The organism is Anaeromassilibacillus sp. SJQ-1, assembly GCF_046693725.1.
Classification (GTDB): Bacteria; Bacillota; Clostridia; order Oscillospirales; family Acutalibacteraceae; genus Anaeromassilibacillus.
On sequence record NZ_JBKEIV010000004.1, the window covers coordinates 1 to 57671 of the forward strand.

Here is a 57671-nt window from a genome sequence, read left to right on the forward strand (position 1 = left end):
AAAAACTGCTGATAAAAGTGCGGCGGGGGTAACCACTTTCCGAAAAAAGTAAAGGCCGGGCCGTCCTTTCTTCCTACAGCGCTTTGTGACTGCGCAGTTTTCTTTATTCCAGAATTTCTATACGGCCGTCCGCAACAAAGAGCGCCTGACGGTCGCTTATCACTTTTAAATCCAGAGAGAGGATGCGTAATTTCGCAAAATTTCTTCCACGGCCTCCTGAAACGCGGGATTTCCCGCATGTGGAAGGACGAAAAATCGATCAGATGCAGGCCGGAGTCCTCCTTCAGTTTTGGCGCTTTTTCCCGGTCGTCCATTGCTGCCGAATATCCAATATCCGGTGCGGTCACAATCGCCCCCGCGGATTCTCCAATATAGAGCTTTCCCCGGTTGACCTCCCTCTGCAATCAATCGATCCGCCCGTACGCTTCAATTCCTGCAGGAGAAAGAAGGTATTTCCACCCGCTATATAAATCAGGTCGTTTTTTTGTAGAGTCTGTTGGATTGTCTCATAAGAAGACTTGGAAATATCCAGCTCATCGACGGCCAAGCCCATGCGCTGTAAATGCATTTTTTCAAGCGAGATCCAATCTCCTGTATCCTCCACAAGGCTTGCTGTGGGAATATAGGTGACCGTCTTGTTATGAAATTCGAGTTCTATCTCCTGTAATCGATGAGAAATCTTTTCAAACATCGATACCAGCAACAATCGTTTCATCGTCATTTCCTCAAAAATGCCAGTTCCGCCTACTCTGAAAAAATCAGCCTAGTGCCATCCAGCGGACTTCCCTAATCAAACAACCATTTCTCAGAATATTTCTTAAGTGCGTACGGTTCTGTATCACAAAACGGAACAGATCTTTTGACCGCAGTACCGACGGGAACCCCATCGGTTTCTGCCTTTTCCAGCTATATAAGATTTGACAAACTGTATAAAAATTATAATTTATACAATTTGTTATATCTTTTTTTGCTCCACCAGGAGAGCAGCCTTTAAAACCAACACCTGCGTCTTGGCATCCTTGATGGTATTATCCATTACCAATTCGACCGCCTTCTGCAATGGAATGCGCTCGACCTCCAAAAATTCATCCTCATCCAAGTGGGATTCCCCATACCCTGTGATGCGGCAAGCATAGAGATGTAGGATCTCGTCGCAGTAACCGGGCGTAGGGTAAAGCACTCCCAGGTTTAAATAAGTATCCGCCGTGGTCCCGGTTTCCTCCCGCTGTTCACGCTTGCAAGCTTCAAAGGGGTCTTCGCCGCGCTCCAACTTACCTGCCGGCGCCTCCAAAACGACCTCTCGGTAAGGATAGCGGAATTGCCGGACAAAAAGCATTTCGTCCTGATCGGTCAGCGCCGCAACGCAAACCCCGCCGGGATGCATGACCAATTCCCGTTTAGCCTTTGCGCCATTTTCCAGTTCTACATCGTCCACAGCAACCTCAATGATTCGCCCCTTGTAGATATCGGTACGGCTCAACTGCTTTTCTATCAATTTCATTGCCCGGCCTCCTTATTATCTATACAAATCGTATTATTATTATAATATACGACTTATAGTATTTGATAAAATAATCACATTGTTGAAAACTCGGTTGATAATACTAAAAGTTGATCGATCGAGGTTTCTCATTACACTTTTTCGCCCGAATGGCCCCTTATCGAACCGTTCTTCCTACACAATCGCCTTTTCATTTCGAGGAAATATCCCTAGCGATGCACTATAGAAAGAAAAACTTTTTCGAAATCATCCTAATAGTATAATTATTAAAAAAATTATACTATTAGGATTTTATCGTATTGCCACGAAAATCGACCTTTTCCCTGCGACAGACAGGGGCGCGGACGATACTTGAAATCTGGATACAGACTCGACGATCGATCCGAAATCATTATCCAGCAAAATGATAGGTATAATTCGGATCGAGCGCATATAACTCCTCGTAAAGCGTCGCAGCCCGGCCACGGTAGTAGTCCATCACCCGGCTAGCTTCATCAACCTGAGCCATACTCCCGCCGACTGCCTGTGCATCGTCATGGAATTCCTGCAAAGCTGCCTCTGTGCCGTCGCTCCATGCCTGCTGTTCCTTCTTCAAGGTTTCCTTGCGCTCGTCGGTCACCTTCTCCAAAAGTGCATCGTAGGCGGCAGCGACCTCTTCGCGCCAAATCCCCGCATATTTTTCGGAGACTTCCACCATATCTTTGTTGGAAATCGCTTGATTGTTGTCCTGGATATACGCTTTGTCGATCGGGTTGTCCTGAAATTTCTCATCAAAATTCGGATTTTCCGTCTCCACAGGCAATACCTGTCCCGGGCTGCTCTCCGGTGGCTCCGGAGCAGGCTCCACCGGATTTCCCGGCACAGGCGTGGAAGATTCCCCTCCGGGGACCGGCGTTTCCGGGACGCTTTCCTCCGCGGAAGAACTGGAAGAGGAGACCGGATGATCCGGTTCCTCCTTCTCATTTTCCCCTGTACATCCCACCAGCGCGGTGAACCCTAGGGCCGCCGCCAACAGGAGGGCAATCCATTTATTCTTCATGGTGATTCTCCTGCGCCGAATCCTCCTCGGCCTCTGTCGCATCCATTATTTCATCGTCTCCGCCGTCGCCGTCATCCTCCGGCAATTCATCCTGGTCTTCGTCGTCCTCATGGGCTGTCCGCGCCAAAGTAACCACCTGGCTGCCTTCTGTCAGGCGCATGACGCGCACCCCCTTGCTGGGACGTGCACATTCACGGATGGAGTTTGCGCGAATGCGGATAATGACACCGTCGGATGCAATCAAGATGATGTCGTCCTCCAAATCAACCACTTTGATGGCAGCTACATCGCCGTACTTCTCCACATGGTAGTTGAGCAGGCCTTTTCCTCCGCGGGATTGGACGCGGTAATCGTCAATAGAAGAGAGACGCCCATATCCGGTCTCACTGACCGTCAAAACTAGGCCGCCTTCACGCACAACGCTCATCCCGACCACGCAATCCCCCTGCCTGAGCGTCAGGGCTTTGACGCCGCGGGCCGCGCGGCCCATGGCGCGCACATCGCTCTCATGGAAACGGATTGCCATGCCCTTCTTCGTTGCAACCAGGAGGTCGTCGCTGCCGTCGGTCAGACGTACCCAGCTGAGTTCGTCGCCCTCATCGAGGTCGATGGCGATTACGCCGCCTTTGCGGGTAGTCTGGAATGCGGAAAGAGGTGTGCGTTTGATGACGCCATTGCGCGTGACCATCACCAGATAACGATCCTCGTCGAACTCCGGTACACGGATCATCGAAGTGACCCGCTCATCCTGGGAAATCGGCAATAGGTTGGCGATGTTCATGCCCTTACTGGTGCGGGCCCCCTCCGGCACTTCATAACACTTTAGGCGGTAAACACGCCCCAAGTCGGTAAAGAACATCACATAATCGTGGCTGTTGATGACGAACATCTCGGTTGCCACATCCTCTTCGCGCCGCGTCATACCGGAGACCCCACGCCCGCCGCGCCGCTGGGTACGGTACGTATCCGTCTTTTGCCGTTTGACATAGCCGAAGTTGGTCAGTGTGAGTACACATTCTTCCTCCGGGATCAGGTCTTCGATGTCCACTTCGCCGCTGATCGCTGCAATCTCGGTCCGGCGCTCATCGTTAAACTTTTCCTTCACTGCGAGCGCCTCTTCCTTGACAATGGCAAGCACACGGCTCTCGTTAGCAAGGATGTCCTTCAGATCGGCAATTTTCACATGCAGCGCGCCCAGTTCGTCCTCCAACTTCTGGCGGTCCAGCCCGGTCAATGCGCCCAATTGCATCTGCACAATCGCCTGCGTCTGTACGTCGTCCAGGCCGAACCGCTCGGTCATGCGCTGCCGCGCCTGGGAACGGTCTTTGGATGTACGGATGATCGAAACCACTTCGTCGATGAAATCGACAGCAACCTGGAGGCCTTCCAGGATGTGTGCGCGGTCTTCCGCCTTCTTAAGCTCGAAACGCGTGCGGCGTGTGACGACATCCTCCTGGAAGTCGATGTAATTCTGCAAAATCTCCCGGAGCGTCAACGTCTTTGGCTCGCCATTGACAATGGCCAGCATGATGACGCCAAAGGTCGTTTGCATCTGTGTGAACGTATAGAGCTTATTCAAAACGATCTGCGGGGAGGCGTCGCGCTTGACCGTAATCACAATGCGCATCCCCTGGCGGTCCGAGTGATCCTCGACGTTGGAAATGCCGTCAATACGCTTCTCTTTGACAAGCGTGGCGATGCTCTCAATCAAACGCGCCTTGTTCACCTGATACGGAATTTCCGTCACAATGATGCTGAACCGGCCGTTTTTTTCCTCCTCGATCTCTGCGCGCGCGCGCACTGTGATGCGTCCGCGCCCCGTTGCATAGGCCGCGCGAATCCCCGCGCGCCCCATGATGATTGCGCCGGTGGGGAAATCCGGCCCTTTGATGTACTGCATCAACTCATCGAGCGATGCGTCCGGGTGGTCGATCAGGCAACACATGCCGTCGATGACCTCCCCCATATTGTGCGGTGGAATATTGGTCGCCATACCGACTGCAATACCGGTGGACCCATTGACCAACAGGTTCGGAAAATGGCTCGGCAGCACAACCGGCTCTTTCAAGCGGTCGTCATAGTTCGGCATGAAATCGACGGTTTCCTTGTCGATGTCCTGTAGCATCTCGACCGCAACCTTGCTCATACGGCTTTCCGTATAACGATAGGCCGCAGGCGGGTCGCCATCCACGGAACCAAAGTTGCCGTGGCCGTCCACCAGCATATAGCGCATCGAAAAATCCTGCGCCAAACGCACCAATGCATCGTATACAGAGGCGTCGCCGTGCGGATGGTACCGGCCCAGAACCGAGCCGACGGTATCCGCACACTTGCGATAGGGCTTTTCGGGATTGAGCCCGTTCTCATACATCGTGTAAAGGATGCGGCGATGCACGGGTTTTAAGCCATCGCGTACATCCGGCAGCGCACGCGATACAATGACCGACATCGAATAATCCAAAAAGGACTTTTTAATCTCCTTTTCGAGATCCACGTTAATAATGCGATCGTTTTCCTGCATGTCTTGCATTTTAGAAACCAATCCTTTCTTTCGAGCCTACGGCGATCCGCAGGGATCGCTTTATAAAAATAAACGAGGGAGGGATCATAAAATTCCCTCGCATAGAGTGTTCCAAATCCCACAGAACTGCCGCAAACACGTCGGCACTCCCGAATTCCCGGCTGACTCGCCCCCAAAAATGGCCGCTTGCCTTTTCAACCATTCAAACCATCAACCACTGCCCGCCGGCTATTCAAGGCGTTCCGGTCCGTTTTTTCCGGCATTTTGAAACAATTTTTGCAGCGTTTTGGACTCCTCCGGAGAAAGAGATCTCTTTGGGACATACCGCGCTTCCCCCGGACCCAGCTGCAACAAAACCACCCGCTCATCCTCCCAAACGGACAACATGGAATAGGGAAGAGAGGCCGCATAGCGATCGGATTTTACCACCACATGGTCTGTAAAAAAGAACAGGGACTGCGCCGTCATACGTTCCCCGGCATGATCGTAAAACGACTGTGCCCGGCTGCGCACAAAGAGCGGTTCAATGGAATCGTGAAAAAATCCCACAGCCAACCCAAGCAATACCAAAAGGGAGAAAAACACCATATTTTGCGGGTTTCCCACCCCAAAGAACAGGCAGAGTACAAATCCAGCCACCACCAGTACAAATCCGGACGCGCGCAAAAACAGGCGCTCCCCGGGCGATGCAGCTGCATGGCATGCAGCCAGTTGATAGTCGGCATAATCTTGTTTTGTCGGTAAAAAGCTGACCGAAAGCAGCGGTTCCTGTTGTTCCATGCGTCCTCCAAGCTGGCGTTGCTGCCGGATGAATCGAAGCGTGTATACACGTTTACATTTGAGCCGAAGAAGCAACGCTTACCAACTCTTAAGTTTAAATCCTGGTCAATTGCTAATCGATTTAATTACAAGCAGTATATATTTATATTAATTATACCATCTATAGAATCAAGACATCTGCTCAATCCAACGATCAAGGCAAATTTCGCGTTAAAAACGCTCGAGGCTCTGTTCCACAATCTGGACGATGTCTTCCTCCGTACCCCAATCCAAATGGAAAAGCATCCCGGTTCCACCACCGGCGCCGATCGCAGAAACGGTCACGGTGTTTCCACAGCCGACGACGGTCAGAGTCAAACTGGCACGGCTGTTATTGCGCATATAATAGCGGTCATAAACGCGTACGGCGATCCGTGTATTGCCCAGATCGCAGTCGGTCCCATCTACAAAATGAAGAAATCCTCCGCTTGCCTGAATCGTTCGTTCCAGAAAGGACAACACTTCTTGAAAATCTCCCGTCAGAGTTCTTTCGTACTTTGCCATTGCGTCCCCTCCGCTTCTTTCTATGCGTTTTGGCTTGATCGCAGGAACTGCCGCTTTTTATCTCCGTATGGACACGCCCACTATGCAAAAGATTGCCTAGACGGTATTGGCAGCCGGATGCCATGCAAAAGAAAGCATGCGGAAATCGTTTTCAAAAACGCTCTGCCCGCATTGAGTGACCGTTAGCAGCTGTTTTTATGTCCAGCAGATTCCAATACGTTTGCAGAAACCCCTTCCGGTTTTTCTGGGTGCGAACCTTTTCTTTTCGCCGCGCACCTTCGCCCTCCTGGACAGCAGCCCGTTCTATTTACGGTCTGGTGCACAACTATCTGCCCGCATTTCGAGCGTTGTCTTAAGAAAACCTGTAGGGGCGGCTAACAACCTGCCTAGGAAAGAATGATATTCGCGTCCCACTCAGTATTATTTCTACCTCAATACACCTTTTCGGGCGTTGTTTTAAGAAAATAGAGAGGATGGTCTCGGATGATCCCTGAAAAAGGTTCTGATCTCACCGTTCTTTTGGATGGCCGTTTTATGTCCGGCAGATTCCAACACACCCGCAGGAATTCTTTTCCGTTTGTCCGGTGGGGAACTTTTTCTTTTCGCCGCACACCTTCGTCTTTCTGGACAGCAGCCCATCCCGTTTACGATTTGATACACAAATACCGGCTGGCAAACTGTTCGCGCAGATGAATCGATACCGCTTCCCGTTGTTCCGGCGAAGTCCGTTGTTTATCGACGATCAAAAGCCGCCGGTCCCAACCGCCTATCACCACCCAAAATGCAGGGCTTTCCAGGCATGCATCATAATCGCTCCAATAAGCGCTGATTTTTTCATAAGGGGTATCGCAACAAACGCTGTCCCGATAAAGAGAAATTTGACACGGCTCCTGCCAAAAACGGTTCTGTTCAAAGACCGCTTTGGCGCGTTTGCGCTGGTTTTCCGGCTGTATCCAGAAAAACCAGGCGGCCAAAAGGACGGCCAAACATCCGATCACAAGAGGAATCCAAGCGGTTGCATATTGATACCGGTAAAGCGGAATACAAGAAAACGCCAGCGCAGCCACCGTCAACGCAGCCGCCGCACGCACACCTCTGCGATTCCAAATCGAACGGTGGCTTTCCGCGAGCACGGCCGCCTGTGCATATTGTTCCGCGGTGAGTGTTTGTCGCACTACAGCAAGTGGGTCTCCCTCATAAAACGTTGGCATCGCCGTCCTCCTTTCAGCTATTCCTCCCGCGGATGTGTTCCCGCCAGAATGGCTGCCTGGACCTCTGGCAAAACCGAAGGCTCCACGCAACGCATGGGAAGGATCACCATATCGTCACCCTTAAAATAGACAACGATATTCTGCTGATAGATCGCACTTTGACAGGAACCATCCAGCGGAATCTCCCACTGGTTTTCCCCGCGCCCCATCTCGATCTTGTGCGGATAAACTTCCATACAAATCTCCTTGCCATCCGTATTCCGTCTGGCATCCTGCTTGATACGGATGTCCGGCAAAAAGATCATAATGAAGATAAACGCCGCGCAGACGGTCGCAAAAAACAGATTGTCTGCATTGTGATTCAAAAAGAAAAGCACCAGGAAAGCCAAAAACAGGACGGAAAAAACAATCAGCTGAATCCGCATGCGTTTTTTACGCCGTTTATCAAACTGTGTTGCACGCATGCAGGTGCGAATTTCCTCTTCCGTCAGAACATAGGAGAGCTTGACGCCGGTGATGGTATCCTTGTAATCCTCATCGGCCCCCTCTGCCACGATCTCCGCTTCACTGCCATCCCACTGGACAGGCTCCTCCTGTTCTTCTTCCTCCAAAAGCTCCTGTTCGGGGGTCTCGTCCCCCTGCGGTTCCGGAGGCTGGGCGTTCTCTTCGTTTTCTCTTGTGTAATCTTTCATGTAGGTTTCTCCTTTATATGTTTGGACGCTTTGCGTCGCTCTGCGGATTCCCTGCCAAAACCGGCAGGGGCCTTTGGTTTGCAATATCACCGGCCGGCAAAGCGCGGCCGCCAATCAGATGTCCAGATTCTGCACATATTTTGCATTCTTTTCAATGAACGCACGGCGCGGCTCCACCTTATCGCCCATCAAAATGGTAAACGCTTCATCCGCTGCCGCGGCGTCCTCGACCTCAACCCGCAACATTGTGCGGGTCTCCGGATTCATAGTCGTCTCCCAAAGCTGCTCGGAGTCCATTTCACCGAGGCCCTTATACCGCTGAATCTCGTAGCCGCTCGCCAACTCTGCCATCAATTTGTCCCGCTCCTTGTCGGAGAACGCGTAGTAGTGGTTCTTTCCCTTACTGACGCGGAACAGGGGAGGCTGTGCCAGATAGATGTGCCCTTCCTCCACAAGAGGTTTCATAAAGCGGAAAAAGAAGGTCAACAGAAGCGTACGGATGTGGGAGCCGTCGACGTCGGCATCCGCCATAATGATAATTTTACCATAGCGCAGTTTGGTGAGGTCGAATTCCTCGCCAATCCCACAGCCCAATGCTGTGACAACCGGCATCAGCTTTTCATTTCCGTACACCTTATCCAGACGAGCCTTTTCAACGTTCAGCATTTTGCCCCATAGGGGAAGAATCGCCTGGTATTTCCGGTCGCGCCCGCCCTTGGCGGAGCCCCCTGCGGAATCACCCTCGACGATGTAGATTTCCGTCTCATCGGGGTTACGGCTCTGGCAATCAGCCAGCTTGCCCGGCAGAGAGGCGGTCTCCAATTCCGATTTACGGCGCACCAATTCACGCGCCTTGCGCGCGGCCTCACGCGCACGGGAAGCGGACAGCGCTTTGTCAAAGATCGTGCGGGCGGTGGCAGGATTCTCCTCCAAATAGGTCGCCAATTTATCCGCCACCAATTGGCTGACCAGCGTACCCACTTCGGTATTTCCCAGGCGCGCTTTGGTCTGGCCTTCAAATTGGGCGTCCTTGACCTTGATGCTGATAATCGCAGTCAAGCCCTCGCGCACATCTTCGCCAGACAAATTCTTATCATTGTCCTTTAGGATATTGTACTTGCGGGCATATTCATTCATCACACGGGTCAGAGCCCGCTTGAATCCATCCTCATGGGTGCCGCCATCCGTCGTATGGATGTTGTTGGCAAAACTCAGGATCAACTCGTTATAGGAATCGTTGTATTGCATGGCGACTTCCGCCGTGGAGTTGTTGTCCGGCGCGGTGCAGGAAAAGTGAACGATGTCCTCATGAATCGGCTCTTTTTCCTTGTTGATGAACTCCACAAAACTGGAAATACCGCCTTGATAACAGTAGTTATCCTGCAGACGGTGTTCCGGATCGCGCTCATCACGCAGTTCGATATGCACACCCGCATTTAGAAACGCCTGTTCGCGCAAGCGTTTTTGCAGGGTTTCATAGTCGTAAACCGTCGTGTCCTTAAAGATTTCTGCATCCGGCTTAAATGTGACTGTGGTGCCGGTCTGATCGATCGGACAATCGCCGATGACCTCCAAATCCCCTGTGGCCTTTCCATATTCAAACCGCTGATGGTAGATCTTCCCCTCGTGGTAGACCTCCACCTCCAGCCAGACGGACAGCGCATTGACGACGGATGCACCGACGCCGTGCAGGCCGCCGGCGACCTTGTAGCCGCCGCCGCCGAATTTGCCGCCGGCATGCAGGATCGTAAACACCACCGTAACCGCCGGTAAACCCGTCTTATGCTGAATCCCCACTGGAATACCGCGTCCATTATCTGTGACGCGAATGACATCGCCGGGCAGAATCACCACATCGATCTTGTTGCAGTAACCGGCGAGCGCCTCATCGATCGCATTGTCCACGATCTCATACACCAGATGATGCAAACCGCGCGGGCCGGTGGAACCGATGTACATCCCCGGACGCTTCCGAACAGCCTCCAACCCTTCCAGAACCTGTATCTGGTTTTCATCGTATGTCTGATTCGCTTGCATGACTTCGTTTATATCCATTTTACACTATTCCCCCAATAAGACACATAGCAGGTGCGAAAACGCTTCACACCTCCGGCGGCAACCGTACGGCAGAATCAAAACCAACTGAAAATTAAAAAACGGAAGTCCCGTCTGCCAATCCCAAAAATCTGGCCGCCCTTTCTTCGAACAGGATGCATAAGATCGTTTCAGACAATCCGAAGCCAGCTTCTCGGCCGGCCTCCTTGATATCCATCACAACCGCTTTGGAATTCGCGGGTGATCGCCCCCCTCAGCCGGATTCCTCTGGGGCGCGCCCCTGGCTGCTCCGGACGCCGGCTGGCCTCGCCGCGGCATTTCACGCGGAATATCCACGCGCTGGGTGTCGTGAACCGGCCTTTGAACTGGCCTGCGGCGGATGGATTGCGGCACGCTTGGCGGGTCCTTTGCCTGCTGAATGGGACGCAGACGCACAAAAAATGGGCTGATGAAAAAGAAAATGAGAAACGGCACAGCGATCAAGACCAGCGCAGTAAAGCTGAATTCCTGTACCAGCGCCACAAATAATACGAAAAAGATCGCGCCAGCCACTGCCGCTACTACCGCAAGAGGGTAGATACGCTTATCCAACGACACATTGGAACAGGAGCCGCATTTTCCGCAGCGGTATTCCCCCTGTGTTTTGAGTGCCCATGCGCGGAACCAGTTGACTGTTTTCCCACAATGCGGGCATTTTGGAAGCATTCGTCGCATGATTTTCCCCTTTTCGTTGATTTAAACATTGGAAATTTCGTCGATATACCCTGTGCGCTTTAAAAGCGTCGCAGAGGAAATCTGAGAGATATAGACCGTTTCACGGTTCTTTTCATCACGGCAAAGCACAAACGATTTCGGCAGTTCCATACTGACATTGACAACTTTTCCGGACTTTTCCGCCTGTGCCAGATAGTTTCTCGTAATTTTTGAAATGGTGGAGGTTTCCATATTGAAGATACCGACGATTTCATCCATTTTGATCACGGTATCCTGCCCCAAATGTAGGTACATAAAGCTCTCCTCTCCGTACTTCAAACAGCGCTCCATCCTCCAAACGCTTCACTGCGTCCGGTTCGCAACATGTCAAAAATACCTGCCGGCCGTCCAACCGGTTGAGCAGGTAGTTCTGCCGTCCGGTGTCCAGCTCACTCATCACATCGTCCAACAGGATCACCGGCGTTTCGCCGCTTTCCCGTTCCAGGACGTCTGCTTCGGCCAGTTTGAGCGCCAAGACCAAGGACCGCTGCTGCCCCTGAGAACCAAAAGCCCTTGCAGACACGCCGTCCACGGTTACTTCCAAATCGTCGCGGTGCGGACCAACGGTGGTATGCCCGCTTTGGAGATCATCGCGGCGCGTAACTGCCAATGCCTCTCTTAGATTTTCGGCGCTTTTTTGATACTGTATTCCAAAACATTCCTTATTTTCGGAAATCCCCGCATAGAGTTCTCGCGCAGGACCTTCCAGTTTCTCTATGTAAGACGCCCGTTCCTTTGCAATCGCGTCTCCATACCGTGCCAGGCGGTCATCCCAAATCTCCAAGGTATCCAGCAGCTCTGCATGGCGCGGAATATCCTTCAAAAGCGCATTGCGCTGAACCAAGGTATGATTGTAACGCGACAATAACGGCGCATAAGCCGGCTTCACCTGGCACAGGGCCGCATCCATAAAATTGCGCCGCAATGCCGGACCGCTTTTGATTAAGGAGAGATGCTCCGGCGAAAACAGCACTGCGCGAAACTTACCGACCAATTCTGCCGGAGAACGCTTCGGCACGCCGTTGAGCGCCGCACTGCGCCGGCCATTCTGAATGGTGAGTTCCGCCTCCTGTTCGCGCTCCTCGCTATAAAATTGCAGGTTCAATGTGGCCTTGTCCTGTCCAAAGGCCACCAACTCCCCGTCGCGCGCGCCTCGAAAGGAACGCCCTCCGGTAAATAGCCACATGGCCTCCAAAAGATTGGTCTTCCCCTGCGCATTCCTGCCATAGATGACATTCATCCCTGGACAGGGGGACAAGCTCCCCGCACAGAGGTTTCGGTAATGTTCAAATGCCAGATGAATGATCTTCAGGGCCACACACCTCGTAACATACGTTGTTGTATACCGCCTGGTCGCCAGGCCGCATTTTTTTGCCGCGCATGGTGCATGTTTCACCGTTTACCTGCACTTTTCCGGCTTGAATCTCAAATTTTGCCTGGCCGCCGGTATCCACCGCGCCACCACATTTGAGTAGAGCATCCAAACGGATAAACTCTGTATCGATTGAGATACGTTCTTTCTTCATAAATCGGTCTCTTTTCTTCAAAATAGGGTCCTCCGGCAGCGGATTCTTCCCTGTTACCGACGTTTTTGGGGAATCCGCTGCGGGGATACCGGTCAGTTTTCACTTTTTAAGCGGACTGGCAACACTAGGAATAAAAAGGCGTTCCCTTCCCTCGGAAGAACCTTCATTGGACTTAAGGGGCCATTTAACTGCACCTTTACTTCGTCTCCCTCCGCGTTGCGCAGGGCGTCCAGCAAGTACCGGTTATTAAATCCAATCTCTACCGTGTTTCCGGTCATCTGTGCCTCAAATTGATCGTTTGCGCGCCCCATGGAGGTGGAACAAGACAGCTTGATCTCGTTGTCTTCAAATACACAACGGACGGGGCTCTTCAAACGGTCGGTAATCAACAGTGAAACACGCTCTACGCTTTCAATAAAACAGCGTGTATTGACAAACACTTCTGTGCTGCTTGCCGACGGGATCGCTGCTTTATAATCTAAGAATTCTCCTTCCAAAAGCCGTGAGATCACCGTGTACTTTCCAATTTTAAACAGAATATGTCTCCGTCCAACCAATAGGGAGAGGGTGTCCTCTTCACTGTCGCTGAGCAACTTCGTCACTTCGCTGAGCGTCTTACCAGGGACAACAAAGTTCGTTTCTTCCGCACTTTGTACCGGTTCCTCGCGGATTGCCAGCCGATAACCGTCCACGGAGACCAATCGAAGCGTCCCACTTCCCAATTCGAACAACGTTCCCGTATGAATGGGCTTGGCATCTGTGTCTGCAACGGCAAAGATGGTTTGGCGGATCATACTCTTCAACAGGCTGTGTGGAAGTTCAATCGTTGTTTCCCCTGTAATCGAAGGGATCTCCGGATATTCCTCCGCAGGTATCCCTACGATCGAAAATTCGCTGGGGCCACAGGTAATTGCGGTGATATTCTTTTCGTCTGAAGAAATACACACCTGATCGGCGGGAAGGCGGCGCACAATATCGCCAAACAAACGTGCGCTTAAAACCAAGCTTCCCGGTTCATCCACTTTTGCCTCAATGGTTGTTGTCATCCCTAATTCCAAATCGTAGCCACACAGGGTGACTCCCTGCTCATTAGCTTTTAAAAGAATACCTTCGAGCGCTGGAATCGAGGACTTTGTGGAAACCGCGCGCTGTACGTTTGAGACAGCTTCGGTCAACTGTTGTTTGCTGCAAGTTATTTTCATCGTATCACCCTTTATCGATTCGGGCCAAAGTGGCTCGATGTTTTCCACCTTGTTTGCTGTGTTTCCACTGCAACTTCCGGTTTTCTCTTTATATAAGCATTGCATTGGTATGCTTTTGATTTAGTACCAGCAGTAGGGGCCGGGGAAATGTGGAAAATTTCCGCAAATCCAGCGGCGGTGCGGAAAAATAACCATGAATTTTCATTTTTTGTATGTTTATGCATTGTGGAAGGTTGTATTATTAACCGCAGAATCAACAAAGTGTTGAAAACTCTGTGGGGAAAGTTGAAAACACGTTAAAAGTTTTAGAGGTACAAAAAGCCGTCCGTTTCATAGGTATCTTTTTTAGAAACGGCTTAAAATTTTCTATACTATTTGTATTATCAAAGGCGCACGGGGGCGAAAAATACCCCCATTTGTCCAGGAAAATTGCCGGTTGGCGGAAACGGCGAAAAGACAAGCACGGCTGAAAAAAGCCCTTTTAACGATCGCGGATGTTTTTGATAATATCCTCGACGGTCCCTTTTGTCTTGGGGTCGCGCGCCATCCCTTTTTCTACCTGCTGAATCGCATAGACCACCGTCGAATGGTCGCGCCCTCCGAATTCTTCGCCGATAGAGGTCATGGGCATTTGTGTGATCTCGCGGACAATGTACATGGCCACTTGGCGCGCGTTGGAAATATTGGCAGAGCGCTTGCTCGAACGGATGTCTTCCGGACTGGCGCCGTACGTACGTGCGACTTCCTCGATGATTTTCTCTACGGTCACAGGGACCGGCTGCTCGTTGTTGATGATGTCGCTCACAGCCATCTGTGCGGTCGTCAATGTTAAGGAGTCGCCGTTCAGAAGATAGTACGCCTTCATCTTTTTGACCGTGCCTTCCAACTGGCGAATGTTGTTTTTCAGCCGGTTGGCGATGTACTCAATCACATTGTTCGGCAGGTTGATGCCGAGCAACTCCGCCTTACGCTTGATGATGGCGATGCGTGTTTCAAAATCCGGCGGCTGAATGTCGGCTGTCAGGCCCCATTCAAACCGGGTGAGCAGGCGTTCTTCCAGGGTGGCGATGTCCTTTGGCGGCCGGTCCGACGTCAGGACAATTTGCTTTTTGGCTTCATATAAGGTATTAAACGTGTGGAAGAATTCCTCCTGCGTGGATTCTTTGCCTGCGATAAACTGAATATCGTCGACCAGAAATACGTCTGCTTTCCGGTATCGCTGGTGGAATTCTGCGGTTGTGCCGTGACGGATGGCTTCGATTAACTCGTTTGTAAATTCGTCCCCTTTGATGTAGACAATGTTCATTTCCGGATGGGTCCGGGAAATCTCGTTGCAGATGGCATAGAGCAGGTGTGTCTTTCCGAGTCCGGAATTTCCATAGATGAACAGCGGGTTGTATAGCGTTGCCGGTTTAGTGGCGACCGCCATGGATGCCGCATGTGCAAATTTGTTTGACGGGCCTACGATGAATGTGTCAAAGGTGAACTCGTAGTCGTCGTTTTGAGAAGAGGTGTCCTCTTCCTCCTCCTTTTCTGAGGATGGCATATCCTCTGGAACACATATTTGCACCTGAATTCCCGGCCCGAAGATCTCTGCAACGGCGTCGTTGAGAAGATCCATGTAACACCGGTTCAGCGTCTGCCGATGGAATTCATTTGGGGCCTTCAACAGTGCAATTCCCTTCGCAAAGTCCAAGCTGACCGGTTCGATCCGGCTGATCCAAGTGGTATAGGCCACCTCTGTGATATGCTTTTTACAGTAATCGCAAATAAAACTCCAGGCTTCGGTAAAAGATTCCATGGTTGAACCTCCGTGTTTTAAAATCTTCCTTGCTGCTCCTTCTCGACATTACAAACAAAGCTGGCAAAATTGGAACCGGCATATACATTTTTTACCAGTTTTGGAAATTGGTATACTTCAGACAGTATCTATCTTATAGTATCACAAATTCATCGCTTTTACAACTTTTCCACAGTTAGAAATCGATTTGGTGAAAAGCTGTGGAAAACATTTTTGCGGTTTCTGCGCGCCCGCAGGAGCTTTTTTGAAAAGGGCGCGCAAAAATGTGCAATCAAAGGCCACCGAAAGACGCGTTAAGATCAGAAAAACTTGGTATAGGGCGAATATCAATCTTCCCTAAGAGGGGTATTAGCCGCCCGATCGGTTTTCTTAAGGCAGCGTTCTAAAGTGCGGCCTTTCTTTTTAGCATGAGGCGCAAGGATGTTTGGGCTGCCGGAAACCGTTGAAAAAGAGAGGGTTACACAGGGATGAAAATGGTACATCCGCATGATGAAGAAGGTGGCCTTTAAAGACAGATTGAGCGGAAGAAAAAGGAATGGTTCAGAAAGAATAAAAAAGAGTATCCCAAGGGATTTCCATAAGAAAGTGGGACAGTTTTCGGCCAAAAATTTTTTTATTTTTACGTGTTTCATATCCGGGACAACTGCATCTTGTGGTGTGAAAAGAAGGCGGACCTTATCTCTTGAGAAAATCATACACAAACGCCGGTTTTCTGGCACATTTTTTCTGTAAGAAAAGGTTGACAGCCCGGACAGGTATAATATATAATGCTAAATTGCAAGGTTTGTACCCCGAAAGGAGGGTTTATTTATGCTGAGAACGTATCAGCCCAAGAAGCTCCACAGAAAAAAGGAGCACGGCTTCCGCAAAAGAATGTCTACTAGCAACGGCCGCAAGGTATTAGCCCGCCGTAGAGCAAAAGGCAGAGCGCGCCTGAGCTACTAAGACAAAAGGCCACCGAAGTGTGGCCTTTCTTTTTAGCATGAGGCGCAAGGATGTTTGGGCTGCCGGAAACCGTTGAAAAAGAGACGGTTACACGGGGATGAAAAAGGGTTCCGATGGAAAAGGGGATCGCATGGTTTTCTAGCGGGGCGGTCTTTTGGCCTTTATGAAAAGGCCCTCCTGTTTTTGAGGTTACATGCGGCCTTTTTATCAGAAAAGACAAAAAAGAACCGCGAGTGAATGTAGCTATCCGCCGTGTGTTTAGGCATCCTGCTGAAAGCGATTGAAGAACGATGGATTTGTTTACACCTATCAAAGAGAATCGGGATTTCCGGCGAATTTATACGCGGGGAAAACCATATGTGTCGCCGGTTGTGGTGACCTATATTTTAAAAAATCGCAGTCAAAACGTGCGAGTGGGAATAACAACGGGGAAAAAGACCGGCAACGCCGTCAAGCGCAACCGGTCCAGACGGATCATCCGGGAGGCGTTTCGTCAGGCGACCCCGCAAATCCGAGAGGGATTTGATTTTATTTTAGTGGCGCGCGGCCGCACGCCCTTTGTAAAAAGTACGGATATTTACCGCGTATTAATGCGGCAATTGAAAGACGCGGGTGTTTTGAAATGAAACGCCTGCTTATTTTGCTTATTCGGTTTTATCAGCAGGAGATCTCCCCGTTTAAGCAGCCCTGCTGCAAATATTATCCGACCTGTTCCAATTATGCGTTGCAAGCGATTGAGCGTTTCGGTGCGTTGAAAGGATCTCTTTTGGCGCTGTACCGCATTTTACGCTGCAATCCATTCAGCCGGGGCGGATACGACCCGGTCCCGGAGAAAAGGAAAAGGGAACATCAAAATAGAGGAGAATGTCATACATGGAAATTTTTAATTGGTTTGGTAGTATTTTGGGATATTTGTTGTGGTTCCTTTACGAAATTGTCCCGAATTATGGCGTTGCAATTATCCTGTTTACGATTATCACCAAGCTGTTGCTTGTTCCTTTTTCAATCAAACAGCAAAAATCCATGGCGGCCAATAGCAAAATGGCAGCCAAACAGCAGGAGATCCGCACCAAATATGCAAATGACAAGCTGAAAATGCAGGAAGAAATGCAGAAGCTGATGGAGCAGGAGGGTGTCAATCCGACCAGCGGTTGTTTGGTGACCCTCATCCCGTTTCCGATCATGCTGGGCATTTACTACACGGTTTTGTACCCGCTGCAGAATGTGCTGCATATCAGCGTGGATTCGATCAATAAAGCGACGGCTTTGCTGTCGCAGATTCCGGGCGTGGGCACGACCCTCAACGCCGGATATTATTCCCAGATGGAAATCATCAAACATTTCGACCAGCTTCGTCCGCATCTGACGATGTTTACTGGGGACGAGCTGTCCCGCATGGAATCCCTGAGCCGCGGATTCAATTTCTGTGGCCTGAACCTTTTGGATACGCCGCAAAGCAGCCACTTTTTGACCTTTATGTGGTTGATTCCCGCACTGTGCCTTTTGACATCCCTGCTTTCGCAGGTGATTATGATGAAGATGCAGCCCGGCATGAGCCAGCAGCAAGGTTGCATGAAGTGGATGCTCTATCTGATGCCACTTTTGACGGCCTGGATCGCCTACACAGTACCGGGTGCTGTCGGTTTCTATTGGACCATTCAGACGGCGGTGAGCTTTGTGCAGTCCTTGCTTCTGCGCAAATTCTGTAGCCCAGCAATCGTAAGTGCAAAAGCAGAGGCGCAGCGAGTCGCGCTGCGCGAGGTAGAGGAAGCGCGGATGAAACCATTGGCTGTTCCTCTCAAAATTCAAGCAGGGCCGGCGCCAAAATTGCAGAAAAAAGAAAAGGCCGTGACGCAACAGCCCCAAAAACAAAAGGGAAAGCAAAAACAGAGCAGCGACGATTACCGGGGAACCAAAAAATAACGTAAAGAACGCGCCGCGTAAAGGAAAACCGTGCGGTGTGAGCCGGGAGGGTTAAACGTGATCAAAGAAGCAATTGGAACGGGTAATACGGTGGAAGAGGCCTTTGAGGCCGCGTGTAAGGAACTGGGGGTAGAATCCCACGAGGCGGAATTTGAAATCCTGGAGATGCCGGTAAAAAAGACATTTGGCCTGTTTGGAGGAAATCCTGCGAAGGTGCGCGCATATGTCAAGAACAGTCCCGCAGATGCTGCGGCAGAATATTTGAAGAGCATTCTTGCTAATATGGGTCTGTCCAATGTGCAGTTTGACATCAAAGAGGAAGAGAGCGGGGCCCTGATTTCCTTGTCCGGTGAGGATGTCGGTTTTATCATCGGCCATCGTGGAGAAACACTGGACGCACTTCAGTATTTGTCCGGCCTGGTAGCTAACCATATTGAAAATACCTATTTCCGTATTACGCTGGATATTGGCAATTATCGAGAAAAACGCAAGGACACCTTGGAGGTTCTCGGAAAGAAGATTGCGGTAAAGGCGGTCAAGACAGGACGCAATTGTTCCTTGGAGCCCATGAATCCCTATGAGCGCCGTATCATCCACACGGCGGTTCAGACAGTGGAGGGAGCAAAAAGTTGGAGCGAAGGGGAAGATCTCAACCGTCATGTGGTGATTGGACCTGTGGATGGGGAGAAACCCTTGCCGCGCAAGCCCTACAATTCCCGTGGTCCGCGCAGGCCTTATGGGGATAAGCCGCGCGGCGATTATCATAAGAATTACGGCGGAAACAGAGGCCCGCGCCCACAGGGCGGTCCGCGGCCTTCTTCCCAGCCGCAGCAGCGGCCTCAGCAGCCCCGGAAGGAAACCTCCGGTCCGCTTTATGGCCGCATCGACATCAACCGTAAAAAGGACGGCGAATAATGCTGTCTGCTGGATAACAGACGGAAGGGGGACGGTTCTGCGGAATCGTCCCCTTTTGTCATGCAGTGGAAAGGGGAACCTAGTGGATTTTGTTGGAATATGGAGGGGTTCATCCAGGCGCCCGACCGAACATCCCTGAAAACAGGTTCTTGTACAAAGGAGGAACTTTCATGTCAAAGACGATCGCTGCTATTTCCACACCGCAGGCCGCGGGAGGAATTGGGATTGTGCGCATTTCTGGACCGGAGGCTCGCGCTGTTGCCGGGCGTGTATTTACATCGGCGCACGGGAAAGTCCTGGAGGAATGCCGTGGATATACCGCTTTGTATGGCCGGGTACACGATGAGGAGAGCGACATCGATGAGGCGATTGCCCTCAATTTTATTGCGCCCGCCAGCTTTACCGGAGAAGATGTGGTGGAACTCTCCTGTCACGGGGGGATTTATGTGATGCGCCGTGTTTTGCAGGCGGTGCTCGCAGCGGGGGCAGCACCGGCCGGTCCTGGCGAATTTACCCGCCGCGCGTTTTTGAATGGAAAACTCGGCTTGACTGAGGCGGAATCCGTGATGCAGATCATATCCGCCCAAGGGTTAGAGGCTGGAAAGGCCGCAATGGCTGGGCGGGATGGCGCATTGGAGCGCCGGATCCGGAAAATTCGTGCAGGGTTGACCGCGGTTGCAGCCCACCTGGATGCATGGGCTGACTACCCCGAGGATGATATTCCCGAAGTGAATGGGGCCGATTTGCAGCACTCTTTGGAGGATGCCAAGCAGGAGCTGGACCACCTGTTGTCCCAATTTGAGGCGGGGCGTGTCCTGCGCGAAGGGGTGGAGACTGTAATCGCCGGACGTCCAAATGTCGGAAAATCCACCCTGATGAACCTGCTTTCCGGCTGTGAGCGTTCTATTGTGACAGAATTTGCAGGGACTACGCGCGATGTAGTGGAGGAGACGGTGCTTCTCGGTGGTATCCCGCTTCATTTGGCGGATACGGCGGGGATTCGCTCTACGGAGGACCCGGTGGAACGGATCGGCGTTGACCGGGCGCGGGAGCGCGTGCAGACGGCCCAGTTGGTTTTGGCCGTATTTGACTCGTCGCAAGCTTTGAACGAGGAGGACCGTCTCCTGATCGAGTCGGTACAAAATACCCCCGCAGTGGCGGTCATCAACAAGAGCGATTTGCAGAATGTAATCGACTTAAAGTATATTAATTCAAAATTTAAACAAATAGTATTTATTTCTGCCCTGTCGGGTGAAGGATTAGAGGCGCTACAGCAGGCGGTTGCATCTCTTTTAAAGACCAATACCCTGGACCCATCGAGCGGAATTTTATTTACAGAACGCCAGAGAGATGCGGCCCGGCGGGCGCAGGGCTGTGTACAAGAGGCATTGGATGCACAAAAGGCTGGTATGACTTTGGATGCAGTGACGGTTTCTGTTGAGGGTGCTGTTTCAGCCTTGTTGGAATTGACCGGGGAGCGCGCAACAGAAGCGGTTGTCGATCAAGTTTTCTCTCAGTTCTGTGTTGGTAAATAACCATTGGATATGAATGGAAAAATGTCCATGCAATCATCACGAGGAATTGAGGGTAGGATGCCGGAAGTCCTCTGGTGGCGCATCTTTTCAGACTGGTTCTTTAAAGAGCGAGTTGGCTTGGGAAACGGCATTGTGTGATAGGGTCTGAAATAGGAGCAAAAAAGCAGGTCTTGGCGGTGATAAAAAACCGGAAAGAATTGTGAAGCAATTCGGAAAAGCAACGGGAGATAAAAGGCGTTGGATGAGAAGAGGCCGAACAGCGAATGGGAATGAAAAATGGGAGAACAGGTCGCTTAACACCCGATGATTACATTGAATGAAGAAAAAGGGAGGTTCCCATTGGATTTTGGGAGAAACGGGAACCGGCAAATCTCTTTCAACTGGAAATGATCGAGGAAGAATGTCGACTCAAAAGTAGATTGTACAGAGAAAAAGAGAATCTTTTTTTAAATCTGAGCGGTTAAGGAATGGAAAATAGAGAGGGGGAACCCAATTTGACCTATCAAGCGGGAACATATGAAGTGGCGGTCATTGGAGCAGGACATGCAGGAATTGAAGCGGCTTTGGCGTCTGCACGGCTGGGTTGCGAAACAGTGGTGTTCACCATCAATATGGATGCGGTTGGAAACTGCCCGTGCAACCCGTCCATTGGCGGTACAGCGAAGGGGCATTTGGTGCGGGAGATCGACGCGCTCGGCGGAGAGATGGGGCGCACAGCAGACGCAACCTTTTTGCAGAGCCGTATGCTCAACAAAGGGAAAGGGCCTGCGGTCCACTCCCTGCGAGCACAGATTGATCGACGAGAATATAGCAAGGTGATGAAACACAAGCTGGAATTACAGGAACACTTGCAGTTGAAGCAAGCCGAGATCGTCGATCTCTATCCGGATCAAGACGGTTGGAAGTTGACGACCCGTATGGGTGCACAATATGCGGTCAAAGCAGTGGTGATCGCAACGGGGACTTTTTTAGGCGGCAAAATCTTTGTAGGCGATGTGGCCTATGAAAGCGGGCCGGATGGTATGTTTCCGGCGGCTTTTTTGGGGGATTCCTTGAAGAAATTGGGGTTGCGCTTACGCAGGTTTAAAACCGGGACCCCTGCGCGTGTCCTGCGTTCCAGCATTGATTTTACTGATTTGGAAGTGCAGGAAGGCGATGAGCCGGTTGTGCCATTCTCTTATGATACGTTACATCCGGGGAAAAATCAGGCGGTCTGTCATGTTTCCTGGACCAACGAGGAGACCAAACGGATTATCCTGGAAAATATTCACCGTTCTCCGCTCTATGGTGGAAAGATCGAGGGGGTGGGGCCTCGTTATTGTCCAAGTATCGAGGATAAAATCGTGCGTTTTGCGGATAAGAAGCGCCATCAACTCTTCATCGAACCCTGTGGAAAGGATACCGAGGAGATGTATTTGCAGGGGATGAGCTCTTCTCTGCCAGAGGATGTACAACTTGCCTTTTATCGGTCCATCAAGGGATTGGAACACGTGGAGATCATGCGCTGTGCGTATGCGATTGAGTACGACTGTGTGGACCCCTTACAGATGGAAGCCACGCTGGAATTCATGGATTTTCCCGGATTGTATGGTGCAGGGCAGTTTAATGGCAGTTCAGGGTATGAGGAGGCCGCGGCGCAAGGGTTGGTTGCAGGCATCAATGCAGCTTTGAAAATTCAGGGGAAAGAGCCTTTGATTCTTGACCGTGCAGGCTCCTATATTGGAACATTGATTGACGACCTGATTACCAAGGGGGTCACAGATCCCTACCGGATGATGACCTCCCGTTCAGAATACCGCCTGGTTTTGCGCCAAGATAATGCGGATGAGCGGTTAACTCCGACCGGACGTGAACTGGGGTTGATTGGGGACAGCCGTTGGGGCCGTTTTTGTGAAAAGGAAGAGCAGAAAAAACGCGAGATGGCCCGTGCGCGCCGAACGGTTTTGCCGCCCTCGGATGTACTCAACGATATTCTTGTTTCACGTGGAACAACGCCGGTTTCCACCGGTGTAAAGTTAGCGGATCTGCTTCGCCGTCCAGAGCTCAGTTATGAGGCGTTGACGGCGGTGGATATCACCCGCCCTGTTTTGCCTGCGGCCGTATTTGAAAATGTAGAGATCGAGATCAAATACGAAGGGTATATCGAGCGCCAAAAGGCGGATATTGCAGAAATGCGCCGGCTGGAGGGCAAAAAATTGCCCCGCGGTGTGGATTATACGACGGTGATTGGCCTGCGCACAGAAGCCCAGGAAAAGCTGCAGAAGGTGAAACCAGCAAACATTGGCCAAGCTTCGCGCATCAGTGGCGTCAGCCCCGCGGATATCTCCGTTCTGCTGATTTGGTTGGCAAAGGAGGGAAGAGCATGAGTGAGGATATCCGGAATTATTTGCAGGAAAGTGCTGCACCTTACGGTGTGGAGCTTTCAGCCGGGCAATTGGAACAATTTCAGACCTATATGGAATTGCTGTTGGAGTGGAATGAAAAAATGAATTTGACAGCGATTACCGAGCCAAAAGCTGTGGCAGTCAAGCATTTTTTAGACAGCATTCTGTTACTGCCTTATATGGAGGGAGGGGACACTCTCATCGATGTTGGCACTGGAGCAGGGTTTCCCGGAGTACCGCTCAAAATCATGCGTCCGCAGTTGCATTTGACTCTTCTGGATAGTTTAAACAAGCGGCTTCGATTCCTAAAGGAAGTGTTGGGACAGCTTGGCCTCGAGGCGGCAGTGGTTCACGCGCGTGCGGAAGAGGGTGGAAGGATGCCAAATCTGCGCGCTCAGTTTTCGTTTGTAACCGCCCGTGCGGTGGCGCCGCTCAATTTGTTGTGCGAGTATTGCCTTCCCTTTTTACAGATGGGCGGAACTTTTTTGGCGATGAAAGGGCCGGAACCGGAGGAAGAGATCGCAGCTGCAAAGAAGGCGGTTTACCTTTTGGGGTGTGAATTGGAAGGGGTGGAACACTTTACACTTCCCGGCGGAGATGCACGCAGTTTGGTCCGCATACGCCGCATCAAACCGCTGCCTTCCATTTATCCGCGGCATGGGGCAAAAATTGCAAAGAGTCCGCTTTAAAAGAAAATAAATCTCAGAGGATGGGGAGAATGCGAAAGGAATACGCTGAATGATGAAGGCTTTCCCGCCCTTTGCAGGTTCCCTATGCACCGAAGGCTCTGTTTTGATTGTGTTGAATTTAAAACAAAAATGAGTCTCAGCAAATTGAAAGAATATGAGAAGGTGCGCCCTGGGGAATAAAGCCTTTCCCATGCTTTGCGAGGTTTGTACACCGAATTCTGTTTTGATTGTGCTGAATTTAAAACCAAAATGAGTCCCAGCAAATTGAAAGCATATGAGAAGGTGTGCTCTGGGGAATAAAGCCTTTCCCATGCTTTGCAAAGTTTGTACACTGAATTCTGTTTTGATTGTGCTGAATTTAAAACAAAAATGAGTCTCAGCAAATTGAAAGCATATGAGAAGGTGCGCCTTGGGGAATAAAGCCTTTACCATGCTTTGCGAGGCTTGTACACCGAATTCTGTTTTGATTAGGCACAATTTAAAACAAAAATAAGTCCCAGCAAATTGAAAGCATATGAGAAGGTGCGCCTTGGGGAATAAAGTCTTTTCCATGCTTTGCGAAGTTTGTACACTGAATTCTGTTTTGATTGTTCCCAATCTAAAATAAAAATGAGTCTCAGCAAATTGAGAGAATATGAGAAGGTGCGCCTTGGGGAATAAAGCCTTTACCATGCTTTGCAAAGCTTGTATATCGAAGGCCCTGTTTTGATTGCTCTTAATATCCACATATGGTACATTGTGTGCGTGATTTTTTATGGGCTGTACGGTGAGAGGGAATTCTGTTTTGAACAGAAAGCGGACGACAATCAGTATTGAAAAGGTATTGGAACCAAAGATATGGAATCGTTTGGCATAAAAATTCATTTGTACTTTTCTTAAAACCATTTTAAGGGAATGGATTATAATGAATGGATTTTTGAAAATGACTGGATTCCAATCGTGTTGTATCCATAGGCTTATCAATCGATGGTTCACAACTCATTTACAACAAATCTGAAAGATATAGGGATCTTTGAATCGAGAATTCTTGAGATTTTTATTTTTGGAATCCTTTTTTATGGTATGGATTGTTCGATGCCGTCTATGCCCAGAAGTTTTTACATAGGGCATGGGGGCGGATGGGACGTCGGAGAAAGATCGATAGAAAAAGGGAGACGCCGCGCGTTTACGCCGGAAAACGGGCGTCAATGGGAAGATGGGCCATTTGCTTGGGCTGTTTAAAGAAGGGAAGGAAATTCCCTCAGAATATGGGGGATGGCGACTACTTTTTACGCTAGATTGTGCAGAAAAAAAGGAGACTACGGATGGAGGGAGAGATTTTTTTGAGAGCGTTACTGATCAATGCAAGTCCTAAGAAGGATGGCAACACCGCGCGGCTGCTCGGCCTGGTGGCAGAAGCCTTTCTACAAAGAGGAATTGGGACAGAGATTCTATGTTTGGGGGAACAGCAGTATGCATTTTGCCGGGGATGCAGGAGTTGTTATCAGACGGCGGAATGTGTCCAACGGGATGATGTACAAGAGATTTTAAAAAGGATGAGCGAAGCAGACGTCATTGCGATCGCCTCCCCAGACTATTGGGGCGGAATCACCGGGCAGCTTAAAGCTTTTATCGACCGTTGTACCCCCTACAGCCCCGCTCATCAGCCGCATGCGGCCCTGCCGGCAGGGAAGAGGGGAATCAGTCTTGCCCTGAGCGCACGGGAGGACCCCCGCGAGTGCAAAGAAATATTGGCGCGGATTGACCGCTTTTTTGTTCGCATGGGGATTAAACCGATGGCGAATTATTATACATGCGGTGTTTTGACCGAGGACGATCTAAACCAAAATGAAGGAAAACTCGCAGAGGCGGCTTTTTTTGGCACAGAGATAGCCAAAGCGCTGGTAAAATAGAAAAGCCGCAAAGAAAATGAGCCATATCTCTTACGAATGGCAAATTTTCATCGGATACTTGAAAGGTTCTATTTTGATTGTTGGATTGCCAGTCTTTTGGAAGCTTGTATTGGCCCGTTTTTCTGGCTGTCCGAGGATAAAGACGGGGATGTCCAGGAATACAACCTTGAGACAGCTTTCTTTGGCAGAGAGATAGCCAAAGTGCTGGTAAAATAGAAAAGCCGCAAAGAAAATGAGCCATATCTCTTATGAATGGCAAATTTTCATCGGATACTTGAAAGGTTCTATTTTGATTGTTGGATTGCCAGTCTTTTGGAAGCTTGTATTGGCCCGTTTTCCTGTCTGTCCGGGGATAAAGACGGGGATGTCCAGGAATACAACCTTGAGACGGCCCTTCTTTGGCACAGAGATAGCCAAAGCGCTGGTAAAATAGAAAAACTGTAAAGAGAATCAACTATATATCTTACGAACTATAAAATTCTAAATGAATACTTGGAAGGCTCTATTTCGATGGCTGCATTACCTGTCTTTTAGATATGATTTGCCTGCTTCTTGGACGTCGGGAGAGAAAGATGAGGATATTCAGGAATCAATACAGCCTTGCAAGATACATAGGCTATTTAAATAGGACGCCTTTCTAAGGAGTGTATCGCTGAGGAAAGACCAGGTTTCGTACCAAAAAATTTTTGAGTTGCTCTGTCAAAGGAGTTTCAAAATAAAAATATGGTTCCTTATTTGCTTGGTATGGAATGATTCTCTGTGGAAGGCGCGGATTGAAAAAACGATGGTGTAGTGACGTTTCCCTGGGATTATAAAGAGAATCTTTCGGAATTAGGCGAAAAGCCACAGGAAAAACACTTTTTCGCGTACACATTCCAACAAAAACTTTCCCTCCCATATGGTATTCTTAAAGCACAGAAGGACAAGCCCCATACGCGGGTTTTCATAAATGTGCAGAAAGAAACCAGATGGGAGGTATTTTTATGGGCATCATGCAGGATAAACGGCGGGTGATTGAAATCCCGCTGGATGACATTTATCCAAATCCCGCCCAGCCGCGCCGGTCATTCCCAGAAAAGGAACTCCTGGAATTAAGCCGGAGTATCCGGCAAAATGGCCTGTTACAACCTCTGAGTGTACGCCGGACTAGAAATGGTTATGAATTGATTGCAGGAGAGCGGCGTTGGCGCGCCTGCCGCTTGGCAGGGCTGGACAGTGCAGCCTGTATTGTAAACTCATGTAGCGATAAACAGAGTGCAGTCCTCGCAATGACGGAGAATTTACAAAGGCAGGATCTGCAAATCTTTGAAGAAGCAGAGGGAATCCGGCGGTTGATCGAAGAATGGGGCGTTACACAGGAGGAAGCAGCGCTTCGCTTAGGAAAAAGCCAGTCCACTTTGGCGAATAAACTGCGCCTTTTGCGTTTAACGCAAGAAGAACGCAAAAAAATCAGCGAAAATGGGTTGACCGAACGCCATGCGCGCGCTTTACTGCGGCTGGAGGACATTGAATTGCGTGGAAAGGTGCTTGACGCCATCCTCGCACAGCATTTGAACGTACAGCAGACCGACCAATACATCGAACGGCTTCTCGCGGAAAAAGAGGACAAGCCCAAGAATAAGAAGCGGATCATTGTAAAAGATATTCGTATCTTCATGAACACCATCAGCCATGCGGTCAAAACCATGCAGCTCTCGGGTATTCAGGCAAAGACCATCCGGAATGAAACGGAAGAATACATCGAGTGCATTGTACGCATCCCAAAGACAGGACCGGTGGCAAACGCAGTAGCGCGGCCATCGGAGAGCCCGTCTGTAACGGTTGGGGTAGAACAGGCAGTTTCTGCCATAGATGTGGAAGAAAAAGTAGAGGACAAAACCGCCCCGCGTATTGCAGGGTGATTTTCCAAACGGGTCCCAAATAAGAAAGGGGACACGTCCCTTTTGGGGAAGTACAGATTGAAAAGGATTTTGTTGGGCGGTCTGAAATGGAAAAGACATAGCCCATAGAAAGCCGGCATGACAGCCTGGCGGCAGCCGGACGGCCAATCGGGCCGTTTGCGCTGCAAGCCCTGCGCAGAGGTTCTGCGCCCTTAAAACAGATTACAAGACTACTCCCATTTCCCTTATATTTTCCCTGTGAAAAGCCGCTGCGGCGCGTTGCGCTACAGCGGCTTTTTCCATTGCTGTTTTGAAATAGATGGCCGGACATGGGCGATTATTTACTGGCATAGCGATACAATCCATCTAAATTGAAAAAAGTATTGCTAATAATTTTAAATAGAATTATAATTGTTGTAGAATAATTTGAAAGTGAGCAATAATGAATTGCTTAATCTTGTGTAAGCAAGATGATAAGGGATTATTAAATAAAAATTCTGCAATCAATATTTTTAATAGGGACAGCTGCCGCAAAAGTCAGGGTATCCCTATCGCTATTAAACTAATTAATATTTTTAACAGGGACAGCCGTCCCAAAAGTTAGGGTATCCCTATCACTATTAAGCTAAGTAAAAAGTATAGTCAAACAATTCATTTTACGTTTATAACAACTTTAGAGGGGATATTTTATATCCTACATAACCGACAATTGTCTGTGGATTTTTTATGAATACAATTGATTCACGATTCAAACTTTTTGCAAAGTTTGCAAAAGGTTCGAACACAACTCCCAAGCACATTTCTGATGCTTATTTTTGATAATCCCCAATTTTATTCGTTTTCCTTTATGCTCAAGGCATTTCAAGTTTTTCAACATCCAATCGATCTTGCGTTATTAAATGCAGAGATGGAACGCGCTGTACAAGAGTATATGGATCAAGGGATTCTGCATATTACACGCAATCGATGCGAAAGTATAACGATCCCTATAAAAGAGATCGTATTTGTGGAAGTATATGACAGGCATATTTTGATTCATACAACAAAAGAAATTGTCCGTGCCAATGGGACTTTATCCCACTACTTGCAGGATTTACAAAATTATCGTTTTGTGCAGATGAATCAATCTGAGATAGTCAAGGTAGAGCATATAAAATCAATCCATAAAAATGAAATACGATTGGATGACATACAAGTGCTTTGGATGAGCAGAGATTATATGAAGAGCATGGATAAAAGGATATTGCATCATAGTCAAAATAAATGACCACATATACAGATATGATTGAAATTTTTTAATATAAGATTTAAATAGAAAGTATAATTGAATGATAGGGGATAGCCCCATGGAAAAGATGATTATGCAGCCTATTATGATAATGATAACAATGGTAAGGATGATCGTGGAAGAACCGTTTTAAACCCAGCAGGCATTTATTTAGGAACAGAGGTTGCAAAAGATTTGGGTTATAGTTCGTATGAGAGTGGATGGGTGGAGGTGACTTTTTCGGATATTCTTTAATTCTTTTTGCGCATGAAGAGGAAAAGATTAAAGATTCATGAAAAACCACACGAAGTTTTTTTATGTATCGTTGGGATTACTTGCATCCTTTTGGGGTGCTTGTTCATACCCGCCATACGGATGGACAAAGAAATGGTCTCCCTGCCGCCGGAGCAGATGGAATATTACGAATGGCTGCAAAATGAAGTCAATAACGGGCATCAGCCGTGGAGAATCGTCCCGGAACAGGTCGTTTCAGACTTTTTAATCAACCATCTGAACATAGAGGCAGGACCGAAGCCGCTCGCAAAGAAGGTACTGCGCAACGGGCTGGAATTTACCCTCTCGAACGAGGAAAACCATTTGTCCATTTTCCTATTTCAACCTGTGACAAAGGGGGATTTCGGAATATGGACGGTCGCCTATTATGTCGATCATACAACTGGCGAAACGCATTTTGTGGACTTGAGCCAGGATATACCCATAAAAATCCATCGTTGTATCCTGGGACATGTACGTCTATTTCAAGGCCATCTGCGAGGTAGGAAAGGAATTCTTTTTATGGAAGCGTTCCCTTTCTTCCAGTTGAACAGAATCAGCGGCTACATATACGATTCCTATTGAAATATTTTTAGAAATATTGTAGTGTCAAATTTATCCATACAAAAAACAAGCCTTTTTCCTGCATCCAGTCGGGATAGGCCCTAATTTATTCAGTTCCATGCACAAAAACGAGTTGAGAAGGGATCACCATGGAAGATTTACATAAGACAATCAAAGCGGTATGGACATTCGTTCCTTTACTATTTTATGGTGCAGCCTTTCTACTGATCTATTTGTTTTACCGGTGGGCGTTTCCCTTTTGGAGCATATGTTTGGGTCCTCTGTTTGTGGTCTTAATTGGACAATGGGTCAATCGCAGAAAATGCTGTTGTCCCTACTGCCACTCTACAAAGATACTGGACCGCTTTCATGCCAAAGGCAGCCAAGAGTTTTGCCCCCGGTGCAAACGTCTGATATATTACGATTGAGCGCCCCTTTTTCACACAATTTGCAGGAGCCCTTCCCGGATGTGGCCTTCAAACCCACCGGCAAGGGCTTCTTTGTAGAGGACTGGACTTTAAACGTTTCATACCATTTTTCATGAGGATTTTAAGTGGGAATGATTGCGTTCTACTTCTAAAAGCCCCCAGCCTGTAGTTTAGACCGTACCAAGGACAAAGCGCTGTGCGCTACACAAAGATCGTCTGCCCGTTTCAGCCGGTCAAATGGAAGGCAAAGCGAAATGTTTCATATCACTTTCCATCCTGTTTGCCGGCTGTTCCCCATTTAAAAAGCCTGTTTCACGTGAAACAGGCTTTTTTCAAACAGAACTACTTTTCCTTCCAGCTCTTCCGTGCTATAATAGAAACGTTCATGAGAATAAACGATATGGAAAGAAAACAGATTGCCATATCCTTTTGTTTTTGGGATGAATTGTACTCGGACTAAGCAAAGAGAGTGGCAATTTTTTGAGAAACGGGGGCGGACGATGGGAAAGATCATAGCCATTGCAAATCAGAAAGGCGGCGTGGGAAAGACCACCACAGCGGTCAACCTTTCGTCGGCGCTCGGCGCGAAGGGGAAGAAGACACTGTTGGTGGACATCGACCCACAGGGGAATTCGTCCAGCGGGGTCGGCGTGGACCGCCGGAAGCTGAAAAATACTATGTATGAGGTATTGATTGGGGAAACCCCGGCAAAGGATGCGCGCATCCATACGGAGTTTGCAAATCTCGATCTGCTGCCCTCCAGCATGGACTTGGCCGGCGCCGAATTGGAACTGATTGAGATGGAACATCGCGAGGCTATTTTAAAAAATGCCATTGTCCCTCTGCGTGCGGAATACGATTTTATTCTGATCGATTGTCCGCCGTCCCTTGGGATTATCACCACCAATGCGCTCTGCGTGGCGGACACCCTTCTAGTGCCTATCCAGTGCGAATATTACGCGTTGGAGGGGCTGTCCCAGCTGATGAATTCCGTCCGGCGCGTCAAGCGCCAATACAACGAACAGCTGGACATTGAAGGCGTTTTGCTGACAATGTACGACGGCCGTTTGAACCTGACGCAGCAGGTGGTGGAAGAGGTAAAAAAATATTTTCCGCGGAAGGTATTTGCTACGGTCATCCCGCGCACCGTGCGTCTCTCCGAGGCGCCCAGTTTTGGACGGCCGATCGGCTATTTCGATCACAGCAGCAAGGGCGCGTACGCATACGATGCATTGGCGGACGAGGTGTTGAGAAAGGCGTCGCGTTGAACGGCGCACAAATAACAGGCAACAGGGGGTGAAACGCAGATTATGGCGGGAAAAAAGAAAGGCGGACTCGGAAAGGGACTGGATGCCATCTTTGCCGAAAATGATATGGAAGACGCAAACGCTACCGTAACGCTGAAGATCAGTGAGATAGAGCCGAACCGCAGCCAGCCGCGCAAAGAATTTAAGGATGAGGCCTTAGCTGAGTTGGCGGATTCCATTGTCCAGCATGGCGTATTGCAGCCGCTTTTGGTACGTCCTCTTCTGGGGGGAGGATACCAGATTGTCGCAGGTGAACGGCGCTGGCGTGCAGCGCGCATGGCGGGAGTCTCCGAGGTGCCAGTGGTCATCCGCGATATGAGCGACCATGAGGTCATGGAACTCGCTCTGATCGAAAACTTACAGAGGGAGGACCTGACGCCGCTGGAAGAGGCACAAGGGTATCAGTCCCTGATCGATCAGTACGGCATGACACAGGAGGAAATCGCCCGAACGGTTGGAAAATCCCGGCCGGCTGTTGCAAATGCCCTGCGCCTTTTGCATCTTCCAGAGGACCTTCAAGAGCTGGTCGCCGCGGGAAAGCTTTCGGCAGGTCATGCGCGGACGCTTCTCGGGTTCCAAGAGGTAGACGATATGCGGCGGGCTGCGCAACTGGTGGTTGAGCAAGGTATATCGGTGCGCGAGCTGGAAAAGCTTGTAAACAAGGCCAATGGCAAGGAAGAAAAAAAGCCCCCGCGCAAAAGTGGGAGGATTCACTATTTTGACGAGGTGGAGCTGGCCCTCAATGAACATTTAGGGCGGAAGGTCCGCGTCAGTGGCACCAAAAAACGCGGGACTCTCCAGATTGAATTCTATGGGGAGGACGACTTGGCGGGATTGATGCGGTTATTCGATTCAGAAAGCAATTGAGTGTTTCACATGAAACATCCCATATAATCACATATAGAAGACAAAGGAGCAACGAACATGTTGGATTTGAAATTGATCCGGACAGAACCGGATAAGGTGAAAGCGGCCATTCATAAAAGAGAAATGAATTTGGATGACTCAATTGACGCAATCTTGAAGATCGACGTCGAGCGCCGTGCGGTTACTGGAAAGGTGGAGGCGAAAAAGGCAGAGCAGAATGCGGCTTCCAAGCAGATTCCGGCGATGAAAAAGGCCGGACAGGACACCACGGAATTGATGGCGCAGATGAAAGTTCTATCCGCAGAGATCAAGGAATACGATGCAGAGCTGGGCGAGTTGGAAGAAAAGCAAAAAGAACTCATGCTTTCCTTGCCGAACCTGCCGGATGAAGATGTTGTTGCCGGCGGTAAGGAGCAAAATGTCCCGCTCCATTATTTTAAAGAGAAACCGGTCTTTGACTTCCCCATGAAGAACCATGTGGACCTCTGTGAGGCGCATGGGATGATTGATTACCAGCGCGGCGCCAAGATTGCAGGCAATGGCGCTTGGCTGTATCGCGGTTGGGGCGCCCGTATGGAATGGGCGCTGCTCAATTTCTTTGTCAACGAGCATTTGGGTGACGGCTATGAGCTGGTTCTGCCGCCGCACATGTTGAATTATGAATGTGGTTATGTCGCCGGGCAGTTCCCGAAGTTTGTGGAAGAGGACTATTGGATCGCCAATCCTACCAGCGCAGACCGCAAATTTATGTTGCCGACTGCGGAGACAGCGCTGGTTAATCTGCACCGGGAGGAAGTCCTCACTTTGGACGAGCTACCCCGCAAGTATATCGCCTATACTCCGTGTTATCGCCGCGAAGCGGGTTCCTATCGCGCGGAAGAGCGTGGTATGATCCGCGGCCATCAGTTTAATAAAGTGGAAATGGTTCAATATACAACGCCCGAAGGCTCCGATGCGGCATTTGAAGAAATGGTTGGCAAGGCAGAGCGCCTTGTACAGGAATTGGGGCTTCATTACCGCCTGAGCAAACTTGCCGCAGGCGATTGTTCCTTCTCCATGGCGCGCACCTATGACATTGAGGTCTGGATCCCCAGCATGGGAATCTACAAAGAGGTCAGTTCCGCATCCAATGCGCGCGATTATCAAGCGCGCCGCGGGAATATGAAGTATCGCGGGGAGGATGGAAAACTGCATTTTGTCAATACTCTGAATGCATCCGGATTAGCAACCAGCCGCGTGATGCCGGCCATCGTCGAACAGTATCAGAACGCGGACGGTAGTATCACCGTGCCGGAAGTCTTGCGTCCGTATATGGGTATTGACGTGATTCGATAAGTCTTTGTCCCATACGGCTTTGTACGAACGATTCGAGCGGTTGCCTTCCCGTAAAATGTGATACTTGGTAGGAAATCGTTCTTGAACATCGGGAAGAGGGACGGATACAATCCCCGGCACTGGTTTAAGTGTCCGGGGGATTGCAATTCTTTTACAAGAGAACAGGAAAAGGAGGAGTTGGATGGTTACCATCGAAGAATATAGCCGTACCGTACAAGTGGCGAGCTATGAGGTAGGGGCGAATGCAAAAATAAAACTGAGTGTGCTGTTACGGATGGCGCAGGAGACCAGTGAACAGCACCTGGGCGCGCTTGGCATTGGATATGAGCGCTTAAAAGCGGACGGGATCGTTTTTTTGTTTACGAATTACAGTGTATCAATCAAGCGTATGCCGGTCCACAATGATATTTTGACCATCAAAACCCATCCATGCGGCACAGCCGGGGTACAGTTTTATCGGGATTTTGTGTTTTATGCCGATGGAGAGGAAATTGTCCGCATTATGCAGACGTCGGTTTCCGCAGATCCGGAGACCCATAAGATCCTCCGCCCCAAGGTATTTTTGGCGTACAATATTTTTAAGGGTGGAAAGGTGGACTCCGAGGACCGGGTGGAACGCCTGGTACTGCCGGAAAATCTTCCGCTTTTGGGAGAACGCCCCATTTACTATTCCGATTTGGATTTTAACTGCCATCTAAACAACGCCGTTTATGGAGATATTCTGATGGATTTCTTGCCTTCGGAGATGCGCCAACAAAGCATGAAACACATTCATATCAGTTATGTCAGTGAAAGTAAACTGGGGGAGACGCTCAAGATCTATGGAGGGCATATAAAAGAAAATGGAGATTTTGTCCTGTATGGCGATCATGAACGTGGATTGAGTTTCTCAGCAAAGGTACAATTGCATGAAAAGAACTGGCTCTGAAATAGCAGAGCCAGTTCTTTTTTGTTGTATCTCGAAAATCCCCGGCCGTGCTGAGGAGTTCAAACAAGCTTTAGTTGCATAGGAATAAGACTTTTTTTGATACAATAGGAATGCGGTCTGCCAACTGCACAGAAGTATCAAAGGGAGGACAAAAGGTATGAAGCCAACTGACAACGGAATAGTCTCGCACAAACGAATTGGAACTGCAAGTACCATATTGTTTTGTCTATAGGAATCGAAACAAATCTGTTCCGTAAATTTATCAAAAAGAAAAATCCTGTTCCATAGGACCTTTCCTTATCGTGAAATATGGAATTCAGAACAGTATAGCATTGTCCTAAAGGACTAGAGGAAAATATTGTATAAGAAAACTGTGTAAGAAATAGAAATACTACTGAGAGAGTTATACAACGGGAAATGGGTAACAATTGTAGAGACAGAAGTATACCCGTACCATTGCATATGCTGGCAGGAATACCGTCGAAGATGAGTGTATCCAGTTTGTGAGCTTTCTCCAAGGAAAGGTAATCTGATTATTTTCAACAGGCATGTCGGTTCGCCATATTTGCCTGTATATAGGCAAATATATGCAATAATTATCTGGACAATCTGCGCTTACTTATCTTTGTAGGCAATTTCAGCTGACTGTCATGCTCATCCCAAATACAAATAGGACAAAGTGTAACAGTGATAGGGATATTTACAATTTATTTGTGGCAGTTATTCGATATATCTATACCACAAATAAGCAAATGAATATTTTTATAGGGACAGTCGCCGCAAGAATCAGGGTATCCCTATCGCTATTAAGCTAACCGGAAGTTTTGCGCTGCGGGTGTTACGTTGATACAGCGAGTAAGAATGCGAAAAGAATTGCGGAATAGATCCACAACCAACTGAAAGAGGATTCGATTTCGGATCGGATGCTACCCAAAGATTACCTAGACCCGTTTACGGGTAGCAAGTAACCATCTTTCGCATGTGGCAGACCGTACCAACACCTTGAGGCGTGACTAGTATCATAGGGCTTTGCCCGCTTCTGTAAAACCAATAGCAAAGCTGGTGGGGGTCTATTCAAAGGGCTTCCGCTTGTTTTTGTAGGATGGCAAACCATACTGGATTTTTGTTCTTCATTCGATGGTGAACGCTTCATACCACTTTCCATCAGGATTTTAAGTGGAAATGATTGCGTTCCACTTCTAAAAGCCCTTCCAACCTGTAGTTTTGACAGCACTGCGGACATAGCACAATGCGCTACATAGAAATCGTTCGCCCGTTTCAGCTGGTCAAATGGAATGGGAGGCTGAACGTTTGATACTACTTTCCATCAGGATTTTAAGTGGAAATGATTGCACTTCACTTCTAAAAGCCCCTCGGCACGTAGTTTAGACAGCACTGCGGACATAGCACAATGCACTACATAGAAATCGTTCGCCCGTTTCAGCCGGTCAAATGGAATGGGAAGCTAAACGTTTCATACCACTTCCCACGAGGATTTTAAGTGGAAATGATTGTGTTCTACCTCTAAGAGTCCCTCAGCGCATAATTTTGACAGCATTGCGACAGAGCACAGCGCGCTAAATAGAAATCGTTCGCCCGTTTCAGCTGGTCAAATGGAATGGAAAGCTAAACGTTTCATACCACTTTCCATGAGGATTTTAAATGGAAATGATTGCGTTTTACTTTCCAAATCCCTTCCAACCTGTAGTTTTGACAGCACTGCGGACATAGCACAATGCACTACATAGAAATCGTTCGCCCGTTTCAGCTGGTCAAATGGAATGGGAGGCTGAACGTTTGATACTACTTTCCATCAGGATTTTAAGTGGAAATGATTGCACTCCACTTCTAAAATCCCCTCGGCACGTAGTTTAGACAGCACTGCGACAGAGCACAGTGCGCTATATAGAGATCGTCCGCCCGTTTCAGCCGGTCAAATGGAATGGGAAGCTAAACGTTTCATACCACTTCCCACGAGGATTTTAAGTAGAAATGATTGCGCTCCACTTCTAAAAGCCCCTCAGCGCGTAATTTTGACAGCACTGCGGACATGGCACTGCGCTCCACGCAGAGATAGTCCGCCAATTCCTGCCGGTCAAATGGAATATAGAAATCTGCGCTATCGTGTAAGGTCGCTTGTTCCGAAAGGTAGGAGAGCAGTTTTTCGCGCGTGCTGCGCTTGGAGAGATGACCCAGGCGGCGGTTTAGCATCAGATTTTTGTCCGCAACGACGGCAAGCATGTTTTCTACCAGTTTTTGATGAAAACTACAGCCCGAAGGACAGGCATGTAGAATCTTTCGATAATCCATCAACAGGACGACGCTTTCAGTGATCGCCAAAACGGTGACTGGAAGCGTTTTGTGTTCTCCCGAGGCGCACGCAAAGGCTTCGGCAAATAGATCGCCGGGGCCAAGTGCGGTCAAAATGGTTCGGTTTCCAGAAAACTCCTCGCGGATGACCTGCGCCTGCCCTTCCAATACGATGCCGACGCAATCAGCGACTTGTCCAGCCAATAGAATAACCGAATCCGCTGAAAAGCGTTGTTCTCGCGCACGCAGACAGTCCAACATGATCTCGCGTTCTTGATCAGTAATTCCCCGAAACAGGGGGATCGTACGAAAGAGTTCCTGATATTTTTTCATATTTTCCTCCTGTTGTTGGATTTCCAACATACATATTTTCTTCAGTATAGTAGGATGAGGGCACAAAAGCAAGAGAAACCGGATAAAGATTCCTAGAAAATGAGTGAAACCGGAATTCACTGGGAGGAAATTTGGAATGAAACGGAAAATAATTAAAATCGATGAGGTTAAATGCGATGGCTGCGGACTGTGTGCAGAAGCATGTCACGAAGGTGCTATCGGGATAGTGAATGGAAAGGCCAAGCTACTCCGTGAGGATTACTGCGATGGCCTGGGAGATTGTTTGCCGGCTTGTCCGACAGGAGCAATTTCCTTTGAGGAACGGGAAGCTCCCGCCTATAATCAGGCAGCCGTAGAAGCGGCGAAAATGGCAAAAGCGGCCAATCTTCCATGTGGTTGTCCGGGAAGTCAGGCGAAACGGATTCAAAGAACGGTTCCGGCAACAAAAGAACCGATTGAGGGATTGCCAAGTGAATTGATCCAATGGCCGGTACAGATAAAATTGGTCCCGGTGAATGCGCCGTACCTGGACGGAGCGAGTTTGTTGATTGCTGCCGACTGTACGGCCTATGCCTGCGGGGATTTTCACCGCGAGTTTATGCGCGGCCGCGTGACTCTGATCGGTTGTCCAAAATTGGACGAAGGGGATTATGCGGAAAAGCTGACAGAGATTCTCCGGCAAAACGATATTCAAAGTGTAACGGTCGTCCGCATGGAGGTACCTTGCTGTGGCGGGATTGAACAGGCGGTGAAGCGCGCCTTGCAGCAGAGCGGAAAGCTGATTCCCTGGCAGGTGGTCGTTCTCTCTACCAGCGGTTCTATTTTATCGAGGTAAACCCTGCGTACCTGTAAACGCAAGGGTTTCAGCTAAAAATACGATTGAAAACAGCGGAAGATGATGGAGGGATTGCTATGAATCCAAAAATGTTTTGTTATCAATGTGAACAAACAGCCGGTTGTTCTGGATGTACGGGTGCGCGAGGGGTCTGCGGAAAAGATGCCCATGTAGCGGCACTGCAGGACCAACTGACTGGCGCACTCATTGGTTTGGCGCGTGCTTCCGATGGCCATGAGGTGACAGAGTCCACCCACCGGGTAATGCTTGAAGGCCTATTCACTACGATTACAAATGTTTGCTTTGACGCGCAAGTTGTGCAACGCCAGATAGATGCTGTCCATGCAGAAAAGGAGTCGTTGCTTCCGGGATGTAGCGGTTGCGCTTCCCCTTGTTCCCACAATGCAGATTACGACATGGAACAACTTTGGAACGAGCCGGATGTGGACATCAGGTCCCTCAAGTCGCTTCTACTCTTTGGCCTTCGCGGTATGGCTGCTTACGCTTACCATGCCCGTGTTCTCGGCTACACGGACGAGGAAGTAAATAACTTCTTCTATCGCGGGCTGTTTGCCGTCGGGGAGGATGCGGATATGGAATACCTCCTGCCATTGGTGCTGGAGGCTGGACGCGTCAATCTGAAATGCATGGAATTGTTGGATCGGGCAAATACAGAGACTTACGGAACACCACAACCCACCACGGTTCCATTGACCATCGAGAAGGGACCATTTATTGTTGTATCCGGCCATGATTTGTTTGATTTGCATGCACTGCTGGAACAGACAAAGGGGAGAGGGATTAACATTTATACGCATGGCGAGATGTTGCCCGCACATGCCTATCCGAAACTCAAAGCCTACCCACACTTGAAAGGAAATTTTGGAACCGCTTGGCAGAACCAACAGAAAGAATTTCAAGATATTCCGGCTCCGGTTCTGTTTACGACCAACTGCCTGATGCCGCCCAGAGCGAACTATGCTGACCGTATATTTACTACAGAAGTGGTGGCTTATCCGGAAATGGTACACATCGGGGAAGAGCGCGATTTTACCCCTGTGATTGAAAAAGCCCTGGAATTGGGAGGATATTCAGAGGAACATCCGATGACTGGAATCAATGGGGGGACACAAGTCACAACCGGATTTGGCCATGGAACGATCCTGTCCGTGGCAGATCGGGTGGTCGAGGCCGTTAAGGCGGGCGCTATCCGGCACTTTTATTTGGTTGGCGGCTGTGATGGAGCGCGTCCAGGCCGAAATGCCTATACAGAGTTTGTCAAAAATACACCCAAAGATACCGTTATTTTGACGTTGGCCTGCGGGAAGTACCGGTTTAACGATCTGGACCTGGGGGAGATCGGCGGTTTACCGCGGTTGATGGATATGGGCCAGTGTAACGATGCGTTTGGAGCCATCAAGGTTGCTACCGCACTGGCAGAAGCCTTTGGATGTGGAGTAAACGATCTTCCTTTGACTTTGGTGCTCTCGTGGTATGAACAGAAAGCGGTATGTATTTTGTTGTCCCTGCTCTATTTGGGAATTCAGAACATCCATATCGGTCCGACGCTTCCGGCATTTATTTCGCCCAACGTGCTGAACCTTCTATCCGAAAAGTTCCATCTGACCCCCTGTGGAGAGCAGGAACTTCGGAATTGGGATCAGCTGGACTGTAAGATCGGTCAATAAAAGACCGATGTCCCCTTATTGCCTTACTGCGGTGAAAAAAATCGAACATCTCAAATGCCCGTGGGTGGAATGTATTTTTCCGGCCCATGGGCATTTGCCTGTTTACTTGCATCAAAACATGTACGGATATCAGTGGAACGCGGGGAACCATTCTGTATCTAAGGAAACGGTACTCCACTTTTACTTTTTTCGATACATGCCATTGAAAATGCAGCGATACAGTGGCCGTACGATGGTCCCCTTGAAGTACGATACCTGACCTTGGCTGGAAAAGGTCAAGTAGAGCGAAGGTCCTTAAAACTTGAAAGGGGTTCATACAATATCAGAAACCGAAAGGATTGCTGCTTGTAGCGTAGTATATATCCCAGGGTGTTCCGTATGTTTCAGCAACATGGTGACAATCAGACAGCCCAAACCATCCGGGTGGCAATTCTCCAAAGTCCCTGACACAATCCCCATCCGTAAATCTGTTTCACATTTGCTGAACAGGAGCAAGATGGCCCATAGGGATGAAGAATCAAACAAATGGTTTCTATGCACTCAATAAAACCCAATATATAAAATTAGGAATTCTATGTTGACAAAGAAAGGGCAATACGTTATACTTAAATCGTAAGTAGTAAGTAATAAGTGACGGGCTGCTTGTCTTGATAAAGGGGAGGAATATAGGATGAGAGAATGGACCTTTGCACAAGGCTTCGCCTTGCTGGCACTGAATGCACAGGATAGCTTGCATATGACAACGGCGAAGAAAATTGCTGTTCGGTGTATGGCGGCTGCGGCTATTTTGGAATGGGAACTGGATCAGGGGAACTTACAGGGCCCATTTTCCACCATTTCCGAAGAAGATGTGGAAAACCTCGCCGCGGTTCCGCATCAACAGGAGGTATTACGGGAGCTACTGAAAAGAAAAGAAGGCCTTCAAACGGCGCTGCCGGAACGATTGAAGCAAGTTATACATTTTTCCAATAGAATATTAAAAAGAATAGAAAGCTCCTTTGCGGATCCCCTCAAAGGAATGGATCTCTTGGAGGAAATTCCAAACCTGCTCGGCTGTGATATGAACTATGTGACAGCCAGTGTGACGATGCGGGAATACCGGAGCAATGAAGAGGCCTATACCCGCATTACAGAGGGATTGCGCGCTGAGATTTTGGAGGACGGCGAGATGACCGATGAAACTATTCTGATGCTTTGGCTTCTTCGCGAGAGCAGTTGCCTATATGACTTTTTCTCCAAAGAGGAGTTAAAACGTGTGGCACAGCGCATGACACAACTGTATCAGACCAATGCTATGGCTCGGGCCATTTTGGCTATAGATATTCATCGGGCTCCGGAAATTGCGGTTAAAAACTTTTTACGAGGGAAGAAGGAAGCCTTTTCCACTCCGATAGGCACGGGTGTGGACTTTGTATTTCCTTTTTGGAGCGTTCACAATCGATCTTTATTGAAACAGAAGCTTGGTTTGAGAACAAGGAACAGCGCCTACAGGACGTAGAAGCGCGCTTGGCCCAATACGGCCATCACTATACGGTTTTACGCCAGGGGGCTGTGCCGTTGATTCGAATCGATAATGTGCTGTATGAAGCCGTACCGACTGCCGTTCAGATGAAAGTACCGGTACAGGGCATGCGTCTGCGCAAATATCCGCTGTAAGTCCAAGAGGTATAGAAGGGGGAACCGTCGTGTCGCGCCAGCGGTCCATGGAAAAAATTCAAACATCTACCTATGTGAGTATCGGGGAGTTGGCGCGCCTGACCGGCTGCCGGTATAGCACATTAAAGTTTTATACAGAAGAGGGGATGCTGCCCTTTGAGCAGCCGGAGGAGAACCTCACCCGGCGGTTTCCCCGGGAAAAGGCGGTTTCCCGTTTAAAGGAGATTCAAAGGCTGAAGGCGCAGGGGTTATCCATCCCGGAGATCAAAGCGCTGCTGTAAACAAAAGGCTTCCGTCCAGAGAGATTCAAGGGCGGAAGCCTTTTATTTTTCATAAAATGAATGACGCGCAATGGAGATTTTAAATTTTGTATACCTGTATCGGGATATTCCTTTTTTTACAGTTTTCCATCACATACTTTGTACCTTTTGATTGTCCATCCCAAAACGCGATTACAACATCTGTATACTCGATTATTTGTAAGTTTCGTTTTAAGGAGCCCCCTTACCGTACTTATCGTATTCAGGCAAAAATTCCGTCAATTTGGTGTGATGTTCTATGGCGTATTTCCTTGCACATGTATCAATTCCTTTTGCGCCACCTGAAACGATTTCTGTGGCATCTTCCGGAAGATATTTTTCTAAATGATCGATGTATAAATTTCTGGAGTCAATCACTGCTACTTTCATAATATAAACATCCCTATCGTCTATGTATAGACTATATAGTAGCATGCATAGCCTATAAATTGCAACTGTTTTTTATATCCTATTAAAAAACGAAGGAGATATAGGATATGAATACAGTAGCAGCTGTGCGAAACCGTATTTTACAGCTCTGTGGGGAACGAAACATCTCTATAAACAAATTGGCAAATATCTGTGGATTGCCGCCATCCTCTGTAAAGAATATCCTATATGGAAAAAGCCAAAATCCAAAGGTATTGACCATTAAAATGATTTGCGATGGTTTAGGTATCACGCTTGCACAATTTTTCGACACGGATGAATTTGATCATTTGGAACAGGAGATCCGATAGTCTTTGAAAGATCCGTTTGGCTCCATTCTCTGCCGGTGCAGGCAGGAGAATAGAACCTACAAAAATACACGAAGCCCCTGTCTGGAAATCAATTTTCAGGCAGGGGCTTCGCTGTTTACAGTGGACGTATAGCGTCTTTCGCGGATCTCCAGTCGGGATGCGCCTACGGCGGGCACGTAGTGCCTTTTCGTACCCATGGGGAGGTAGACGAAAGCAAGATGCAAGGAGTTTATTTTTTGCTCCACAGAGGATGCCTTATAAAAACGGTGAAGGGCGTTCGACAAATATGGGAAATCCCGGCTTCACCATACCATTAAGAAATAGAAAGGTAAAATACAGAGAAGGGCCCAACTCCGGGAATTCCCAGGATTGAGCCCTTCTTGTTTACAGGGAAGAGTTTCTTCCCGTTCTTTTAACCTGTAATCTGCTGGTTAGGCGTCCAGCACTTGTTTCCTCCTACGGAGGCAATCCGCCAATCGTAATCGTGCAGCGCTTCGTAGCATTCTGACCCGGCAGGGTGGTGTAAACGCCTGTGCTCCGGCACGGTGGACGCACAGCGTCTTCCGCGCCTGCGGCGTCTCCTACGCAAGCTTTCAGCTATCGGCTGCCGGGTGCTTGATCGAATATGTACACGTTTATACCTTACACAAATTGCCCGGCGTTCAGCCAACAGTCACCGTACAATGCAGCTTCGCATCCTGGCCCGGCAAGGTGGTGTAAACGCCTGTGCTCTGACCCGGTGGACGCACAGCGTCTTCCGCGCCTACGGCGTCTCCTACACAAGCTTTCTGCTATCGGCTGCCGGGTGCTTGATCGAATATGTACACGTTTATACCTTACACAAATTGCCCGGCGTTCAGCCAACGGTCACCGTACAATGCAGTTTCGCATCCTGGCCCGGAAGTGTGGTGTAAACACCTATGCTCTGGCCCGGCGGACCACAGCGTCTTTCACCCTGCAATCTTTTGCTTCCTTTTGGAAATCCCCATACATTTTATCTTTCGCTTACATCCCAAGTACACAAAGTCTCAAAGCAGCAAAATCCCCGCTCCGGTTTCCCGGAGCGGGGATTCTACTCTTTGCGAAAGGGGCTCCCTTCGCTCAATTTACTAAGATGTCCGCCAAGGATGGCTGGGCCATGCTCCTGTGGGTACACAGCGCCTTTCGAACCTTCGGCGTTTCCTGCAAAAGCGCACCTCCGTCAACGGTTGCCCAATTGAATGGCTTGTGTCTTTTGCTCGCTCTCCAGCATTTAACCAATGGTTGCCGTACAATGCAGTTTCGCATCCTGACCCGGCAGGGTAGTGTAAACGCCTGTGCTCTGGCCCGGTGTGCCAACTGCATAAACTCTGTAGTAGTAGTCATTGCCAATCTGGGACACAAACTGCGTCTTCAGAACGCTTCCGTTGCCCACTGTAAAGCTCGGCACCAGTCCGTTTCCATTGACCACGGTCATCTTGAAGGTGTACACGCTTCCTCTGTTCAGCGTGATGGCATTTGCCGCATCACTGCGCACACTTGTCGCTGCACTCTGGCTTGCGGAAACCACACCCGCTGCTCCATATGTGTTGCTTACATTTCTCGATGTGGAGCCGCTCTTCTTCGTTGCCGTCGTCTTTGCCTCCAGGTTCTGGATGCTTGCTTCCAGTGCTTCTACTGCACTCTTGACCTCTTCTTCGGTCGCTGCTTCATTGTTCAACACAACCTTTGCGTTGCTCAATGCCTTCTGCATCGCTGCCACGCTCTTTGCTGTGTACTTGCTGGTGTTCACTGCCTCTGCTTTTCCAATCAGGTCTTTCAGAGCGTCCTTGTTCGGAATCATACGCAGTGCTGTAATCGCATTGAGCAGTGTTTCAGCCTTCTCGTCCACTGCCTCCTGGGTTGCATTGTCATTTTCCAACAGAGTTTCTGCATCGCCCAGGATGGTTTTAAAGGTAGCCCATGTTTCATCCTGGATGTACTTCGAAGCATTTTCTACAATCTCTTTGCCTTCTGCTACCAAAGCTTCCAGATCCGTCATGTCTGCACGGAAGACCAGTTTGTCAAGCGCTTCATACAGTGCTTCTGCCGCTGCCTGAATGTCTGCTTCCAGTACTTCCTCGTCGTCCATCAGGTCCTCTGCCGCCTTGTAGGCGTCGTCCAGTGCCTGTACGCTCTCCGGCGTGAAGTTCTCTCGATTGATGCTCTCTGCAATCTCCATCGGGATTTCCAGCTGGCTCTTGTCGCCCGCTGTAAAGCTCAGATACTGCAATGCCTCGATCAGCTCAAACATCGCGTTGTTGATCTCGTCCTGGCTTGCGGTCTTCTTTTCTTCGATCGCTTTCGCTGCCTGCAACGCTTCCTTGTACTTCTTCTGTACCGACGGGACTGCCGCCTCTACCTGCGCTTTCACGTTCTCGCTCTCTGCGATTGTGATCACTTCGCGCAGATTTTCTTTATCTACGATCGTGAAGCCCAGTTCAATCGTGGTGTCTGCATTCGGCATTGCTAGGCTGTATACATACTCATTGACATCAAACACCTCTACCGGCTCGCCATTGACTGTCACGCCTGCGATCTCTCTGCCTTCGACTCTCGGCTCAAAGGCTAGGTTGAGTTCTGTGCCGGAGAGCACATCGGTTTGATAGGAACCGATCAAATTTGCGATCGTCTGGTCTTCGCCGTCGATGGAAAGACGTACGCTGCCAGCCGGGAATTTCACAGTAAGTGCGTATTCCCTGGAGCCCGGCTGCAGGGCTTCCAGTTTTTCCAGAAGCTCAGTGGTCATTTGGATAAATGCTTCCTCCGAAGGCTTGCTCTCTTCATACAGGTCATATGCATTGCTGAAAGTCTCTGCCAATGCCGCGACGTCCTCGGAATCGTACTGGTTGGCACAATCGGATTCGATGAATGCGAGTACGGCCGCCATCGCCTGTAGGAACGCATCGTTCACCTCATCCGAGGGGGCGGTATAGGGCACCAGCTGATCGATGGCTTCGCTCAGGGCTTTTGCCGCTGCGTCGACCTCAGCCTGGTCGCGCGAAGTATCCCGCACGGTTTCCGCCTCTTCCAGGGCTACCTGCATAGCCTTCCAACTTTCGTCCGTATAGGCTTCGGAAGAGAGGGCCTTTGCGCGGGCGATCTGGTTCAGCAGCTCGGTCAGTTGGATGGTCGGTTTGAGCGCCATGTCTTCGAAGCCGGGCTTGAGGAATTCAAAGTAGTCAAAACCAAATTTTCCGATCGGTTCCAGGCGGATGGTGTGCTCGCCTTCTTCCAGGATGGGGGAGACCCACACGCGCTTGTAACCCTCTTCGGACGTATCGGAGGTTTTGGTACGGATAGTGGTAACCAGCTCGTTGTCGATGTAGACTTTTGCACCCTCCTGACTGCCGTCCATCTTTGCGCCTACGCAGACCTGGATGCCATTAAAGGTATAGGACAACGAAGTGTCACGCCAGTCATAGTCGTCGTCGCCGACATAGGTTTCCGTCCCATTGTAGGCGTCGCTGCTTTCCCAGAGTGCCCAGGTACCCTCTTTTTCTACAGCCGAATCCTCGCCGTCCACCTTCATCCATGGAGATTCGGCCACATAGCCGAAGTAATCCACGCTGAATTTGCCTGTGGGGACTAGACGGATGGTATGTTCGCCTTCGTCCAAGAGGTTGGAACGCCACACCTCATAATATCCATTCTTTCCGCCTTGTGAAGAGGAATTGCTATTGATGTGGTCAATCTTTTCTCCGTCCAGATAGACGTCCGCCCCAACCTGGCTGCCGTCAATCTTACCGCCCACAACAACTTGTACCCCGTTAAAAGTCAAAGAGATCGATGTCCCTTCCCAATCGTAACTGTCGCCGACAAAGGTTTCTGTAGATTGATAGGCGGCGCTGTCCGGCCACATGCCCCAGGTGCCTTCCTTGACCACAGAAGCATCCTCTCCGTCAACCTTGATTAGGAGATCGCTGTTTTCGGCCAAATTGGAGCGTTGCGTTTGGAACGCTGTCCGCGCGCTGTTTGGCGTTTCTGACGCGGTGCCAACATGTACCGTCTCAGCCAGAAGAACCAGAGTGTCCGGATCGTAAATATTGAGACGTGCTTCATATCCCATCTGTACATCAGCGGGGACCGATACCTGCGCAGACGCTGTTTGTTCACCCTTACGTGCAATTCGGTCTTCTGAGATGGACAAATCCAGCAAGTTCCCTTCGCGGTCATACAGGGCGAGGGAAGTGGCATAGGAAGCACTGCTGCCGCTATTTTTCAGTGTGATATAGGCAGAAAAGGTTTCTCCTGCCTCCAATCCCTGTGTACTGGTGGCCACAGCCGTTGTGAGGCTTGCACCTGCCTTGGTGGTATTCCGCATTGCGCCGAGAAGTTTGGCGTCCGCCCAGTCGGTGTGGTCATTGCTGTTCGATCCATTGGCGTCGGTCACCAGGCGCAGCGTGGTGACGCCGCGGACGCTCAAATCGACCTGCTCGCTCATTCCATTGGACATTTGTTTTTCATAGATCAGCATTTCCTGTTCGCTGCCTTCTACGGTAGCATAGACGCGATAGATCGCATCCGCTGTATTGCTTCCTACTTCGTCGTCAATGCCGATCACCGCCTGGAAGCGGGTGTATTGGCCGCCTAGATGGTAGACTGCTTCACTATCCGCGTGTAGCCCCAAACCTTTGTCATAGACAACGCCGCCGATGGTGATGGGGTTGCCCTCAATGGATTGGTCGATTCCGGGGGCCTTACCCGCCCAGCCCTGCGTGATGGGCTTTACAGGCTCCAAGTCGGATACATAAACCGAATGGGTGGTATAACCATACGCAGAAGTTTCATCGGCTGCCCCCTGGGCAGTAATTCCGTAAACGGTCGCTTCGTTCAGGAAAGCGTATTCCCCCTCCGGGACATCCGTGAAAGTAACCTTCACATAGCGAGCACGGATACCACCCAGGTCCTCTTCGTAAGGACGGTTGGCAATGGTGTCCGCTGTGTAGGAAACAATCTCCGTCCAGGGGCCGGTATTACTGGTGGAAACTTCCACCTTATACGGATAAGGTTCACTTTCAAAGTCCAGCTTCAGTTTGTACATATGCAGTGCATATTCGGTGTCTTGCATCCAGTATTCACCAGAACCAGCGGCCTCTGCAACCCATTTGGTGGCCGTATCTCCATCGTTTGCCAGGGCGCCGTTTCCACTGGAGGGGAAGGTGGGATGTCCAGTTTTATCCGCGGTATAGGTGCCGGCATCAAGCAACTTATCCGTCGTATCCTCTTTTTCTTCAATCAGGAAGTTGTCCGGTTCCGTTCTCCCGTATTCTGGTTCCGTCGCGGTAGTCGTAATGACGATCTCTGCCGGTTCCATTCCGGGGGCGGTCGCCTGGATGACCGTGGTGCCGGAGTAATAGGAGCGGAACTCCGTCGCTCCCTTGCCGTCGCGCATCAGGTTGCCGCCGGCCAGCGTCATAACCTTTCCAGTGGGGAACACGCCGGGACCTTCTAGTACCTCTAAGGTAACAGTGGGGGACTGATTGACCCAGTCGCCATTTTCATCCTTGACCGTGACGATCAGGTGGGTATCGGCCGTGCCATCGTTGGGGATGGTGGTCTGGGACGCGGTCAATTCCAAATGGTCGCCAGTTCCCTCTTTAGAAAATTCCGCCGGAACGCCGGTGTATTCCTGACGGTACCAATACCATGCTTTGAGCGGCAGACGGCTGTAATCGATGAATCCCATCTGCGCGAGGCCGGAACCGCCGACACTTCCATGGTGGAAAGCGCACCAAAGGCAGATCCCAGCGCGGTTGCCTTTGAGGGCATAGCTGTAAATATCGCCGCCATCTTGCATCGCATCAAAATAAGGACGGAATTCGTCACCGGATTCCCCTCGGTTTGCAACATGAGAACCGTATTCTGAGGCAATACTGGGCATATATTCGGTCATATTGCTGGGCATGCCCTTTCCAGGCTCCGGAAGAGCGGCGGAGCCACCATCGCCGTTGTAACCCGCAACGTCGCAGACGTCCAGTACGTCGAAACCTTCGCGCTGTACGCCGCCCATTCCTGCTTTGCGGGTGGGGTCCAGTTTATGCGCCAGGTTGCGCATTTCATTGACCTGATCCTTACGTACCTGCATATCCGATTGCCCCATGGGGAAGAAAATTTCATTGCCCATGCTCCAGATGATAATGGACGGATGGTTGCGGTTGATGCGGATCATATCCGTCAGGTCGCGCATTAAGCTTTCATTAAACGTTTCATAATGTTCCGGGTTGCTGGGATAGCCATTGACGCCATTCCAATCCGAAGCGGTATAGGTTGGCGCGCGATCCGCGCCACCGCCCATGCCCCAGAGGGCCACTTCCGACCAGAACATCACACCGATCTCATCACAGGCCTGCGCATAGGCGGGATCGTGGGGATAGTGCGAACCGCGGATAAAATTCATACCGGCGTCTTTAATCATCTGCACATCCCGGTAAAAGCCTTCGTTGGTCACAGCGTCCCCCCAGCCAGCGTGATCCTGGTGGGCATTGGCGCCAAAGAGGACGGTTTTCTCGCCGTTGAGATAGAATCCGTCGTTCAAGAATTGCGCCCAGCGAAACCCCAGGGGAGAGGTGTAGGAATCCAATGCCTGTCCACTGCCGCCCAATATGGTGGTGTGTACCTCATAGAGATTCGGCTCGTCCGGGCTCCAAAGCTTGATGTTCTGGATGTAATCGCTTTGGGCATCCACGACGCGGGTAGTGTTGGCAGGGATGGTAGCCGGTTCGGATTGGAAAGAAGCCACCAGGGTGCCGTCCGCCCGATCCACAACTTCCTGCTTGACAATGACAGTCTGTTCCATATCGGAGTCGTTCTGTACCTCTGTCTGAACGCGCACATCGGAACGCTTTTGCGCAATATTCTCGCGGATCTCCTCCGCGGGGGTATAACTTTCCTCGTCAATATTCTCGTAGTCGTAGTAAAGGGTGCCGTCCTCATTTTTTTCATCAAAACCAGGGTTGTTGAGGGCGGGTGTCGTGACTGCGGTGCCGTACCAGGCAACGTGGACGCTATCCGTAATGTTCAGATAGACATCGCGATAGATTCCGCCGGAGAAGTGGTGGTCGCCGGTGCGCGGCGCCTGTTCTGGATTCCACTTGTTGTTGACGCGAACGGCAATGACATTTTCTCCCGCATGGAGCTTGTCGGTGATATCGAAGGTAAATCCGGTGTAACCGCCCAAATGGGTCCCTACGGCCTCACCGTTGACAAAGACTTCTGTTTCAATGAAGGAGCCTTCAAATTCGATGCTCACACGCTTTCCGTTTTCCAGCCACTCCGGGGGAACATTGAAGGTCTTGCGGTATAGGCCATATCCCACAAAAAAGTTGGTTTCCATATTGTAGGGAATGCTGAAACTGTGGGGAAGGCCCACATTGGTCCAATTGGAATCGTCAAAATCCGGCTCGATGGCGCCGCCAAAATCAGGAGCGGCATCGTCGGTTACGGTTTGACTTTTAAATTTCCACTCGCGGTTAAAATGGATCTGCTGCCGGCTTGTCTCTACCGGCTCGTAGGGGGCGCCGACATCGACGCCCATCGTCCGGGCGGCTGTCTCCAAAAGGTCAGACGGTTGTTCTGTACGGGCCATCCCGTGGATGGAAAACATACCCATCAGAAGGGACAAGACAAGTGCTACGGATAGAAATCTCTTCATTTTCTCTCTCCTTTTCCAAAAAGCAAAACAGTTTTTCTTTACGAACGCGATCCTCCTTTCAGAAATGTATCATATAGCCGAAAGGCACTATGCTCATCTAAAAGCATAAAAATATTCAATAATGAGCAACATTTATAGATCAGTAATACCATACATCGTAAGAGAATTCAATAATGTAGGAAAGCAATGGGAAAATAGTACATATTTATGAGAAAATTGTCCATATAAATTTTTGTCTTGTGTCTCGCATCACATGGTAACAGAGTATGTGAAAAAGATAGACAAAAGAGTGCAAACCGTATTTGTCGCATTTTTATAGGGAAAAACAGTTGGAAAATGGGGAATATCCGCATAAATATGGTATCTATCAGTAAATCTGTTAAAAGAAAATTACAACAAATGAAAGAGCCTTATGTAACGATTTATACAAAGAAATACAGAGTTATGGAAGAATGACGCTTGAAGCAAAGCGTCATTTTTTGTACTGCGAAACAACACAGTATTTTATTTGCGCTTGGTTATCTTAAGACTTATTAGGCTTTGATTTGCCAAGGGCTTGTTGCGCAAGCAACGCGTTAGCACCCTTTACAAAACAAAGGCTGATAAGGAACTTTTTAAAAGCAGAAAAGAAATGACGATATTGAAGTACCATGATATAATGCACTTAAAGGCAAATTGAGATTGAACAAAATCGCTATACTACAGCCCTAGCAGTCTATCACACAGCAATTTCGTTCAATGTAAATTTACGGAGGACTTACAAGATGAAAATTACAGAAGTAGCAGACAGAAATTCAATGCTGATAGAACAATTATTAAAAGTATGGGAAAGTTCCGTAAGAGCAACCCACCTTTTTCTATCAGAAAATGAAATAGAAAACATAAAAAAGGATGTACCGCAAGCATTAAAAGAAATACCGCATTTACTCATCATAAAAAATGAAAATCAACTTCCTGTTGGCTTTATGGGAATTGTAGAACAACATCTGGAAATGCTTTTTATTTCTAATACAGAAAGAGGGAAGGGGCTTGGAAAGGAGTTGCTTCAATACGGAATGGAACAATATTCTGTCAATGATTTAGCAGTGAACGAACAAAACCCTCTCGCGAAAGGTTTCTATGAACATATGGGATTTACAGTTTATAAAAGAACAGAGCTGGACGAACAAGGAAATCCCTACCCGTTATTGTATATGACAAAGGGTAGAGATTTGGAAACAAAACCATAAAAATCCTGTTCTTTTCGAGAGAATTAGGACCCATTTTTGGTTGCAAAAAGTTGTCTCCAATGGTATAATAAAACACTATAATATTGTGCGAAAAAGGTCAAAAAAGAGAGAAGAAAAGGGAGGCAAAACATGTTAAACACGGAATTTTCTAGCAAGTTTGTCAAAGAGGGGTTGACATTCGACGATGTCCTGCTGGTCCCGGCGGAGTCCCATGTGCTGCCAAAGGAGGTGGATGTCTCCACCCAACTGACCAAGACCATTCGCCTGAATACGCCGTTGATGACCGCGGCGATGGATACCGTCACCGAGACGGATATGGCGATTGCGATCGCCCGCGAAGGCGGCGTTGGGATCATCCACAAGAATATGTCTATTGAAAAGCAGGCCGATGAAGTGGACAGAGTCAAGCGCTCTGAAAATGGCGTCATCGTAAATCCGTTCTTCCTCTCTCCGGACCACTTTGTCCATGATGCCAATGACATCATGGCGCGCTACAAAATTTCCGGCGTTCCGATCTGCGAGGGCGGAAAGTTGGTCGGAATCATTACCAACCGCGACTTGCGGTTTATGACGGAGGAGGACTTCGATCAGAAGATCTCTGCGGTTATGACAAAGGACCACCTGGTGACCGCTCCGGTTGGGACCACCCTCAAGCAAGCCCAGGAGATCCTCCGCAAACACCGCATCGAAAAGCTCCCCATTGTGGACGAGAATGGTTATTTGAAGGGGCTTATCACGATCAAGGATATTGAGAAATCCGTACAGTATCCGAATTCCGCGAGGGACGCGGCGGGCCGTCTTTTGTGCGGCGCGGCCATCGGCGCGACCCCGGACGTGCTGGAGCGCGTGGCAGAACTGGTCAAGGCGCAGGTCGATGTGGTTGCGCTTGACTCGGCGCACGGTCACAACAGCGGTGTATTGGAGGCAGTACGCAAGGTCAAGAAGGCTTATCCGGACCTCCCGCTGATTGCAGGCAATATCGCAACCGCAGCGGGTGCGGAGGCATTGATCGACGCGGGTGCGGACTGCGTAAAGGTTGGCATCGGGCCGGGTTCTATCTGCACCACCCGTATTGTAGCGGGCATCGGCGTGCCGCAGATCACGGCGATCTACGACGCGGCTTGTGTGGCGGCAAAACATGGCATCCCGATTATTGCAGACGGCGGTATCAAATATTCGGGCGACATCGTAAAGGCGCTGGCAGCGGGCGCAAACGTGGTCATGGTTGGCTCGATGGTTGCGGGCTGCAAGGAATCCCCCGGAGAGACAGAGCTCTTCCAGGGGCGTCAGTTCAAAGTGTATCGCGGCATGGGAAGTTTGGCGGCCATGGGGAAGAAGGACGGCGGAAGCTCCGACCGGTACTTCCAGTCGGACAACAAGAAGCTGGTTCCCGAGGGCGTCGAGGGCCGTGTCCCGTACAAGGGGCCGCTGTCCGACACCATCTATCAGATGATGGGCGGCCTGCGTGCAGGAATGGGTTATACCGGTTGCGCCAATATTGCAGAGCTGCATGAGAAGGCGCAGTTTATCCGGATCACCGGCGCTGGCCTGAAGGAAAGCCATCCACACGATATTCAGATCACAAAGGAATCCCCGAACTATTCGCTCAGCGTTTAATACGCCTTTATTGGGAGTTTTAGGATTCCAGAAAACTGTATACAGATAGCCTTGTAAAATGGAAAATCCGGGGTATGACTCATACCTCGGATTTTATTTTTTCAATTTTTGTCGGATAAATATTCTGAATAGAAATAAAATGATTAAATATGTAATAGTACCTATCTAATAGAAAATTTTCCGGTTGTTTTTTCTACAATTTTCATAATGAATATTTTAATAGGGACAATCGCCGCAGAAGGTAGGGGATCTCTATTGCTAATATGCGAATAAATAATTGCAAAAGGAATGACAGCGATTAGACAACAGTGGAATAATCGTAGTGTATTCCTATTGTTAATACATTTTTATAGACATTAAAAATAGGCATACTTTTATAAAGAAAGAGGGTGTCCCCGAACTACGAATTGTTCGATTCATAGAAAAGGGGCATCCTCTTTCTGTTTGGAAAAATATCTGCGTTTCTAAAAAACGAGGGGAGCCTTCCATCCTTTCATGACTTTTGGGACACCCTCTTTTATGTTCTCATTATAAACTTCAACCGAATACAACCATACCTCGCTCATAGGAACAGCGATAGGATGACGGTAATAATCCCACAAATGCCAATGGAAATCCCACTCATTGCGCCTTGTACATCGCCCATTTCCAGCGCCTTTGTGGTTCCAAGGGCGTGGCTGCAAGCGCCCGTGGCCAGCCCTTGTGCGACAGGGCTTTTGATATGGAACCATTTGGCGAACAACGGGGCAGCCACTGCGCCGATCAAGCCGGTGAGTAGGACAGCGACCATGGCGATAGCCACAACGCCACCCTGGCTTTCTGCAATTCCCACGGCGATAGGGGTGGTGCAGCTTTTGGGAAGCAGGGCCCTGGTGATGGATTCGTCGAGGCCGAACGCCTTACACAGAAGGAAAACACTGCCGATGCTGGTGACGCTGCCGGCGGTGCAGCCTGCAACTACGGGCCAGAAGTGCTTTTTTAAAATATCCATCTGGTTGTAGATGTTCAAGGCTAGCACCGCCGTCGCCGGGCCGAGGAAGAGATTGATGATGTCTCCGCCCAGATTATAGGCTTCCAGCGGAATATCAAAGAGCACCAAAATCGCAATACAGAGGATAATGGCAATTACCAAGGGGTTGCAGATGGCTTTTCGGGTCTTTTTCTGTATCCAGATGCCGGCTTCAAAAGCCATGACCGAAAGGACAATACCAAACAACGGGGATTGAATCACAGCTTCAAACATCGGGCTTGTCCTCCTTTGATCCGGTCCATTTCATAACCGCTTGTACGGTCCAGCCAGTCACAAAGAAGACCAAGGGAGTTGTAACCAAGCAAATGACCAACAGGGGGATCAGATTTGCCGCTAAAACATCCAGGTATTTCAAAAGCCCCACACCGGCGGGAATAAAAAAGAAGGCCATGTTCGACAATAAGAAATTGGATTTTTCCCGTATATGATGTGGTTTTAACCACCCACAGGCCAATAGGAGGAACAGCAAAACCATGCCGATCACACTGGCGGGAAATGGGAACGGCAAAACTGCCGCAATGGCTTCCCCCAGAAGGCATACCAATAAAACGACACCAATTTGTGCAATGATTCGCATTTCGAAACACCCTTTGTATGTGGATTTCCGTACATAATACGCCTTATTATGATAACACAACACCCGCGCGCTATGTGCATAAGCTTTTCTCCTGGAAGGCGAAGAAAATAAGCAAAAGCGCAGAAACAAACCGGTCGTATGAAAGTTCTGCTAAACGCGATGAAACAGCGGAAACCTACCGTCTAGTAATTTTTGCCAGAGTTGGTACATGGATATTAAAAGCGCCCCACGACTTTTTGAGTTAAGAAATCTTTCATATCTCTCCTTTAACGCCCATATCGCCTCTTTGACGGTTGTATATAGACGCCGAAACCGCCGGTTTTCCCCACATTTTCCCCGGAAATTAAAAAATTTCAAAAAAAGTGAAAACTTTCTTCGAATGGTTATTGACAAAACCGGACAGGCTGTATTATAATGATAAACGCTTCGCATAGACTGTTTGTTGGTTTTGCGAGACGTTTATGGCGGCATAGCTCAGTTGGCTAGAGCATTCGGTTCATACCCGAAGTGTCACTGGTTCAAATCCAGTTGCCGCTACCAAATGGCCCGGTGGTCAAGCGGTTAAGACACCGCCCTTTCACGGCGGTTTCACGAGTTCGAATCTCGTCCGGGTCACCACTCTTTTATATTCCCGAGCAAGCGCGCGGGATATGGACGCATAGCTCAGCTGGTTAGAGCGCTCGCCTCACACGCGAGAGGTCATGGGTTCGAGTCCCCTTGTGTCCACCACTTTTGAAGCACCTATAGCTTGCGCTATAGGTGTTTTGTATTATTTAAATGCGAGGCGTTTGCAACTCATGTTGCGCCGCACAGTATAGGAGGTCGACTGACGATGAAAAAGATTTTTGCAGTTGTCGCAGCTGCCGCGTTCCTTCTCAGTATTTCCGCCTGCGGGGTGGATGTGGGGACGGTTTCCGGCGCGGACGGAACGACTTCGGATGTAATCCTGAGTTCGGCCCCAGGGGAAGAATCCCAGGCGGGAGAGGAGAGCCAAGCGCCCTCAAAGGACCCGGAAGAAGTGGAAAAGGATGTGGACGACAGCCTGACCGGCCTGTGCACATTTTTAGCACAGAACGGCGGTGTAGACGGGGACCCGGTGGATATGGCGGCGGATTTCATCGGTGCAAAATCGGGCGTGCAATACCGCTTTAGCTACGAGGGAAGCAACAACGTCACTGTGGAATTGTACGAATTTGATCTAGACAATTTGAGCGATGAGGCGCAGGCCGTCCTCAACAGCGTCCAGCAGAACGGTTCCTTTACCGTCATCGGGCAGGAAGTCACGGATGCTTATCTCTCAGAGAGCGGCAAGTACATGATGATCTACAGGGACACCCAGACAAACGAGAAGAACGAGTTGCACAAGAAGGAAATTGTAGAGCTGTTCCAGGGCTTTAAAGCATAGTCGGAGAAACAGGTTTATCAAGTGCAATGGTCATGCAAATCGAAATTGCGCGGAAGGAATCAGGCTGCTGTGGGCGATTGCTCCAGCAGCCTTTTTGTATGCCCGAGCGGTTGCAATTGGCCTGGGCACAGGAAGCTGTTTTCCACTATTTTATGCCTGCCTGTGGAAAACGCAAAGGGAAGACTATGGTCGTGCAAGGGAGATAGCGCGGAAGGAATCAGGCTGCTGTGGGCGATTGTTCCAGCGGTCTTTTTGTATGCCCGAGTGCTTGCAATTGGCCTGGGCACAGGAATCTGTTTTCCACTATTTTATGCCTGCCTGTGGAAAATGCAAAGGGAAGACTATGGTCGTGCAAGGGAAATAACGTGGAAGGAATCGGGCTGCTATGGATGGTTATTCCAGCAGCCTTTTTGTATGCCTGAGCGGTTGCAATTGGCCTGGGCGCAGAAACCTGTTTTCCGCTATTTTTGGCCTGTTTGTGGAAAACGCAAAGGGAAGACTATGGTCGTGCAAGGGAAATAACGTGGAAGGAATCGGGCTGCTATGGACGGTTATTCCAGCAGCCTTTTTGTATGCCTGAGCGGTTGCAATTGGCCTGGGCGCAGAAACCTGTTTTCCACTATTTTTGGCCTGTTTGTGGAAAATGTAAAGGGAAGACTATGGTCGTGCAAGGGAAATAGCGCGGAAGGAATCAGGCAGCTGTGGGCGGTTGTTCCAGCAGCCTTTTTGTATGCCTGGACGGTTGCAATCGGACCGGGCGCAGAAACCTGTTTTCCACTATTTTTGGCCTGTTTGTGGAAAATGCAAAGGGAAGACTATGGTCGTGCAAGGGAAATAACGTGGAAGGAATCGGGCTGCTATGGACGGTTATTCCAGCAGCCTTTTTGTATGCCTGGACGGTTGCAATCGGACTGAGCGCAGAAACCTGTTTTCCGCTATTTTTGGCCTGTTTGTGGAAAACGCAAAGAGAAGATTATGGTCGTGCAAGGGAAATAACGTGGAAGGAATCAGGCTGCTGTGGGCGGTTGTTCCAGCAGCCTTTTTGTATGCCTGGGCGGTTGCAATCGGACCGGGTGCAGGAACCTGTCTTTCACTATTTTGGCCTGTTTGTGGAAAACGCAAAGGGAATACTCGCTACGAACGGGCCAAACCGGTTTGCCCCCTATAGCATTTAAGTCCGGAATCAGAAGAACGGCCTTGCATGCCCTACAATGGTTTTGATTCTATACCTTTTGGCATTTGGAACGATATTCCCGCGGGGTATAACCAGTTGCAGCACGGAATTGTTTAGAAAAGTAGCTGTGGTTGGAGAACCCACAACAGGCGGCAACTTCTATCACGGGGAGATTCTGGTGTGCAAGGAGGCTCATTGCAGCCAGGATACGCCGCCGCAAAAGGTATTTCTGCGGCGTAGTGTGGAGGAGCTGCTCAAAGGTGCGTTCACATTCGCGTGGAGAAAAGTGGACTGCCTGGGCCAGTGCGCGCAGGGTGAAGGGCTGCATATAGTGACTATCCAACCAGACG

The 57671-nt window shown here is 49.4% G+C and carries 50 protein-coding genes, 3 tRNA genes and 1 pseudogene (1 of these 54 running past the window's edge); 29 read left to right on the forward strand and 25 right to left on the reverse strand.

Annotated elements, in window-relative coordinates:
- The 17 genes from ACGCCZ_RS00270 to ACGCCZ_RS00350 all read right to left on the reverse strand — a co-directional run.
- The coding region (locus ACGCCZ_RS00270; RefSeq protein WP_411655007.1) for a Type 1 glutamine amidotransferase-like domain-containing protein at positions 1–404 on the reverse strand (404 nt) is incomplete at its 3' end.
- Positions 344–721, reverse strand: coding sequence for a Type 1 glutamine amidotransferase-like domain-containing protein (locus tag ACGCCZ_RS00275; RefSeq protein ID WP_411655008.1), 378 nt, complete (start codon positions 719–721; stop codon positions 344–346). The genes ACGCCZ_RS00270 and ACGCCZ_RS00275, both read right to left, overlap by 61 nt.
- A gap of 234 nt (positions 722–955) precedes the next feature.
- Entirely contained in the window at positions 956–1501 is a 546-nt protein-coding gene (locus ACGCCZ_RS00280; protein ID WP_054324639.1) for an NUDIX domain-containing protein, read from the reverse strand.
- 391 nt (positions 1502–1892) lie between these two features.
- A complete protein-coding gene (locus ACGCCZ_RS00285; RefSeq protein ID WP_054324640.1) occupies positions 1893–2540 on the reverse strand; it encodes a lysozyme inhibitor LprI family protein in 648 nt (215 codons plus the stop codon).
- Positions 2530–5070 (reverse strand): DNA gyrase subunit A, encoded by a 2541-nt coding sequence (gyrA, locus tag ACGCCZ_RS00290; RefSeq protein WP_411655009.1) that lies wholly within the window; start codon positions 5068–5070, stop codon positions 2530–2532. Before gyrA ends, ACGCCZ_RS00285 begins: the two co-directional genes overlap by 11 nt.
- A gap of 219 nt (positions 5071–5289) precedes the next feature.
- The gene (locus tag ACGCCZ_RS00295; RefSeq protein ID WP_054324643.1) at positions 5290–5841 is read right to left on the reverse strand and encodes a YcxB family protein; all 552 of its coding nucleotides are present in this window, start codon (positions 5839–5841) and stop codon (positions 5290–5292) included.
- Between the two features lie 210 nt (positions 5842–6051).
- On the reverse strand, positions 6052–6384 hold the full coding sequence (locus ACGCCZ_RS00300) for a DUF6054 family protein (protein ID WP_054324644.1): 333 nt from the start codon (positions 6382–6384) through the stop codon (positions 6052–6054).
- Between the two features lie 644 nt (positions 6385–7028).
- Positions 7029–7595, reverse strand: a complete 567-nt coding sequence (locus ACGCCZ_RS00305) for a hypothetical protein (protein WP_054324645.1) — start codon at positions 7593–7595, stop codon at positions 7029–7031.
- 17 nt (positions 7596–7612) lie between these two features.
- Positions 7613–8287, reverse strand: a complete 675-nt coding sequence (locus tag ACGCCZ_RS00310) for a hypothetical protein (RefSeq protein WP_054324646.1) — start codon at positions 8285–8287, stop codon at positions 7613–7615.
- Between the two features lie 114 nt (positions 8288–8401).
- Entirely contained in the window at positions 8402–10342 is a 1941-nt protein-coding gene (gene gyrB, locus ACGCCZ_RS00315; RefSeq protein WP_411655010.1) for a DNA topoisomerase (ATP-hydrolyzing) subunit B, read from the reverse strand.
- Between the two features lie 216 nt (positions 10343–10558).
- Entirely contained in the window at positions 10559–11056 is a 498-nt protein-coding gene (locus ACGCCZ_RS00320) for a hypothetical protein (RefSeq protein ID WP_152918405.1), read from the reverse strand.
- A gap of 21 nt (positions 11057–11077) precedes the next feature.
- Positions 11078–11350, reverse strand: coding sequence for an extracellular matrix regulator RemB (remB, locus tag ACGCCZ_RS00325; protein ID WP_054324648.1), 273 nt, complete (start codon positions 11348–11350; stop codon positions 11078–11080).
- Positions 11307–12413 carry a DNA replication/repair protein RecF gene (gene recF, locus ACGCCZ_RS00330; RefSeq protein WP_411655012.1) on the reverse strand — a complete coding sequence of 369 codons (1107 nt, stop codon included), beginning with the start codon at positions 12411–12413 and terminating at the stop codon, positions 11307–11309. Before recF ends, remB begins: the two co-directional genes overlap by 44 nt.
- The gene (locus ACGCCZ_RS00335; protein WP_085531018.1) at positions 12382–12621 is read right to left on the reverse strand and encodes an RNA-binding S4 domain-containing protein; all 240 of its coding nucleotides are present in this window, start codon (positions 12619–12621) and stop codon (positions 12382–12384) included. Before ACGCCZ_RS00335 ends, recF begins: the two co-directional genes overlap by 32 nt.
- Before the next feature lie 92 nt (positions 12622–12713).
- Positions 12714–13823 (reverse strand): DNA polymerase III subunit beta, encoded by a 1110-nt coding sequence (gene dnaN, locus ACGCCZ_RS00340; RefSeq protein ID WP_054324678.1) that lies wholly within the window; start codon positions 13821–13823, stop codon positions 12714–12716.
- 481 nt (positions 13824–14304) lie between these two features.
- On the reverse strand, positions 14305–15624 hold the full coding sequence (gene dnaA, locus ACGCCZ_RS00345) for a chromosomal replication initiator protein DnaA (RefSeq protein WP_054324649.1): 1320 nt from the start codon (positions 15622–15624) through the stop codon (positions 14305–14307).
- Positions 15625–15950: 326 nt separating this feature from the next.
- Positions 15951–16319, reverse strand: a complete 369-nt coding sequence (locus ACGCCZ_RS00350; protein ID WP_054324651.1) for a hypothetical protein — start codon at positions 16317–16319, stop codon at positions 15951–15953.
- A 115-nt stretch (positions 16320–16434) separates the two neighbouring features.
- On the opposite strand from ACGCCZ_RS00350, the gene rpmH reads away from it, so the two are divergent.
- From rpmH to ACGCCZ_RS00410, 12 genes and pseudogenes are all read left to right on the forward strand, one after another.
- Entirely contained in the window at positions 16435–16569 is a 135-nt protein-coding gene (gene rpmH / locus ACGCCZ_RS00355) for a 50S ribosomal protein L34 (protein ID WP_038322395.1), read from the forward strand.
- Positions 16570–16859: 290 nt separating this feature from the next.
- On the forward strand, positions 16860–17195 hold the full coding sequence (gene rnpA / locus ACGCCZ_RS00360) for a ribonuclease P protein component (RefSeq protein ID WP_054324652.1): 336 nt from the start codon (positions 16860–16862) through the stop codon (positions 17193–17195).
- Positions 17192–17395: pseudogene (yidD, locus tag ACGCCZ_RS00365) on the forward strand (membrane protein insertion efficiency factor YidD); the annotation flags it as partial. The gene rnpA and the pseudogene yidD, both read left to right, overlap by 4 nt.
- 47 nt (positions 17396–17442) lie before the next feature.
- Positions 17443–18492 (forward strand): YidC/Oxa1 family membrane protein insertase, encoded by a 1050-nt coding sequence (locus tag ACGCCZ_RS00370; RefSeq protein ID WP_054324654.1) that lies wholly within the window; start codon positions 17443–17445, stop codon positions 18490–18492.
- A gap of 57 nt (positions 18493–18549) precedes the next feature.
- Positions 18550–19407 (forward strand): RNA-binding cell elongation regulator Jag/EloR, encoded by an 858-nt coding sequence (gene jag, locus ACGCCZ_RS00375; RefSeq protein WP_054324655.1) that lies wholly within the window; start codon positions 18550–18552, stop codon positions 19405–19407.
- Positions 19408–19577: 170 nt separating this feature from the next.
- The gene (mnmE, locus tag ACGCCZ_RS00380; protein WP_411655015.1) at positions 19578–20942 is read left to right on the forward strand and encodes a tRNA uridine-5-carboxymethylaminomethyl(34) synthesis GTPase MnmE; all 1365 of its coding nucleotides are present in this window, start codon (positions 19578–19580) and stop codon (positions 20940–20942) included.
- A 467-nt stretch (positions 20943–21409) separates the two neighbouring features.
- A complete protein-coding gene (gene mnmG, locus ACGCCZ_RS00385) occupies positions 21410–23308 on the forward strand; it encodes a tRNA uridine-5-carboxymethylaminomethyl(34) synthesis enzyme MnmG (RefSeq protein WP_411655016.1) in 1899 nt (632 codons plus the stop codon).
- Complete coding sequence (rsmG, locus tag ACGCCZ_RS00390; RefSeq protein WP_411655017.1) at positions 23305–24015, forward strand: 16S rRNA (guanine(527)-N(7))-methyltransferase RsmG; 711 nt, start codon at positions 23305–23307, stop codon at positions 24013–24015. The genes mnmG and rsmG overlap by 4 nt, the downstream gene beginning before the upstream one ends.
- A 1322-nt stretch (positions 24016–25337) precedes the next feature.
- Positions 25338–25907 carry a flavodoxin family protein gene (locus tag ACGCCZ_RS00395; RefSeq protein WP_054324661.1) on the forward strand — a complete coding sequence of 190 codons (570 nt, stop codon included), beginning with the start codon at positions 25338–25340 and terminating at the stop codon, positions 25905–25907.
- Between the two features lie 983 nt (positions 25908–26890).
- Positions 26891–27808 (forward strand): ParB/RepB/Spo0J family partition protein, encoded by a 918-nt coding sequence (locus ACGCCZ_RS00400; RefSeq protein WP_411655019.1) that lies wholly within the window; start codon positions 26891–26893, stop codon positions 27806–27808.
- 784 nt (positions 27809–28592) lie between these two features.
- Complete coding sequence (locus ACGCCZ_RS00405; RefSeq protein ID WP_411655020.1) at positions 28593–29054, forward strand: LytTR family transcriptional regulator DNA-binding domain-containing protein; 462 nt, start codon at positions 28593–28595, stop codon at positions 29052–29054.
- Between the two features lie 375 nt (positions 29055–29429).
- Positions 29430–29912: a hypothetical protein gene (locus ACGCCZ_RS00410; protein WP_411655021.1), complete on the forward strand. Its 483-nt coding sequence runs from the start codon at positions 29430–29432 to the stop codon at positions 29910–29912.
- 272 nt (positions 29913–30184) lie between these two features.
- Here the strand turns inward: ACGCCZ_RS00410 and ACGCCZ_RS00415 are convergent, their stop codons facing one another.
- Positions 30185–30334 carry a hypothetical protein gene (locus ACGCCZ_RS00415; RefSeq protein WP_411655022.1) on the reverse strand — a complete coding sequence of 50 codons (150 nt, stop codon included), beginning with the start codon at positions 30332–30334 and terminating at the stop codon, positions 30185–30187.
- 485 nt (positions 30335–30819) lie between these two features.
- Between ACGCCZ_RS00415 and ACGCCZ_RS00420 the strand changes: the two genes are divergently transcribed.
- The 4 genes from ACGCCZ_RS00420 (at position 30820) to ACGCCZ_RS00435 (ending at position 34756) form a co-directional block, all read left to right on the forward strand.
- Positions 30820–31587, forward strand: coding sequence for a ParA family protein (locus ACGCCZ_RS00420; RefSeq protein WP_411655023.1), 768 nt, complete (start codon positions 30820–30822; stop codon positions 31585–31587).
- A gap of 42 nt (positions 31588–31629) precedes the next feature.
- Positions 31630–32493: a ParB/RepB/Spo0J family partition protein gene (locus tag ACGCCZ_RS00425; protein ID WP_085530991.1), complete on the forward strand. Its 864-nt coding sequence runs from the start codon at positions 31630–31632 to the stop codon at positions 32491–32493.
- A gap of 57 nt (positions 32494–32550) precedes the next feature.
- A complete protein-coding gene (gene serS, locus ACGCCZ_RS00430) occupies positions 32551–33828 on the forward strand; it encodes a serine--tRNA ligase (protein WP_085530989.1) in 1278 nt (425 codons plus the stop codon).
- Positions 33829–34009: 181 nt separating this feature from the next.
- Positions 34010–34756, forward strand: coding sequence for an acyl-[acyl-carrier-protein] thioesterase (locus ACGCCZ_RS00435; RefSeq protein WP_411655024.1), 747 nt, complete (start codon positions 34010–34012; stop codon positions 34754–34756).
- Positions 34757–36715: 1959 nt separating this feature from the next.
- Here the strand turns inward: ACGCCZ_RS00435 and ACGCCZ_RS00440 are convergent.
- The gene (locus ACGCCZ_RS00440) at positions 36716–37399 is read right to left on the reverse strand and encodes a Crp/Fnr family transcriptional regulator (RefSeq protein ID WP_411655025.1); all 684 of its coding nucleotides are present in this window, start codon (positions 37397–37399) and stop codon (positions 36716–36718) included.
- A 136-nt stretch (positions 37400–37535) separates the two neighbouring features.
- On the opposite strand from ACGCCZ_RS00440, the gene ACGCCZ_RS00445 reads away from it, so the two are divergent.
- Together ACGCCZ_RS00445 and hcp are read left to right on the forward strand one after the other, a co-directional pair.
- Complete coding sequence (locus ACGCCZ_RS00445) at positions 37536–38234, forward strand: ATP-binding protein (RefSeq protein ID WP_054324672.1); 699 nt, start codon at positions 37536–37538, stop codon at positions 38232–38234.
- Positions 38235–38311: 77 nt separating this feature from the next.
- Complete coding sequence (gene hcp / locus ACGCCZ_RS00450) at positions 38312–39922, forward strand: hydroxylamine reductase (RefSeq protein ID WP_175055211.1); 1611 nt, start codon at positions 38312–38314, stop codon at positions 39920–39922.
- A gap of 312 nt (positions 39923–40234) precedes the next feature.
- Here the strand turns inward: hcp and ACGCCZ_RS00455 are convergent, their stop codons facing one another.
- The gene (locus ACGCCZ_RS00455; protein ID WP_411655027.1) at positions 40235–40372 is read right to left on the reverse strand and encodes a hypothetical protein; all 138 of its coding nucleotides are present in this window, start codon (positions 40370–40372) and stop codon (positions 40235–40237) included.
- Positions 40373–40592: 220 nt separating this feature from the next.
- Between ACGCCZ_RS00455 and ACGCCZ_RS00460 the strand changes: the two genes are divergently transcribed.
- Both ACGCCZ_RS00460 and ACGCCZ_RS00465 read left to right on the forward strand, forming a co-directional pair.
- The gene (locus tag ACGCCZ_RS00460) at positions 40593–41420 is read left to right on the forward strand and encodes a hypothetical protein (protein ID WP_411655028.1); all 828 of its coding nucleotides are present in this window, start codon (positions 40593–40595) and stop codon (positions 41418–41420) included.
- Positions 41421–41625: 205 nt separating this feature from the next.
- Positions 41626–41859 carry a helix-turn-helix domain-containing protein gene (locus ACGCCZ_RS00465; RefSeq protein WP_411655029.1) on the forward strand — a complete coding sequence of 78 codons (234 nt, stop codon included), beginning with the start codon at positions 41626–41628 and terminating at the stop codon, positions 41857–41859.
- A 210-nt stretch (positions 41860–42069) separates the two neighbouring features.
- On the opposite strand, the gene ACGCCZ_RS00470 is transcribed toward ACGCCZ_RS00465, so the two are convergent.
- Entirely contained in the window at positions 42070–42267 is a 198-nt protein-coding gene (locus tag ACGCCZ_RS00470) for an SLOG family protein (protein WP_054324675.1), read from the reverse strand.
- Between the two features lie 107 nt (positions 42268–42374).
- Here ACGCCZ_RS00470 and ACGCCZ_RS00475 point away from each other — a divergent pair, with 107 nt between their 5' ends.
- Complete coding sequence (locus ACGCCZ_RS00475; protein WP_054324676.1) at positions 42375–42617, forward strand: helix-turn-helix domain-containing protein; 243 nt, start codon at positions 42375–42377, stop codon at positions 42615–42617.
- A gap of 545 nt (positions 42618–43162) precedes the next feature.
- Entirely contained in the window at positions 43163–43531 is a 369-nt protein-coding gene (locus ACGCCZ_RS00480; protein WP_411655031.1) for a hypothetical protein, read from the forward strand.
- A gap of 338 nt (positions 43532–43869) precedes the next feature.
- Here ACGCCZ_RS00480 and ACGCCZ_RS00485 read toward each other — a convergent pair whose 3' ends face one another.
- A complete protein-coding gene (locus tag ACGCCZ_RS00485; RefSeq protein WP_411655032.1) occupies positions 43870–50289 on the reverse strand; it encodes an NPCBM/NEW2 domain-containing protein in 6420 nt (2139 codons plus the stop codon).
- 764 nt (positions 50290–51053) lie between these two features.
- Between ACGCCZ_RS00485 and ACGCCZ_RS00490 the strand changes: the two genes are divergently transcribed.
- Both ACGCCZ_RS00490 and guaB read left to right on the forward strand, forming a co-directional pair.
- Positions 51054–51518 (forward strand): GNAT family N-acetyltransferase, encoded by a 465-nt coding sequence (locus tag ACGCCZ_RS00490; protein ID WP_054324933.1) that lies wholly within the window; start codon positions 51054–51056, stop codon positions 51516–51518.
- Positions 51519–51647: 129 nt separating this feature from the next.
- On the forward strand, positions 51648–53135 hold the full coding sequence (gene guaB, locus ACGCCZ_RS00495) for an IMP dehydrogenase (protein ID WP_054324932.1): 1488 nt from the start codon (positions 51648–51650) through the stop codon (positions 53133–53135).
- 562 nt (positions 53136–53697) lie between these two features.
- Here the strand turns inward: guaB and ACGCCZ_RS00500 are convergent.
- Together ACGCCZ_RS00500 and ACGCCZ_RS00505 are read right to left on the reverse strand one after the other, a co-directional pair.
- Positions 53698–54378 (reverse strand): LrgB family protein, encoded by a 681-nt coding sequence (locus tag ACGCCZ_RS00500; RefSeq protein ID WP_085534411.1) that lies wholly within the window; start codon positions 54376–54378, stop codon positions 53698–53700.
- Positions 54371–54742 carry a CidA/LrgA family protein gene (locus ACGCCZ_RS00505; RefSeq protein WP_085534409.1) on the reverse strand — a complete coding sequence of 124 codons (372 nt, stop codon included), beginning with the start codon at positions 54740–54742 and terminating at the stop codon, positions 54371–54373. Before ACGCCZ_RS00505 ends, ACGCCZ_RS00500 begins: the two co-directional genes overlap by 8 nt.
- A gap of 463 nt (positions 54743–55205) precedes the next feature.
- Between ACGCCZ_RS00505 and ACGCCZ_RS00510 the strand changes: the two genes are divergently transcribed.
- The 5 genes from ACGCCZ_RS00510 (at position 55206) to ACGCCZ_RS00530 (ending at position 56669) form a co-directional block, all read left to right on the forward strand.
- A tRNA-Met gene (locus tag ACGCCZ_RS00510) sits at positions 55206–55282 on the forward strand.
- Between the two features lie 3 nt (positions 55283–55285).
- A tRNA-Glu gene (locus ACGCCZ_RS00515) sits at positions 55286–55360 on the forward strand.
- Between the two features lie 34 nt (positions 55361–55394).
- Positions 55395–55471 (forward strand) — tRNA-Val (locus ACGCCZ_RS00520).
- A 103-nt stretch (positions 55472–55574) separates the two neighbouring features.
- On the forward strand, positions 55575–56147 hold the full coding sequence (locus tag ACGCCZ_RS00525; protein ID WP_054324929.1) for a hypothetical protein: 573 nt from the start codon (positions 55575–55577) through the stop codon (positions 56145–56147).
- A gap of 162 nt (positions 56148–56309) precedes the next feature.
- Positions 56310–56669 (forward strand): hypothetical protein, encoded by a 360-nt coding sequence (locus tag ACGCCZ_RS00530; protein ID WP_411655035.1) that lies wholly within the window; start codon positions 56310–56312, stop codon positions 56667–56669.
- A 701-nt stretch (positions 56670–57370) separates the two neighbouring features.
- On the opposite strand, the gene ACGCCZ_RS00535 is transcribed toward ACGCCZ_RS00530, so the two are convergent.
- Positions 57371–57671: the 3' end of an AraC family transcriptional regulator gene (locus ACGCCZ_RS00535; RefSeq protein WP_054324926.1), read on the reverse strand. 599 nt of this gene lie beyond the right edge of the window; only the last 301 of its 900 coding nucleotides appear in the window; the start codon falls outside the window, past its right edge — the gene reads right to left on this strand; the stop codon is at positions 57371–57373.

Coding starts and splice junctions, on each gene's coding strand:
- ACGCCZ_RS00275 (WP_411655008.1), bottom strand. CDS start 721: ATGACGATGAAACGATTGTTGCTGGTATCGATGTTTGAAAAGATTTCT.
- ACGCCZ_RS00280 (WP_054324639.1), bottom strand. CDS start 1,501: ATGAAATTGATAGAAAAGCAGTTGAGCCGTACCGATATCTACAAGGGG.
- ACGCCZ_RS00285 (WP_054324640.1), bottom strand. CDS start 2,540: ATGAAGAATAAATGGATTGCCCTCCTGTTGGCGGCGGCCCTAGGGTTC.
- gyrA (WP_411655009.1), bottom strand. CDS start 5,070: ATGCAAGACATGCAGGAAAACGATCGCATTATTAACGTGGATCTCGAA.
- ACGCCZ_RS00295 (WP_054324643.1), bottom strand. CDS start 5,841: ATGGAACAACAGGAACCGCTGCTTTCGGTCAGCTTTTTACCGACAAAA.
- ACGCCZ_RS00300 (WP_054324644.1), bottom strand. CDS start 6,384: ATGGCAAAGTACGAAAGAACTCTGACGGGAGATTTTCAAGAAGTGTTG.
- ACGCCZ_RS00305 (WP_054324645.1), bottom strand. CDS start 7,595: ATGCCAACGTTTTATGAGGGAGACCCACTTGCTGTAGTGCGACAAACA.
- ACGCCZ_RS00310 (WP_054324646.1), bottom strand. CDS start 8,287: ATGAAAGATTACACAAGAGAAAACGAAGAGAACGCCCAGCCTCCGGAA.
- gyrB (WP_411655010.1), bottom strand. CDS start 10,342: ATGGATATAAACGAAGTCATGCAAGCGAATCAGACATACGATGAAAAC.
- ACGCCZ_RS00320 (WP_152918405.1), bottom strand. CDS start 11,056: ATGCGACGAATGCTTCCAAAATGCCCGCATTGTGGGAAAACAGTCAAC.
- remB (WP_054324648.1), bottom strand. CDS start 11,350: ATGTACCTACATTTGGGGCAGGATACCGTGATCAAAATGGATGAAATC.
- ACGCCZ_RS00335 (WP_085531018.1), bottom strand. CDS start 12,621: ATGAAGAAAGAACGTATCTCAATCGATACAGAGTTTATCCGTTTGGAT.
- dnaN (WP_054324678.1), bottom strand. CDS start 13,823: ATGAAAATAACTTGCAGCAAACAACAGTTGACCGAAGCTGTCTCAAAC.
- dnaA (WP_054324649.1), bottom strand. CDS start 15,624: ATGGAATCTTTTACCGAAGCCTGGAGTTTTATTTGCGATTACTGTAAA.
- ACGCCZ_RS00350 (WP_054324651.1), bottom strand. CDS start 16,319: ATGATTTTCTCAAGAGATAAGGTCCGCCTTCTTTTCACACCACAAGAT.
- rpmH (WP_038322395.1), top strand. CDS start 16,435: ATGCTGAGAACGTATCAGCCCAAGAAGCTCCACAGAAAAAAGGAGCAC.
- rnpA (WP_054324652.1), top strand. CDS start 16,860: ATGGATTTGTTTACACCTATCAAAGAGAATCGGGATTTCCGGCGAATT.
- ACGCCZ_RS00370 (WP_054324654.1), top strand. CDS start 17,443: ATGGAAATTTTTAATTGGTTTGGTAGTATTTTGGGATATTTGTTGTGG.
- mnmE (WP_411655015.1), top strand. CDS start 19,578: ATGTCAAAGACGATCGCTGCTATTTCCACACCGCAGGCCGCGGGAGGA.
- mnmG (WP_411655016.1), top strand. CDS start 21,410: ATGGAAAATAGAGAGGGGGAACCCAATTTGACCTATCAAGCGGGAACA.
- rsmG (WP_411655017.1), top strand. CDS start 23,305: ATGAGTGAGGATATCCGGAATTATTTGCAGGAAAGTGCTGCACCTTAC.
- ACGCCZ_RS00400 (WP_411655019.1), top strand. CDS start 26,891: ATGGGCATCATGCAGGATAAACGGCGGGTGATTGAAATCCCGCTGGAT.
- ACGCCZ_RS00405 (WP_411655020.1), top strand. CDS start 28,593: ATGCTTATTTTTGATAATCCCCAATTTTATTCGTTTTCCTTTATGCTC.
- ACGCCZ_RS00410 (WP_411655021.1), top strand. CDS start 29,430: ATGGACAAAGAAATGGTCTCCCTGCCGCCGGAGCAGATGGAATATTAC.
- ACGCCZ_RS00420 (WP_411655023.1), top strand. CDS start 30,820: ATGGGAAAGATCATAGCCATTGCAAATCAGAAAGGCGGCGTGGGAAAG.
- ACGCCZ_RS00425 (WP_085530991.1), top strand. CDS start 31,630: ATGGCGGGAAAAAAGAAAGGCGGACTCGGAAAGGGACTGGATGCCATC.
- serS (WP_085530989.1), top strand. CDS start 32,551: ATGTTGGATTTGAAATTGATCCGGACAGAACCGGATAAGGTGAAAGCG.
- ACGCCZ_RS00435 (WP_411655024.1), top strand. CDS start 34,010: ATGGTTACCATCGAAGAATATAGCCGTACCGTACAAGTGGCGAGCTAT.
- ACGCCZ_RS00440 (WP_411655025.1), bottom strand. CDS start 37,399: ATGAAAAAATATCAGGAACTCTTTCGTACGATCCCCCTGTTTCGGGGA.
- ACGCCZ_RS00445 (WP_054324672.1), top strand. CDS start 37,536: ATGAAACGGAAAATAATTAAAATCGATGAGGTTAAATGCGATGGCTGC.
- hcp (WP_175055211.1), top strand. CDS start 38,312: ATGAATCCAAAAATGTTTTGTTATCAATGTGAACAAACAGCCGGTTGT.
- ACGCCZ_RS00460 (WP_411655028.1), top strand. CDS start 40,593: ATGAGAGAATGGACCTTTGCACAAGGCTTCGCCTTGCTGGCACTGAAT.
- ACGCCZ_RS00465 (WP_411655029.1), top strand. CDS start 41,626: ATGGAAAAAATTCAAACATCTACCTATGTGAGTATCGGGGAGTTGGCG.
- ACGCCZ_RS00470 (WP_054324675.1), bottom strand. CDS start 42,267: ATGAAAGTAGCAGTGATTGACTCCAGAAATTTATACATCGATCATTTA.
- ACGCCZ_RS00475 (WP_054324676.1), top strand. CDS start 42,375: ATGAATACAGTAGCAGCTGTGCGAAACCGTATTTTACAGCTCTGTGGG.
- ACGCCZ_RS00485 (WP_411655032.1), bottom strand. CDS start 50,289: ATGAAGAGATTTCTATCCGTAGCACTTGTCTTGTCCCTTCTGATGGGT.
- ACGCCZ_RS00490 (WP_054324933.1), top strand. CDS start 51,054: ATGAAAATTACAGAAGTAGCAGACAGAAATTCAATGCTGATAGAACAA.
- guaB (WP_054324932.1), top strand. CDS start 51,648: ATGTTAAACACGGAATTTTCTAGCAAGTTTGTCAAAGAGGGGTTGACA.
- ACGCCZ_RS00500 (WP_085534411.1), bottom strand. CDS start 54,378: ATGTTTGAAGCTGTGATTCAATCCCCGTTGTTTGGTATTGTCCTTTCG.
- ACGCCZ_RS00505 (WP_085534409.1), bottom strand. CDS start 54,742: ATGCGAATCATTGCACAAATTGGTGTCGTTTTATTGGTATGCCTTCTG.
- ACGCCZ_RS00525 (WP_054324929.1), top strand. CDS start 55,575: ATGAAAAAGATTTTTGCAGTTGTCGCAGCTGCCGCGTTCCTTCTCAGT.